We start from the raw sequence: 57,671 nt of genomic DNA, 5'->3' as shown, positions 1-57,671 counted from the left end.
ATAAATTAAAAAATTGCTGTTACAAAATATTGTAACAGCTACTATAAATTATCTAAAATTTTTCCCTTGCCAAATATCATTATCTACAAGTGCTTTATCAATATCATTTAATACTTCCCACTTCTTTAAACTCCACATTGGCCCAATTAAACTTTGTCTTGGAGCGTCACCTGTTAATCTATGAACTACCATTTCTTCTGGTATCATAGCTATTCCCTTACATATTAAATCTATGTAATCTTCTTTACTTAAAAGTTGTAATTCTCCACTTTCATATTGTTCTACCATTTTAGTTCCCGTCATTAAGTGTAACAAATGAAATTTAATTCCTTGAGCTCCACTATGAGCAACATAATCTATTGTTTTTAACATATCTTCTTTTGTTTCTCCTGGAAGCCCAAAAATAGTATGTACAACAACTTCTATTCCTCTTTTTTGAAGCTCTTTTAAACTTTTATCAAATACCTCTAAATCATATCCCCTATTAAAATTTCTCCCAGTTTCATCATTGACAGTTTGTAATCCTAATTCTACCCATAAATAAATTTTCTTGTTTAACTCTTCTAAATAATCTAAAACATCTTCATCTAAACAATCTGGCCTAGTTGCTATAGATAATGCAATAACATTTTCTTGAGCTAATGCCTCTTCATATTTTCTTGTTAATTCTTCTACTGGAGCATAAGTATTAGTATAAGCCTGAAAATATGCAATATATTTTCCATCCTTCCACTTCTTTTCCATCATCTTTTTTCTATCTTCAAATTGCTCAGTTATAGATAATATTCTACTTCCTGCAAAATCTCCAGATCCCCTTGCACTACAAAATGTACAACCACCTTTAGATACCTTTCCATCTCTATTCGGACAAGTAAATCCTCCATCTAATGATATTTTATATATCTTTTCTCCAAATTTATTTCTTAGGAAATAATTTAAACTATGATATCTTTTTTCATTCCATTTTTTCATTATTTTTTCTCCTTATAACTTATATTAATCTTTATAATTAATATAACTTAAAATAGAGGTAATGCAATATAGCATTAACCTCTTTTATTTTTTTATTATAAAATACTTATTATCCAATTACAATTTAATCATTTCTTCATTAGTCAAATCTAAACTATACTTTCCTGTCATTTCATCTATAGATTGATCTGATTTAAATACATCAAAAATAACCTTATTATCAACAAAATACTCTGCTTTAATATTATATATATATTCATTAAATATATCCTTAAACTTTGTATTAATAGCCTCACCATCTTCAGCCTTATATATATTTAATCTATTTAATCCTTTTTCATTTTTATAATTTACTGCTAAATTATCATCTTCTTTAGAAAATATAAAATCATCTATTTTACAATTATTTAATAAATCTACAGATACAACCTTGCTAGTAACTGGTTTTTCTAATGCTTCTTGCAATCCTTCTGAAAGTGCTACTGATGAATTATTATTTAAATCAACTATATCACTTCCACTCTTCATTAATGTATCATCAATATATGCAATACAAATATATGAGTTTTTATCATCTATTGCTGAAATTGCAATTTTCTTTCCTGTAAAACCTAAAACAACTCTTCCAAAGCTATTATTAGGTACTTTTTCTTTATAAAGCATTATTTTATTTTCTCTTAAATATGTATCTTTAGGTATGTTATTTAAACTAATAACTAAGCTACTTTTTCCACCCTTTTCTCCAATTATTCTAATTGCATTATTTTTTATATATAATTCTCTTTGTGATTTTGATTTTATATCACTAATTATATAATTATCATCATTTCTATTTACTTTTATTATATATTCTTCTAAATCACTTTTAGGCTCTATATTTGAATCTCTAATAACATTAAATATATAATATGCAAATTGTGAATTTGCTATGGCTCTATTAAGCTGGAACCCAGTAATATTAGAAACCCCTTCTGATAAATTAATATTACTTTCTAAAATTTCACTTTCACAGTTATTAACTGCACTACTTATATCTCCATTTCTTATATTAATTAAATAATTAATTGCTAAATCCTTTCCCTTAAAAACATCAAATAAATCTAACTTTTCCTCTTTTTTTTCATTTATATTAGAACAACCTACAAATAAATTTATTATTAAAATTAATATTGTACTTAAAATTACTTTAATGTTCTTCATATTAATCTCCTTATAACTATTATACTTTTAAATTTATTTTTCCTAATAACTTATAGCTTATTCACAAATAAATAGAATAATTATACTGTAATCCTTATATATTAGATATTAGAAATGTATTGGAGGGATATTCGTGAAGAAGGATTTCACTAAGGTTTTTGAAATTGCTGCTGTTTTTATTGGTACTGTTGTTGGTGCTGGACTTGCTTCTGGAAAAGAAATAACTCAATTTTTTACTTCCTTTGGATTAAAAAGTTTTTTAGGAATACTCTTTTGTGGAGTCTTTTATATAATAATGGGTTCAATAATAGCAAAAATAAGTATTAAATATAGTTTAAATTCCTATAGTGATGTATTAAAAGTTATAAGTCCTAATTTACTTGGGAAAATCACTGGTGTTATTACAACTTTTTATCTTATTTCAAGTGCTTCAATAATATTAGCAGGAAGTGGAGCCTTGATTAATCAATTTTTTGGAATTCCAAAGATAATTGGTTCATTAATAATGATTGCAATTGCTACTACATTTTTACTAAGAGACACTGAAGGCCTTATTGAAGTAAACTCATTTATTGTTCCATCTCTTTTAGGTACTATTACTTTAATTATAATCTTATATTTTTTATTTGCTAAAGATTCTATTTCTTTTCATGTTATATCTTCATTTGAACCACCTAAAAAAGGAATTGTACTTTCTACAATCCTTTATTCGGGCTATAACATACTTTGTTGCTCTGGTGTTTTAGTTCCTTTAAGCAATGAAACTAAAAATTCAAAAAATATGGTATATGGAATTGCTATTGGAGCACTAGGTTTAACTTTATTATCAAGTATTATTAATTTATTATTGTTAGCTAATCAACCATATATATATGATTCAGAAATTCCTTTGCTTTTAGTTGCCCAAAGATTTGGAACTGTAATTCAAGCATTACTTTTAGTTATTATTTGGCTTGAAATGTTTTCTACAGAAGTTTCTGATGTATATTCTATTAGCAAAACATTAGAACAATCTTTCAATATTGAATTTAAAAAAGGTATATTTCTTGTATTAGCTATTGCTTTACCAATATCACAAATAGGTTTTTCAAATTTAATTTCAAAATTATATCCCATCTTTGGTTTTTTAAGTTTAATTTTTATAACTCAATGTATTTTATTTTATCTTAAAAATAAATCAGAACTTAATAGCTAAAATAATAATATAGCAATTATTAAATTTATTCCTTATATCAAACTTAATAATTGCTATCTTAAAAGATTTTTTTAATTATCAAAATAGTTTATTTTAGGTATTTCTCTTGAATTTAAAATATCAAATGAAATTGGTGGAATAAATACTCTTTCTTTTTCACTTGACCTTAATTCTGCTATCCTTGTTACACCAACATAAACATCTGAAATTTTATACCAAGTTGAATAATCCACTACTCCTGTTTGTGGTAAATTAAATATCCCTTGAAATACTTTTACAGCTTCTTTTGTTTTCTCTCCATAAACTCCATCAACTGCTGACTTAGGTATTAATGGATAATTTTGAGATATTCTATTTAATTGCTCTTGTATTGTTTCTACTTCATCTCCACTTGAACCCAATGTTAAATCATATCCTGGATAAGATTTTGGACTTCCCTTTACTTCCTCTGCTGTTACTAAGTCTAAATCTGAACCATAATAATTAGTTAATATTTCATATGGAGTTTTTCCATTGTCTCCAAGATATTTACTACCCCATTGTGTCATCCATCCTGGACATTGAACATTTTTACCATCACAATATTGAGTTAAAAGTGGTTGTTTTCTTCCCTGCCTTCTTATATAAGTTGCAAAAATGTCATCAACAACAACACTTATACTATCATATATATTTCTTCCATAAGTAAAAGCATGATCATATGCTGTAGAATTAGTTATATCATAATTTTTGCCTTTTCCCCTATACCATTCTGTATATATCCTATTTAATGTAAATGATATTATTGCATAAACATTAGCTCTTATAGTACTTTCTGGCCAAGTTGAATATATTTCACATGAAGCTACATTTTTAATATAATCCTTATATAAAACAGTATAATTAGGTGCTGAATTATTACTAGGACTTCCAGTGTGAACTGTTATAAATTCAGGAACTACAGGTTTTGGAAGTACAACTCCACTAGTTGGAGGTGGTAAAGGCTTATCAATTTCCTCTGGAATTTTAGATGGATAGTTTCCATTTAGTGTATTAGGACCTATATTTATTACATCTGCTCTACTATTTCTATTATTAGATTTTATTAATTGACATTGTTGAATTGCTGTTTGCCCTGGAAATATTTGAACACCATTAATAACTAAAGTTTGAAATCCTTCTTTATCTATCCTTAAATCATATAAACTATATGGTGTAGGCTGATCTGGATTTTGAGAATATTCTAATGGTGGTGAATTTAATTCAATAACTTGTGATTCTCCTGATGAATTAGTAACCAAGTTAACCTCTTTATTATCATTTATTTGCCCTGAAGTTGATACTAAAGTTATATTACTCCCCTCTACAGGTACATAAGTATCACCTACAAAACATTGTATTTTTAATCTACCTTTATCAGCCATAATAACTCCTTAATATATTAATCCATTAATTATTAATATGCTTTTTTATTATATTTAGTGATTATTATAAGTCTTTAGGTTTTCTAATAAATAAATTTTTAACCCTATATTCTTCAAAATCATCATTTATTCTAGGTGTATATGTTTCTTGTATCCAATCAAATATACGTTGTAAATCAAACATTCCATATCCCCATTGCCTATTAGGATAAATATCTCCAGGCCTTGTCTTTGCTCCACTTATAATATAAGTTTTTATTTGTGATGCATATATATCTGGATAATTTCCATCACTAACTGCCCATTGAAGAATAAGAGCGCAACATCCTGCAACAACAGCACCTGCAACTGAAGATCCAGTCATAACTGAAGTTGTTCCTCCTGGAATAGTAACTAAAGCATTACTTCCTCCAGCTACTATATCTGGCTTTATATTTCCATACCTTGTATATCCATTGCTAGATTCTGATACAACTGAATTGTTATTTTGATTATAATACCCTACTGAAATTGCTCCATTAGTAGTACTTGGCAATGTAATAGTTGTATATTCAACTGGATTTAAAAATTTAGTTTCATCATCTATAAGCTCCCTTTGAGGTATCCATGCATAATAATTACCATCTACTATATATTCCCCAGTTAATCTAAACTTCCAAATTCCTGCCTTTAAATTATATGCTCTTATAAAAATAAGTGCATCACCTGTTGATAATTCTGGTGAAGTAAAATTAACTATCATTTCAGTTTTTTCATATAAAAATTTTATTCTATTATTATTTGTATTTTTAGCCTCCATGTTATCAATTATTTCTCCTGTAGGGGATATTATTGATAACATAACTCTATTAGGTTTGTTTATCCATATTATTATTGGTAAATTTTTTTGCTTTTCACCAACCCTTATCTCTATATCTTTTATATCCCCAACTTTTTCAATTATTCCCTCTGTATGTGTATCTGTATTTCCTTGATTTCCAACTGGCACTACAGCGACAGTTGCTGCTTCAGTTGAATAGTTATTAATAATACTTTCATTAATTCCATTTCCAGTATGAGAGCCCATATTACTTCCAAGTGGTATAAATATAACTAATGGCTTATTTAATTCTCTTGCAACGGAAACTACATACCTTATTCCTAATAATACACTCCACGGACTATATGATGGCACATCTGTTTTATCGATAAGTGCTGCATCAAGTTCTACTTTTGTTGCTCTAGATAGCTTAACAATAACAAACTTACAGTCTGGAGCAGCTCCTTTTAAATCTGGATTTATACCCCTTCCACCAATAATTCCACTTACCTTAGTGCCATGTCCAATTTCATCCTTAGATGGAACTATACTATATGGATCCCCACCTGAAGTTTGTAAACTTATTGCTTGGTTTATTTGCTCTTCTGTATATTCATTACCATATTTTAATCCATATATATTTGTATCTCCTTGAATAGTTTGATCCCATAACCGTACTATTCTTGTTGTATCATCTTCCATTTGAAATTCTTTGTTAAGATAATCTATTCCCGTATCAATTACGCCTACTAATACACCTCTTCCATTAAGCTTTAAATATGGATTAGTATTAAATACAGGTGCTCCACTTGCTTCTACTGGTGAAATATCATTTAATGTCAATATAGTAGAAACTTCAATATTAACTATTCTAATTACCAATTTTTTTATTTCATCAACCTTATTAGCTGGTGTAATTATTACTGCAAAATTTGATGATATCATTAAACCCTCAACTTCTTGTATCTTTAATAAATTTTTTAATACTTCTTCATTTGCAATTTCAACTAAAAGAAAAATTCTATCATTACTCTTTGAATTATAGTCTACATTTATTTCATCTACTCTTTTAAGGTAATCATTTATAATTATATTTTTAATATCATTATTTCTAAAACCTAATCCTAATGTTTGAGATACTAAGTTAATGCTTTCTCTTAAACAAAGTTGACCATATCCCCAAGCTGCATCTGGATACTTTATATCTTGTCTATCTCTTTTTGAACCTAAAATTAAAAAATATTTTAATCTTTCTCCATATAAATAAGGATCATTCCCATTAACTATTCCCCACTGCATCATAAGTGCAGAAGCCCCAGTAACTTGTGGAGTTGCCATAGAAGTTCCTGTTTTTTTATCAAATCCCCTATTAGGTATAGCAGAATAAATTCCTTCTCCTGGTGCAACTATATCTGGTTTTATATATTGCCCATTTACTCTTTTACCTCTCCCACTAAATGGTGACATAGTATCAACTAAATAGTTATAACTTCCAACTGATATTATATTCTTAACTGTAGCAGGAATTCCCAATGTATTATAAACAACAGGCTCTAAAAACTTAGTATTCACATTTAACCCTTCTGAAATAGGCAACCACATATCAAAACTTCCTTCATACTCATTTAATTTTCTTAATGTTATTTTCCATTGCCCTGATGATACAAACTCATTAATACCTGTTAACACAATTCCAATTTCTCCACTTACATCAAATGGCTTAGGACCTGTTAAATATATTGAATATCTAGAATTTCCTATAGTTCCTTCATTGATTCCCTCTTTTAATATTATTTCTCCAGTACCAATTCCATATGGAGAAAGTAATTCCATACTTAACTCCGGTAATATTGACTTATACAAATTTATTACAACTATAGATTCATCTGATGAAATATTAAAGTATACATCATTTATTTCTTCTAAGGTTCTTCCTACATGATGTGCAGCTTCACCTTCATTTCCTGCTGCTATAACTATTGTTACTCTTTCAATAGCAGAAACTGTTGATATATATTGTTCAAGTAAACTACTACCATTATGGGCTCCATCATTAGTACTTAAACTCATATTTATAGCTAATGGCATATTTAATTCCTTACCTTTATCAATAAGAAATTTTATCCCCTTCATTATTTGAGTACTTAATGCAAATCTACTTCTTGAAACCTTAACCATAGCTATTGAACTTTCAGGTGCTACACCATAATATTGCTTATCTATTTCTCCACCTGCACAAGCTATTCCAACAACATGGGTGCCATGTCCAGTAACATCAGTTGAATTAACCATTGAATATGGATCTGTTAATTTAAGTGCTTCATTTATTTGAGTTTTGTTATATACTTTGCCCCCATTATTTAAATCATATATATATTCTATTCTAGTAGTTCCATCAGAATTTCTAAATGCAGGATGAGTATAATCTATTCCCGTATCAATAAATCCAACTAAAACCCCTTTTCCATTAAATTCACTTGAATTTAATTGAGTAATACAGGAAGCCCTATTACTTTCATAATCATCTGCATATAAGCTTTTAGGTAACTCTATATATTGAATTTCTGGACTATTTGCTAAAGCAACAAGATTTTCTATTGAAATTTCTACTATTCCATATCCATATCCTAAATCAACATACTTTCCATTTAAGTTTTCCACTATTTTAGAAACTTCACTTGTAGAAGCTCCTGAAATTATACTTACTTCAATTTCAGAATCATTATTAGTTGCTAAAAAGCTATGTGATATATTGAGCTTTGATAATATTGATGTTGGTATATTCTTTAATATACCTAAATTATTTTTATTATTTTCTATGTTTCCCACCTCGTAATAATTTCTCTTACAAATATATGTTTAAATTAAAATATCTGAACTATTACATTTAAAAATAATTTAAATAACAAATTTTAAGCTATTAAATCCAGTTTTTTAAATTAAATTTTGTATTAACATCAAAGTTATCCACAGTTTTTATCAAGTTATCCACATTATCCACATAATTATGTATATTAATTTTTTATTTTATTGTTTATATGATAAAAAAGGTGCCTCCTGGCACCTTTTTATAACTTTATTTCAATTCTTTCTAGCTTTGCAATTACTGAAATTTCTCTACTTTCAACAGTTTCAGTCATTAGAGCTCCCCCGTTACTTACTAAAAGTAAGTTAGAATTTCCAAGACTCTTTATTTGTCTTATTTTTCTTTTTCCTTTATACTCTACTAAGAATATTCCATTATTACTAACTTCATTAACTAAATGAGCAAATGCTAAATCACCTTCCATAATTCTAAATCCAGACATTTCATTATCTTGAATATTTAAATATAATACTTTATCTTGTGGATAACCCTCTACTTTATTTGAATGGATTGGTATTTCTATTTTTCCTAAAATATTTTTTAAATTATAATCATAAATAGGAACATTTTTTAATACTGTAGAAAAAGCATTATCCCAAACTTCATTTGTTTCTATTTTAGTAGGCTTCTTATTACTTTCTGCATAACTTTTTCTTTCTTCCATTAAAATTTCATCTGTTACAACCATGCTTACATCATTTAAATCTGCATTTAATATTTTTGCTGCTTTTTCTATAAATGATTCTTGTACAATTTTTCTTCCAATTTCTACTTCATTTATAAATTTTTCTGCTACACCTAATTTTTTACCAAGTGCTTTTTGTGTCATACCAGCTTTTAATCTTGCTTCTTTTATTTTTTCTCCAACTCTACTCATTTTTTATTTCCTTTCTAGCCTTTGAATACCACTCATTTTCATTCTTTAAATGCTTAATTAAGTAATTTACCTTCCAATTAATAAATTCCTCTGTCACTACTTCCAATACTGCATCTTTAATACCTCTTTTAGTATCATTTATTGCATTTTTCACTTCTATTTGTGTTAAATTATTATAAAGTATAACTTTCCCCTTAAATGGATTATTATTATAAATATTTAATTTTAATCCTAATAATATATCTCCTAAAGTCATTTCACACATTTCTGTAGTTATTTCAATTATCTTATAATTAAGCTTTTTTATGAATTCTAAGTCTATATTAGTTAATCCATACACTAATATACACTTATTATTCTCAAGCATCTTAATTCACCCCTTTATACTTATAAAACTTTAATGAAACTCGGCCTTCCTTTTAATTAGATGAATAAGTTCATCTTGCCAAATTAAAATTTGGAGATTCATTTAATTTAAGGCTGCATCAAAATATGATACAGCCTAATAAATTAAATTTAAATTCAATATTAATCTTCTATTATTTCAGGTTCCCCAAAATTTTCACCAAAAGTATCTACAGTTACTTTTTTCATAACTTGATCTTCATATGGCTTATCACTATAATCTCTCTTAGTGCTTACTATTTTTTTAGCAACATCTAATCCTTCTATTAATTTTCCAAATGAAGCATATTGCCCATCTAAATGTGGAGCATCTTCTACCATTATAAAGAATTGACTTCCTGCTGAATCTGGATGCATTGCTCTTGCCATTGATAAAACACCTTTTGTGTGCTTTAAGTTATTTGCAAATCCATTTCTTGAAAATTCACCTTTAATGCTATATCCTGGACCTCCAATTCCCATTCCTTCTGGACATCCACCTTGAATCATAAATCCTGGTATTACTCTATGGAATATTAATCCATCATAAAAGCCTCTATTTATTAAATCAATAAAATTCTTTACTGTATTAGGTGCTATTTCTGGATATAATTCAGCTTTCATTATATCTCCATTTTCCATTTCTATAGTTACTATAGGATTCTTCATATAATTACCTCACTTTCATTTTTTGGTATAATTTATTATTATCATATTTTCATATACTAATTCAATCTTTTAAAGAAAATTTCTTTATTTTTATATTTTTTCTATAAAATAAGGGGCTGTCGCACTAAAACTTTTATACACAATATATTGTTTTAAAAAATAAAAATTAATACAATATATTTATAGTATTTATTCTTAATGCGACATCCTCTATTTCTTTTCTATTAATTTTAAACTTAAATCTATAATCTTTTGGTCTTCTAAGGAATTATAAATTGAAATTATCCCTTTTTCTTTCCTATCCGATAATAAATTTTTTTCTTTTAATCTTCTTTTAATTTCTCTAACTGTTCCTTCTCCTCCATCTATAATTGCAATTTCGTGCCCTACAACCTTTTTTATTGAATCTCTTACAAATGGATAATGTGTACATCCTAATACTATAGAATCTATTTCCTCTCTTTTATATATACATAGTTTTTCTATTAAATATTCTTCTAATTCATCACCACTTAAAATACCTTTTTCTATAAATTCCATAAGTCCTGCACATGGAATAGGTATAATTTCTGCCTTGTCCTTATATTTATTAAGTAACAAATTAAACTTTTCTTGTTTAATTGTCATTGGTGTTGCCATAATTAATACCTTTCCACCATTATTCATTTCAACAGCTGGTTTTATCGCTGGCTCTATTCCTACTAATGGTAAATCAGGATATGTCTTTCTTAACTCACTAACAGCAGCACTAGTTGCTGTATTGCAAGCTACTACTAATCCTTTAATTCCTTTATCAAGTAAAAATTCGACTACTTTAAATGTTAAGTCTCTTATTTCCTTTGTTGGCTTTGTTCCATATGGAGCATTTTTTGAATCTCCAAAATATATATAGTTTTCATTTGGCATTATTTTAATAGCTTCTCTCATTACACTTAAGCCACCAACACCAGAATCTAAAAACCCTATGGGCATATCTTTTTTGTCCAAATCATCTCACTCCAATTTATATATTACTTAATCTTATTTTATACCTTAATGTAATTTAGCTACTTTTAATCTAGCCTTATTTCTATTGTTACTTCCCTTTTGTTTTCTTGACAAATCCTTTTGTAGTTTAATTAATCTTTTTTCTGACTTTCTTAGATATTTTGGATTTGCTACCCTGTACCCATCACTACATATTGCAAACTCTTTAAGTCCAACACCTACACCTATTTTCTTATCAACTTTATTTTATAAGCTTTTTCTAAGTTTTGTTGAGCATTAACTAATACTAACGAGTCAACTTCTTTTAGCCATTCAAATTCTTTTTTATATTGTGCAGGTGTATTTTTAACATTTCGCCAGTTTCTTTATAATACTCAATTTTATCAGCTAACATTTTATTATATATAAATCTAGTACACCCAAATATTTTAACTAAATATTCTCTTTGTTCTAAATTAGGATATAATTTATATTTATAAAACTTTAAGCATTATTTTACCCCTTGACTCTAAATGTATTTTCTCACCACTTCAATAGGTGCTCCACCAGTAGTTAATTACTATTGATTACAACATACTACTCTTGTTAACTGTCGTCAAGTGCTATCCATCTCCCATTTATAGAAGACGGGAGAATTTCGCACATTAAGGTTAAATAATTAACTAATTTTAATCAACATTTTTTGACTTTTTTAAAGGTTTTTTATTTATTTTGTAGAATATTTAAATATATAAAACTAATATCTTTATGTAAGGAGAATTAACTTTATGAATTTCATATTTGAAAATTTTAAAAATATACTCATTATTATTTTACTTGTTGTTACAACCTTTATATTTACATTTGATTTTGTTCAAACAAAAGCATTTGAAAATAATCCAGTCTCTTTAAAAGAAAAAGGTAGTATATTAGCTCAAGAAATAGAAGCATATATTCCTAATGAAAAAAATATAATTGATGAAACATCAAAAGATAATTTATATGATTATAATTATGATAATAAAGCTGATAATAATTATGACTATAATGATTATAATAAAAATAATACTTCCGAAAATATAACACAATCAAAATCTGATAATACTATTGAATCTAATTCTAATAATAGTTCAAGTTCCAAAAACGAATCTAATTCTAATAATGATTCTATATCTAATAGTAGCTCTAAACCCAATACTGACTTTAAACCAAATACTAATGGAACTAATACTAATCCTGATACTGGATCTAATAATAATTCTAGACCAAATACTGGATCAGATTCTAACACTACCCTTAATCCTGATACTGGATCAGATTCTAATACTACCCTTAATCCTGATACTGGATCAGATTCTAATGATGATCCTGATTTTGATAACGGCTCTGATTCTGGCAATGATAGTGATAGTAATAATGAATATGAAGATGATTCAGAATCTCAATTTACAGAATAATATCTAAGCAAAAATATTCAAAAAAGACAGGAAACTTACTCATTCCTGTCATTTTTATTATTCACCTAAATTAAATACCTCTAAGTCTCTCTTATCAATTTCAGATACCTTAACATAGGCAATTGCTCTTAATGTATCTAAAGCTGTTATAACTCCTGTATTTCTTTCTATTGCAACTCTTCTAATTAAAAAGCCATCTCTCTTAGAATCATTTCCCTTTGTTGGAGTATTTACAACTAAGTCAATTTCTTTATTTTTAACAACATCTAATATATTAGGATGTGCTTCATTAATTCTTCTAACTTCTTCACATTCAATTCCTACTCCTTGTAAAAGCTTACAAGTACCTTCAGTTGCCATAAACTTATATCCAATCTTAGCTAAATCCTTTGCTATTGGTAAAAATTCTGCTTTATCATGTTTGTTAATTGTTGCCAATATTTTTCCTTTCTTCATTGCTGGATACATTCCTCCACCAATAAATCCTTTATATAAAGCTTCCTTAACATCTCTTCCTACACCTAAAACTTCTCCAGTAGATTTCATTTCAGGCCCTAAAGATACCTCAACCTTTGGTAACTTTTGCGTTGAAAATACTGGAACTTTAACAGATACTAATTTTGGCTCTGGATAAACATCTACTCCATATCCTAAATCAATTAACTTTTCTCCAAGCATAACCTTAGTAGCTAAATCCACTATTGGAACTCCACTTACCTTGCTTATATATGGAACTGTTCTTGATGCCCTTGGGTTAACTTCAATTACATAAAGATTACCCTCAAATTCTATAAATTGAATATTTATCATACCTTTTATTCCTATAGCTAATGCTAATTTCTTAGTATAATCTAAAACTTTTCCTTTTATTTCATCACTAATATTTTGACTTGGATACATTGTTACTGAATCTCCAGAATGAACTCCCGCTCTTTCTAAATGCTCCATTATACCTGGTATTAAAATATTTTCTCCATCAGATATTGCATCTACTTCTATTTCTCTTCCCATTAAATATTTATCTATAAGTATTGGATTTTTCTTATCTTTTTTAAATGCATTACTTAAGTAATAAATTAACTCTTCTTCATCATGAGTTATTTCCATGCCTTGTCCTCCCAAAACATATGAAGGTCTAACAAGAACTGGATAACCCAATCTATTTGCTTCCTCTATACCCTCTTCTAAAGTCCAAACACCTTTGCCCTTAGGCCTTGCTATATTAAACTTTTCAAGTAACTCTTCAAACTTTTCTCTATCTTCAGCCATATCAATTTGATCTGCTGTAGTTCCTAAAGTTTTAATTCCCTTTTCTTTTAAGAAACTTGCAAGCTTAATTGCTGTTTGACCACCAAATTGTAATATAACTCCATATGGATTTTCTTTTTCAATTATATTTAATACATCTTCTTCAGTTAATGGTTCAAAATAAAGCTTATCTGAAATATTAAAATCAGTACTTACTGTTTCTGGATTATTATTAACTATTATAGTTTCAATTCCCATCTTCTTTAGTGCCATTACACAATGAACAGAGGCATAATCAAATTCTATACCTTGCCCTATCCTTATTGGTCCTGAACCTATAACTATAACCTTTTTCTTATCTGATACTTCAACTTCATCATATTGTTCATAAGTTGAGTAATAATATGGTGATAATGCTTCAAATTCTCCTCCACAAGTATCAACCATCTTATACGCAGGTTTTATATTCCAAATATTTCTTAATCTATAAATATCATCAGGACTAACTTTTAACATATCAGCTATAGCTTTATCTGAAAATCCTTTTCTCTTAAGACTTAATAACCACTCTTTATCTAAATCATCTATTTTGCTTAATTTTAATCTAGTTTCTTCATGTACTATCCATTTAAATTTTTCTAAAAAGAATATATCTATTCCAGTGATTTTAGCTATACTTTCAATTCTATAATCTCTTCTTATCATTTCTGTAAGGGCAAATAATCTTTCATCATCCGGTTTCATTACAGTTTCCTTTAATTGTTGCATGCTCATTTCTTTAAATTTTGGATGATCTAAAGAATATTTTCCTATTTCTAAACTTCTTATTCCTTTTAATAATGCAGATTCTAAATTAGCACCTATAGCCATTACTTCACCTGTTGCCATCATTTTTGTTCCTAATTCTCTATCTGCAGTAAAGAATTTATCAAATGGCCACTTTGGAATTTTAACTACTACATAATCTAATGTTGGCTCAAAACATGCATATGTTTTTTGAGTTACTGCATTTTTAATTTCATCTAATCCATACCCTAAGGCTATCTTAGCAGCAAGTTTTGCTATTGGATACCCTGTAGCCTTTGATGCTAAAGCTGAAGATCTTGAAACCCTAGGATTAATTTCAATAACTGCATATTCAAATGAATTCGGATTTAATGCAAATTGTACATTACATCCACCTTCAATTCCAACTGCATTTATAATATTAATTGATGCAGTTCTTAACATTTGATATTCCTTATCTGATAAGGTTTGTGATGGTGCTACAACTATACTATCTCCTGTATGAATGCCAACTGGATCTATATTTTCCATATTACACACAGTTATACAGTTTCCATAATAATCCCTCATTACTTCATACTCTATTTCTTTCCAACCCTTAACTGACTTTTCTAATAAAACTTGCCCTATTGTACTTAATTGCAATCCAGATGCAAGAATAGTTCTTAACTCTTCTTCATTTTCAGCTATTCCTCCACCAGTTCCTCCTAATGTGTAAGCTGGTCTTACGATAACTGGATAACCAATTTTATTTGCAAATTTCATACCAGATTCCATATCTGTTACTATTTCTGATGTAATAACTGGCTCATTTATTCTATGCATCATATCTCTAAATAACTCTCTATCTTCACCTTCTTTGATAGATGTTATTGATGTTCCTATAACCTTAACATTATATTTTTCTAATATTCCTGCATCATGCAAATCAACTGCTAAATTAAGTCCTGTTTGCCCTCCCATACCTGCAAGTAAACTATCTGGTCTTTCCTTAGCTATTACCTTTTCAACAAATTCTAAAGTTAATGGCTCTATATAAATTTTATCTGCTACTTCTCTATCTGTCATAATAGTAGCTGGATTAGAATTAACTAATACAACTTCTATTCCTTCTTCCTTTAAAGCCTGACATGCTTGTGTCCCTGAATAATCAAATTCCGCAGCTTGTCCTATAACAATTGGTCCTGATCCTATAACTAAAACTTTTTTAATATCTTTATTTAATGGCATTTTTTTTAACCCTCCTATAGTGCATATTCCATAAATCTGTCAAATATATATTCACTATCCTTTGGACCTGCTGCAGCCTCAGGATGGAATTGAACTGAGTATATTGGTAAAGTTGTATGCTTCATACCTTCTATTGTTCCATCATTTATATTTACATGTGTTGCTACAACTCCTTTTGGTAATTGATCAACTACATATCCATGATTTTGAGAAGTAATATGAACCATATTTCTTTCTAAATCCTTAACTGGATGATTACATCCTCTATGTCCAAACTTTAATTTAGTTGTAGTTCCACCTAAAGTTAATGCTAATAATTGATGTCCTAAACAAATTCCAACTATAGGCTTAACTCCAACAATTTTTTTAATATTTTCTATTACAAAACCTAAATCTTCTGGATCTCCAGGACCATTTGATAAAAATACTAAATCAGGATTTACTGATAATATTTCTTCTGCTGTAGCATTCATTGGAAAAATTGTTATTTTACAATTTCTCTTTTTAAAATTTCTTATTATATTACTCTTTATTCCAAAATCCATTATTGCAACATGCTTTCCAGTTCCCTCAATAATATATGGTTCTTTTGCAGTTACCATTTTTACTGCATCCTTATTTGAAAAAGCAGTTATTTTTTCTTTAACTTCTTCTAATGTTTCATATTCTAATGAAATAATCCCCCTCATTGTACCGTTATTCCTTAAAACCTTTGTTAAAGCTCTTGTATCTATACCTTCTAATCCAATTATTTTATTTTGTTTTAAATAATCTTCTAATCCAAATTCACATCTAAAATTATTTGGAAAACTACATTTTTCCCTTACTATAAATCCCCTTACCTTTGGTGAATTAGATTCATTATCTTCTAAATTAATTCCGTAGTTTCCAATTAACGGATATGTCATAGTAACAATTTGTCCATAATATGATGGATCTGTTAATACCTCTTGATATCCTGTCATTCCTGTTGTAAATACAACTTCTCCTACACTATCTTTTAAGTATCCAAATGCATTACCTTCAAAAATCATTCCATTTTCTAATATAAGCCTTGCTTTCATTCCTAGCCCTCCTAAAATTTATCCATCTAACAGCTAAAAATACACTTTCTAAAAGCCCTTTAATCTTAAATATATCTCAATAAACTCTTTAATTTTTTTATAAATTTAAAAGAAAAGGATAGTAAGGAGACATTTAACTATGTAATCTCTCCATACTATCCTTAATATATTTAAAATTTACTTTAGAAAATTCAATTGATAAATAGATGTAACTATTGCTATTTACGTATAACATACCTACATACTCCTTTCTGGCCTCTCTGGACCAATTTAAAGTGTACTTTTTAACTAATTAATTCTATATCTTGTATATTATTGTATATTTAGCACGAATTATTGTCAATATTAAATTATTTATATTCGTTATATTTAAAAAGTTAATTGCGTACTTATATTATAATTATTTCCTGTTAATTTTTTATAATTAAACTTCTTTCAAAATATTTATTCAATAAAAACGTATTTTTATAAATATATAAATTAACTTTTCATTTTCTATTTTAATTTATACTATCCTTTTCTCAATATTATTCCATTTATTTTTATAATAAATTTTCCAAATCTAACCTATTTTTTATTTGTTAATAATATTATTTTTCTTGAAATACAACGCGGTAAGAACTTATTACCCAAAACTAATAATTTATTTTTTATGCCAGGGATTATAATAAGTTTGCCTTTATTAAATTCCTTATAAGCAATATTAGCAACATCTTTTGCATCCATTAAATATTTCTTAGCTGCTTCACTTTTTTTAATTCCAGCCTTCCCTTGAAAACCTGTTTTAACTGGTCCTGGACAAAGGCATGAAATTTTAACTCCAGTATTTTTACACTCTTCATATATAGCCTCTGTTAAATTAAGAACATATGCCTTTGATGCATAATAACTAGCCATTCTAGGACCTGAACAAAAAGCTGCTGTAGATGCAACATTTAAAATTCCACCATTTTTCTCTTTTATAATTTGTTGTAAAAAATATTTTGTTAATTTAGTTAAAGATTTTATATTTATATCAATTAATTCTTCTTCTTTCTCCCATAATATATCTTTAAAATCTCCAAATGTCCCAACACCAGCATTATTAATTAAAGTATTTATTTCTATCTTATTTATTTTTATATAATTAAATAATTTTTCAATATCTTCATTTTTAGATAAATCTAAACTTAATATTTTTACATCAATATTATTACTCATTAATTCTACTTTAACTTCTTGTAATTTATCTATATTTCTTGCAATTAAAATTAAATTGTGTTTATCTTTAGCAAATAATCTTGCAAGTTCATATCCTATTCCTGATGACGCACCTGTTATTAATGTATATTTATGCTTCCCCATAACTTATTTTATTAATCCTTTCATACTAAAACTTACGTATATTTTATAATAATATTTTTTATTTTATAAACTTTTATAATTATATTTAAAATTTTATCTTATATAATAATTATTTTAATATTATATAACTTTGATTTAGTACATAAAAATGTCTAATAAAGATACTATTATTGCATCTTTATTAGACATAAAAAAAAGTCTTTAAGCTGAGCTACTCGCTCTCTTATTTTATATTTTTTCATCTTATCATATTGTCTCATATCAGAAGCAATTCCATAAGCTTCAATTCCAAAGCTTCTTGCAATAAATATTGCCCTTGGTAAATGATATTCATTAGTTGATATTATTGCTTTTTTTATATTAAATATATTTTTTGCCCTTTTCATACTATCATAAGTACAAAAACCACAATTATCTACTAGTAAATCCTCTTCTTTAATATTAGTTCTCGTATAATTTTTCATAATCCACTTTTTCATAACTGCAAGCTCATTATAAGATTCTCCACTATTATCACCAGTTAATAAAATAGTTTTGCATATTCTCATTACATATACCTTTGCTCCTGTATCTAGCCTATCTGCTAATAAATCACAAGGATTACCATCTGCTCTGACACCAGCTCCTAATATAATTACAGTATCACAATCCATTGGAAGGTCTTCAATATCTAAAATGTACTTACCTCCAAATATATCCATTATCACAAATATACTAAAACTAATTATCGCCACTATTAAACAAAAAATTAATACATAAGCCATATAGTATTCCTTCTCGACTATTTTTATTACTATATGGTATGTATTAATTTTTAAATTTGTACATTATTTTTTATAATTCTACCTTCATTTTAACATGTGGAATATTAACTTCATCATAAACATCAGAGATAACATTAAATCCTACACTTTCATATAATCCTTTTGCATAAAGCTGTCCAGATAATACTACAATATTTTCATTTAAATTATTTTTTATAAAATCTAATGCTACCTTTATCATTTCTTGAGCTATTCCTTTTCTTCTATAACTTGAAAGTACTAATACTCTTCCAATAGAAGTATAATCATATCCTATTTCCTTAGGTACAATTCTACAATAAGCTACAACTTTATCATTTTCTTTTAACATTATATGATAACTAACTTTATCTTTATCATCAAATTCTTGATCTTCAACAATCTTTTGTTCACAAACAAAAACTTCAAATCTTGATTTTACAATTTCATATAATTCATCAATTGTTAATTCATTAAATGTCTTTATTGCAAAGTTCATAATATTTTACTGCTACTCGAAATATGGACAAACGTATCCATATTGAGATTTTTCCTTTTTCAACGTGACCTATTTTGTCTTGATAAACATAGACTACTTTAGTTTGATATGTCACTCCAAAGGCGTAAATTCCCGACTTAGCCATCGGTACATATCTATAAAATTTGTTTATGCTATTTTATAGATTTTTGCATCTCTTAAATTAAGACTTGCATTATAATCTCTATCTTCAACATACCCACAATCACAATTAAAAATTCTATCTTTAAGCTTTAAATCTTTTTTTATAGAACCACATTTATGACATAGTTTACTTGAATGATAAAATCTATCAACAATTCTTAATTCTATACCTAAGTCATTGCATTTATTTGATAATTTATTTCTAAATTCATTAAATTTCTGTTGTGCTACTGCTTTAGATAAATGCTTATTCCTCATCATTCCCTTAACATTTAAATCTTCTATCGTAATATAAGATGGTTTGTTTCTCACCACATTACTTACAACTTTATTTATATAATCAGTTCTTATGTTGTTAAGTCTTTGATAAAGTATTTGTACTTTAGCTATTTGTTTTTGGATATTTTGTCGAGTAGCTTCTCCCTTCTCTTTTTTATTTCTTATTTTTAAACTTTCATATTTCCTTGAAAGTCTTTTTTGCTCTCTTAATAATTTCTTTTCTAACTTCTTAACTCTTTGAGTTTTATTTATGTTTTTATAAATGATTTTATCGCTGCAAATAGCAAAATCTTTTATGCCTAAATCAATTCCTATACCTTGATTTGTATTTTTCTGTGGGATATTTTCTACATCTATTATTACAGACACATAATATCTATTTGCTTTCTTTGATACAGTTCCGCTAATAATTTTTGAGCCTATTGGAATGTAGCCATACTCCTTTAACCTTACGTTTTTTAATGTAGGTATCATTATTTTATGTCTATCCACTTTCCAATCGCCTTTATTATTCTTAGGAAAGTATAATTTAACATCACATTTATTTTTCTTTTTAAACTTAGGAAACTTAGCTTGACCTTTAAAAAACCTTTTATAAGCGATTTCGGCATTTTGTATAGCTTTTTTTCTAGCTTTAGAACCGCAATTATTTATCCAAGAGTATTCATCTAAAACTTTGATTTCATTATTTATATACTTATCAAAATCATTGGCACTCATAAACACCTGTTTCTTATCAATGAATCCATTTTTGTATTTAGTATATAGTTGATTGTTCGTTGATAAATATTCATTATATAGCCATCTACAAACTCCAATACTTTGATTGATTTTCTGTATTTGTTTTGTTGTTGGTTTTATCTCTACTTTGTAGGCTTTTAGCAATTTCTTCATCCCTTTCTATCTTTTTCTTATATTTTCTTAATCCGTAGATTCTACAACTAAAAACATGTAATATTGAAATTATATCTTGAGCTAATTCTTCTTACAGTGAAAGTAATTCGTTGTTTACAACTATTATTTTCACATTATATTTACTCAAAAATCGTTCAAACCAATCATATCCAAAACGAATAAATCTATCTTTATGAGTTACTATAATAGAATCAACTTTATTTTCCATTCATTCCTCAATAAGTTTATTCCATTTTCTATGATTGTAATTCAATCCACTACCTATATCTTCAATTATTTAATCTACTATTATTCCTTTGGAAGATGTAAAGTTTAAAAGAAATTCTATCTGATTTTTCAAATCATCTTTTTGCCAATTAGTAGAAACTCTAGTATAAATAACTGTCTTTCTATCATTATCAGAACCATTGATACCTTTAAACTCTAAATACTGTTCGTAAGTAAAATATCTTCTGTCTGTTAGTGTTCTTTTTACCTTTAATATGTTTTCTCTATCCCAACGTTGAAAGGTTTTTACACTCACTCCAAGTAATTCAGCAAAATCTTTTGGTTTGTAATTTGTTATGTGTTTACTGTTCATTAATATCACTCCTTGGGCACATATTAATACTTTTAAACACATTCATCAATATTTTAATTGACTATATATTCCTCCTTATATAATTATTATCTGAAACGCTATATTTACTTTGCTCATAGGAGTAAGTTCAAGCAACCAAATTAACAAGTAGGTAACTTCCACTAACTAAATCATAGATTTAGAGTGTCAGTTAAAATTTGGGCTTTCATATGAAACTCTCTATTCGCTTCACTCATAGGAGTAAGTTCAAGCAACCAAATTAAAATTTGGGCTTTCACTTATCTTATTTGGCCATTTCCATAAATAATATATTTAATAGTAGTTAGTTCTTTAAGCCCCATTGGTCCTCTTGCATGAAGCTTTTGAGTACTAATTCCTATTTCAGCACCAAATCCAAACTCTTCTCCATCTGTAAATCTAGTTGATGCATTTACATAAACAGCTGCTGCATCTACTTTTTGTAAGAACTTTTGAGAATTACCATAATCTTTAGTAATTATAGCTTCTGAATGTCCAGAACCATAATGATTAATAATATCAATTGCTTCATCAATATCATTTACAACTTTTACACCTATTATATAATCTAAATATTCATTATACCATTCTTCTTTATTTGCCTTTTTTATTGATGAATCATAAGCAATAGAAGATTTATCCCCTCTTATTTCTACATCCTTGTCTCTTAATGCTTTTAATATTATAGGCATAAAATCTTTAGCTATTTTTTCATGAACTAATAACTTTTCTGCTGCATTACATACTGAAGGTCTTGATGTTTTAGCATTTATAACTATATTTTTAGCCATTTCAAAATCTGCATATTCATCAACATATATATGACAATTTCCTGTTCCTGTCTCAATTACAGGAACTGTTGCATTTTTAACTACAGCTTGAATAAGTCCTGCTCCACCTCTTGGAATTAACACATCAATGTAGTCATTTAATTTCATCATTTCAGTTGCAACTTCCCTACTTGTATCTTCAATTAATTGAATTGAATCTTCTGGAAGCCCTACTGATTTAAGTCCTTCTCTTAATACTTTAACTATTGCTTTATTAGAATTAATAGCTTCACTTCCACCTCTTAAAATAACTGCATTACCCGCTTTAAAACAAAGTCCTGCTGCATCACTTGTTACGTTAGGTCTTGCTTCATATATTATTCCTATAACACCTAAAGGAACTCTCTTTTGTCCAATTTGAAGTCCATTTGGTCTTGTCCACATTCCTAATACCTCTCCTATTGGATCTGGTAATGCTACAACTTGTCTTAAACCATTTGACATGCCTTCTATTCTTTCCTCAGTTAATGCTAATCTATCTAACATAGATTTAGATGTACCCTTTTCCATTGATGCTTGTAAATCAATTTTATTAGCCTTAAGTATTTCTTCTTTATTATTAACTAAAGAATTAGCCATTGCATTTAATCCTTTATTTTTTTCTAATGTGCTTAAATTTGATAATATAAAAGAAACTTTTTTTGCTTTTTTACCCTTATTTATTAATTCATTCATTATTATAAAACTCCCTTCTATTTATTTTTTTTCATAAACAATGTTCCAACTTCTTTTCCTTCTACTATATCTATTAATAGTGATGGATTTTCCCCATTTGCTAATATCATGTTGCAATTTGCTGATATAGCTCTTTTAGCTGCAGTTAATTTTGTTGCCATTCCTCCAGTTCCAAGATTACTTCCTGCACCACCAGCACAAGCTTCTAATTCTGGTGTAATTTCTTCTACTGTTTTTATTAATTTTGAATTTGGATTTTTTCTTGGATCTGAGTCATAAAAACCATCTATATCAGATAATATAATTAATAAATCAGCACTAACTAATTCAGCAACTATTGCTGATAAGTTATCATTATCCCCAAATCTAACTATATTTTCAATTTCGTCTATAGCAACAGTATCATTTTCATTAACTATTGGTATAATTTTATTTTCTAATAAAGTTTCAAATGTATTTACAACATTTTCTCTTATATGATCATCTTCAACAACATCTCTTGTTAATAAAACTTGCCCAACAATATGGCTATATTCTCCAAAGAATTTACTATATATATGCATAAGTTCACATTGTCCTACAGCAGCAGCTGCTTGTTTTTCTTTTATACTCTTTGGTTTTTCTTTTAATTTAATCTTATTAACTCCAACACCAACTGCTCCAGATGAAACAAGAACAACTTCTTTTCCTGAATTCATTAAATCAGATAATACCCTTGTTAACTTTTCTATTCTTGTTAAGTTTATATTACCATTATCATAAGTAAGTGTTGATGTTCCTACTTTAATTACTATTCTATTACACCTTTTCATTTGCTCTCTATAGTTCAAACAGATCATCTCCTAAATCTTAATTTGTTATTTATATATTATAATTATCTTTATTAGTATTTACCATAAAAATTTCCTTTATATCTATATACAAATTTGCCTATTAAAATTATACGTGTCCATAAATTTGAATAAAAATTAAAACTTTTGAATAATTCTGTATAAAAATAAAAAATTATAAAGTTTTTCTAAATTTTTATGCATAAAATATGTTGATTTTTGATATCTTTGCATTTAGAATTAATGTAGTTTAATAATTAAAATTTTTTTGTTATAAAAGGAGAAAAAATGGAAGTTTCAAATTTAAAACCATTTGATAATGATAAAACTAAAGTTTCCTTAAAAGATAAGTTAAAATTCATTATTCCTTCTCTAATTGGTGTTTTATTGTTTATAATTCCAATAAAACATGAAGGCGATGTTACTATTCCAATAGCTATTTTTTCTGGAAAACTAGTAAATTTTCTTGGTGAATATTTAGTATACATAATTACCATAACACTGATTATTTCCGCTATATTTAGTTTTATAGCAACAGTTTTTAAGCCAAAATTTATAATAAATAATAAGCTTTTAAATTCACTATTTAGTACAACTTCAATTTGGTTAACTTCAAGAGTACTAGGTGGAATATTTGGATTACTTGTTACTCTTAATGTAGGACCTGAAATGATAATTAATAGTGATACTGGTGCTTTTGTATTACATGATCTTTTAACTGTATTATTTTCTATATTCTTATTTGCAGGATTATTCTTACCATTACTACTTAATTTTGGTTTATTAGAGTTTTTTGGTGCATTATTAACTAAAGTAATGAGACCAGTATTTAAATTACCTGGTCGTTCTTCAATTGACTGTATCACATCTTGGTTAGGTGATGGTACTTTAGGAATAATGCTAACTAGTAAACAATATGAAGATGGATTTTATACAGAAAGAGAAGCCGCTACTATAAGTACTACATTTTCAGCAGTTTCAATTACATTTAGTTTAGTTGTAATAAATACTGTTGGACTTGGAAATATGTTTGTTCCATTTTACTTAACTGTTAGTATTGCTGGTATAGTTGCTGCAATAATAATTCCAAGAATATATCCATTATCCAAAAAGAAAGATACATATTATAATGGAGAAAATAAAAAAATAGATGAATCTATTCCTAGTGGATATACATCTTTTTCATGGGGATATGAACAAGCTATAACAAAAGCAAGAAAAAATTCTAGCATAAAAGAATTCTTTACTGATGGTGCTAAAAATGTTTTAGAAATGTGGATTGGAGTCTTACCTGTTGTTATGTGTATGGCAACAATAGCACTTATAATAGCTAACTATACTCCAGTATTTAAAATCTTAGGAATACCTTTTATTCCTCTACTTCAATTATTACAAATACCTGAAGCTGCCCAAGCATCTCAAACATTAGTTGTTGGATTTGCTGATATGTTACTTCCTTCAGTTGTTGCTTCAACAACTATACAAAGTGAAATGACAAGATTTATAGTTGCTGCAGTTTCTGTAACTCAACTTATATATATGTCTGAAGTTGGTGGTGTTTTACTTGGTTCTAAGATTCCAATAAATATAAAAGAATTAATTATAATATTTATAGAAAGAACCTTAATAACTTTACCAGTTATAGTTTTAATTGCAAATTTTATATATTAAATATTTGGGGATGTCGCATTAAGAATAAATACTACAATATATTGTGTATAAAAGTTTTAGTGCGACAGCCCCTTTTTATAAAAAAAGGAGCAAACAAAAATTGTTTAACTCCAAAATCCTTGATAATGGTGACCTGTAGGGGAATCGAACCCCTGATTTCACCGTGAGAGGGTGACGTCTTTACCTCTTGACCAACAAGCCATATTGTTAATTTTTAACTTAACAATATTAATATTACCATATATCAAAAAAATATACTAGATATTTTTTCCATTTTATCTAATTTTTATTTTCCTATATCTATTATATGCACACATTATTTCTTGCTTTCTTACTATAGCAAAGCTTCCATATCCACCTTTAATATTTTCAATTCCAATAAGATTATTCTTTAATTCTTCAGTTATATTATCTGCAATTTGTGCTAAAGTTAAATTTTTTCCCATTAATTTATTTTCAGCATATTTCATAATTGCTCCAATTGTATTTAACTGTTCATTATCTACAATTTGTTCTACGGCTCTTAAATCTATATTTTCTTTATTAATAGAAATTCCATCCTTACCTAAAGTTTTAACCTTAACACCCTTTGGGCTACTTTCTATGGTCCCTTTAAGAATCACCCTATTAAAATCAATATCCACCTTTAAATTTTCATTTACATTAGTTATCCCTCTACTTAAAGCTTTTGCCTTTTTAGTAACTTCATAAGGTTCATAATTATCCATTTGAATTACTAAATCTGCAATATCAAAAAAGTCCCCTGAACTTCCTGCAACTAATATAGTTGATATTCCCTTTTGTTTATAAAGGCTTCTTGCTACATCAATAAATGGTGTTATAGGCTCTTTATCTTTAGATACAAGCTGTTGCATAACACTATCTCTAATCATAAAATTAGTAGCTGATGTATCTTCATCTATTAAAAATAATTTTGTTCCACTTTCAATACCCTCTATTATATTAGCTGCTTGTGATGTACTTCCACTTGCATTTTCAGTATAAAACTTCTTAGTATCTTTTCCATTTGGCAAATTATTAATGAATAAAGATATATCAGTCTTAGTTATTGCTCTTCCATCTTCTGCTCTAACTTTTAATGCAGTATTATCTGTTATGACAAATTCTCTTCCATCACCCTCAATGTGATTATATACTCCAAGCTCTAATGCCTTAAGCAATGTTGATTTTCCATGATAACCTCCACCAACTATTAATGTTATTCCTTCTGGTATTCCCATTCCTTTAATTAATCCTCTATTAGGTGTATTAAATTCTACCTCTAGCTCCTTAGGTGAAATAAACTTTTTACCATCTTTTAATGGTTTTTGAGAAATCCCACTTTCTCTTGGTAATATAGAATTATTTGCTATAAAGGCAATAAGTTTTTTATCTTTCAATTGTTTTCTTATAAATTCTTGATCTTCTAATAATTTTAATTTGTCATTTAAAGCTTTAATATTTATATTATTATAAATTAAAGTATTTTTAACTATATTAGGTATAATATTAAATAATATTTTTTCTAACTCTTTAGATAATACACTTCTTCCCCTTGCTGGAAATCCAACATAAAATCTAGCCTCTATTTTTTCATTATTTATTATTATTGAAGTTCTTTCTATTACTTGTTGAGAGCATTTACTTATTTCAATAAGTCCACTTTTACCTGAGCCAAATACTTTTTCTCCATACTTATATATATTTTTACTAAATAATCTAGTTAAAAAATCACAAATAGTAATTTTTTTATATTTTTCATCAAATAAATTTTTAGGAAAGTTATTATTACTATTTACTATAACTCTAATCCTTGATGGCGAAGCAAAAGGATCACCTTGAACATGATCTATACTTAAAATATAATCTTCAAAACTATATTGTCCTTCTAATGTCTTATAAGTTTTATATCCACGACCATCAATTTTTTCTAACTCTCTCTTTAAATCACTTAAGTTCTTCATATTTTACTTCCCTTCAGCAAAAAACTCATCAATTAATTTTTCACTCATTCTTCTATACATATTACTCATATTTACTAATGAACATAATAATAAAAAGTTTTTTTCAAACTCTCCATCAAAATTTTTATTTTCATCAACTTTATTGCTTATATTTTCAAATTTTGTAGAAACATCTATTTTAAAGCTTTTTTCATCATTATCACATTCCTCTAGAAAACTTGAATATAATTCTCTTAATGGATAATTTCCTTGCACAGATTTATTTATTATTTCATCTAAACATAATTTAATATCGTTTATTGATAATGCTCCCTTTAAATTATAAATTAAAGACATAAGTATAATATGTTCTTTTGAATATTTTTTATTTTTTATAGGTAATAAAAGCTTTCCTTTAGCATAATTATTAATCATTGTTTTTGTTAATATTTTTTCTTCATCATTTCTTTTTTGATTACTTAATTTAGATTCAAATAATTGAATTACTTGATCCATATATAAATCTATTTCTGGCACTTCTTCTAATTTAATATTACTTTCTAAAGATAAATTATTTAATATTTCTATTATATCCATAGCATCCTCCATATAGTTTTAAAAACTACTTATTATCACTATTATATTTTAATAATAATAGTATTTCCTAATATTTGCAAGAAAAACAGATGTATTTACTGATAATTTGCTTAAATCTACTTAAATTCACTTTGACTATAGTGAACAAATAGCAAATAATATTAATATAATAAAATGTAGTTTTTAAAACTACTTATTGAAATGAGAGGTGTTTATTTATATGTATAAAAAATTAAGAGAACCAATTAATTCTATAACTCATCTTGCTGGTGCTGGATTATCATTAATTGCTTTAATTGCCATGTTGCTTAAAGTAACATTCTCAGGTGGTCCTGCTATTTCAATATTATCTGTTACCATTTTTGGATTAAGTTTAATTCTTTTATATACAACTTCAGGAACTTATCATGGAATAGTATCAACTCAAAAAGTTATTTCATTTTTTCAAAAACTTGATCATTCAATGATTTTTATTTTAATTGCTGGTTCATATGCTCCATTTTGTTTAATAACAATTGGTGGTAAATTTGGATTTACAATGTTTACTGTAATGACTACTATTGCAATTTTAGGTATTGTATTTAAACTTTGTTGGTTTAATTGTCCTAGTTGGGTAGATAGTGCAATGTATATTGGAATGGGCTGGGCTGCATTATTTATGATTAAACCCTTATCAGCAATATTACCTGGAATAAGCTTATTTTGGTTAGTATTAGGTGGTATTTTTTATACTATAGGTGGAATAATTTATGCTACCAATTCTAAAAAATTGAAAATTGGTAATTGGGGCTTCCATGAAATATTTCATATATTCATATTGCTTGGTAGTTTAAGTCATTTCATATGTGTATATACTTATGTAATTTAATTTTTATAAAATATAAAAATTAAATTTAGCTACTATTAAATATGATTAATAATAAAAATTTAAAAATTATTTTATATAAAAATCCCTATAAAGTAAACTTCTTTAATACTTTACCTTATATGGATTTTTATCTTCTTACAACACTTTTACTATAATTAAAGAAAATTTTCTGCAATTGATAAAAGATTTTTTTTAGTATTTAAATTTTTATCATCAAGTACTTTTTCTAATAAAAATATTAATATTTCTCCAATAATTTTTCCTGGTTTAATATTTAAATGTGTCATTAAATCAGAACCAGTAACAGCTAAATCTTTTATATAAAGTGGTTCATTATTTTCAAGTATTAATTTTACTCTATTAGAAATATAATCAACCTTTTTTAAAAATGGAACTGGATCCCATAGTGCATTAATATCTGCTCTTTGAAGTTCAAAAAGAATAAATATATTTTTAGGTTCAACACGTCTTAATAATCTTTTTATTTCACCATCAGTTGGCATATAATTAACATCTAATACTAAATGATCATAAATAATCTTAGAAACTCTATCTATAGTATCATTATCAAACTTTAATCTTGATAATATCGGTTTACATATTATAGCGCCTTCTTTAGCATGCCCAGGAAAATAGCAGTGCCCATTAGGTAATTGTTTTAAGGTATTAAGTTTTCCAACATCATGAAAAAGTGCTGATAGCCTTAAAATTAAATCATTACTTGAGGTATTTTTTATTACATTTAAGGTATGATTAAAAACATCTCTATTATGATTATTACAAAGTGGAGTATATCCAACTAAACTATTAATTTCAGGAAGAATTATTTCTAAAATTCCTGTACCCCTAAGTAAGCTTAATCCTTCACAAGGATTGTTAGTAATTAATATCTTACATAATTCATCTCTAATTCTTTCAACACTTATATTTTTTATTAATTCATAATTTGCTTTTATAGCTAAATAAGTATCTTCTTCTATTTGAAATCCTAATTGGCAACTAAATCTAATTGCACGTAACATTCTTAATGCATCTTCTTGAAACCTTTTATTAGGATCTCCTACAGCTCTTATTACCTTATTTCTTATATCTTCTATTCCATTAAAATAATCTATTAAACCCTCTTTCTTATTATAAGCAAGAGCATTTACCGTAAAATCACGCCTTGATAAATCTTCTTTTATATTAAATACAAACTCAACTGATTCAGGGCGACGATTATCAATATATTTTCCTTCAGTTCTATAAGTAGTAACTTCTAAATTTTCATTATTTAATACTACTGTAACTGTTCCATGCTGTATTCCCGTTGGAATAGTTTTTTCAAATAATGATTGTGTTATGCTTGGTAATGCTGATGTAGTTATATCATAATCCTTAGGCATTAATCCCAACAATGAATCTCTAACACATCCCCCAACCATAAATGCCTCATAATTATTTTTATAAAAAGTATCAATAATAAATTGAACATTACTAGGTATATTAATAAACATGATAAATCATCCTTTAAATTAAATTTTCGTTATTATTATATTTTAACATAAATATTATTATAAAGGTTTATAACAATAAATTAGGACTAAAGTTAATTATTATTTATTAACTTTAATCCTTAAACTTTAATTAATTATTACCTTTGTTCCTGATTCTATATTATCATAAATCCACTTTGCATCTTCAGTTTTTAATCTTATGCAACCATGAGAAGCTGGTACTCCTAAAGTATAATCAACAACTTCACTTTGGTCCTTATTATAAGGAACAGAATGAAATAAATAATCTCCATAAAATTGAACCCAATACTTCCCACCTTGATTGTATTTATCTGAAAAAAACCATGCTCCACGTTCGCGTACATCAAATATTCCTGTTGGTGTTTTTTCAGATTCTATTCCTGTAGAACATTTAAAACTTTTAATTTTATCCCAATTATTTATTGAACCTTTATAAATATAAGTAATTTGATCTTTTAAATTTACATAAATTAAATTAGATGTTAAGCTTTCAATATTTAATGTATTAATGTTATTACTTGTTAATGATTGAAGTAACTTAGAAGATGCTGATATTGTTTCTTGTTTATTTTCATTAGAACTTATTGAAGTTAAATAGTTTTCTCTTGCTTCTGAAATTGAATTAATTTTTGCTTCTATATCTGTATCATTTACATCAATAATTGATGTATCTGCATCCTTTAGTAAATTTATTGCTTTAGTATAATAATCATCCTTTACTAATTCATCAGCTTGATTAAATAAACCTTCTTTATATTCATTAACATATTGTTTTATGTACTTATTTGCTTTATTTGCATATTTTGATGTAGAAGGAATTTTCTTTAAATAATCAATTCCCTCCTTAAGGTTTCCATTATTATAACTATCTACTCCTAATAATAAAATGGCTTTATAATCTGATTCAGTTTGTACAACATAATTTTTATCTAATGAAATTATAAGTTTATTTATAGATGAATTTATAATATTATAACTTTTTATTTCATTAAAAACTATTAATGCCTTTTCTTTTTCTTCATTACTTTCTAATAAACTTTGACATATATTATTAACTACTTCACTAAAATAAGCATTTAAATCATTATTTAATTTCTTTTTCTTTAATTTTAAATAAATACTATCATTATTAATAATTTTTTTAGCTTCAGTAAAATCACAACTATTAAATTTTGAATAAAAATTATTTACGATTGATAAATATTTATAATCTACATAGAAATTTAAAATGACTACCAATAGCAATACAGAACAGGATATAGCAAAAATTTTAAAAACATCCTTATTTTTATTCTTCTTAAATAAATTATCCACATTTATTCCTCCTTATAGTTATTAATAATAATTGACTAATTTTACTGTTTTTAAACCTATTAAAGCATTTATTTCTTGAAAAATTTATTTATTTGTGTTAACATAGTGTTGTTAATAATTTGGAGCGTTAGTTAAACGGATATAACATGCCGCTACGGACGGCACATTAAGGGTTCGATTCCTTTACGCTCTGCCATGAAAGAACTATTGATTTTCAATGGTTCTTTTTTTATTTATAAAAAATCATTTTATTTGGAAAACTATTAATATAGTTTTAATAAAGAGGTATTAAAAGTATGATTGATATTTTAATAAGTCAAGTAGATGAACATAATGAAAGTAATATATTAGCAACAAAAGAACTAAATCCAGAAATTATCTATTTTATAAAGGATAAATCATGCAATAATAAAGCTGATACATTAAAAAAATATTATGAAAGAAATTTTAAAAATATAAAATTAAATTTTTTTGATATTAAAGAAGGAGATAATACCGCCTTAGAAAAATTAATAAAAAATATTGAAAATAAAAATATAATAGTAAATTTGACAGGTGGAAAAAGAATAAATTCTTTAATCTTATTAAACTTATGTTTAAAGAATAATTTAAAATCATTATATATTGATATTAAAGAAAAAATATTATATGAATTTAAAGATAATGCTATATCAATTTTAAATAAAGCTTTTGAGGATTTAGAGATAGATGATATAGTTAAAGCTTCAGGAGGAATGATTGTTGAAGATGCCTCCCAACTATGTAATAAAAAAGATTTAATATTTTTTTCAGAACAAATCTCAAAAAATATATCATTATGGCATGAACATAAGCAAAAATTATATGACTCAAGCATATTTGAGCATGACTCATATAATCAACAAAGAATTTATATTCATACTAACAATTTATCTAAAGAAGAAAATAAGTTATTAAATTTAATCTTAGATAATCTTGTTAAAATGAAAGAAATTACTTTAAGAAATACCACTGATAAAATTACAATTGATTTTTTAAATAATTATCTTAAAGCATTTATATTCAAAAGTGGTACTTGGCTAGAAATTGAAACTAATAAACTTATAAATAAAATAGATGAAATAGATGAATCTAAAAATGGAGTTATGTTTTTATGGAATGATAGTAATGAAATCGTTAGAAATGAAGTTGATGTAGTTGCAGTAAAAGATTCTGTTCCAATATTTATTTCTTGTAAGGATAGCGATAAATATAATGAAATGGCATTAAATGAACTAAATGTTTATGCTGAAAAATTTGGTGGAGATAATTCATATAAAATTTTAGTAGCTACAAAAGATCCTATAAAGTCTCCTGTTAAAATAAGAGCTAAGGAAATGGGAATTAATATAATAATATTCGATGGTAATGAAGAAAAATTTTTAAAGACTATTAAATCAATAATAAAATAATTATTTAAAATTAATTATCTAAAAATAGAAATTATATCTTTAAAAATATAATTTCTATTTTATATTTTACTTTAACTTTTCTCCTATTTTCTCACCCATATTAACTTTACTTTCAAACCCAAATGATGATTGAAGTAAAATATCATCATCTATTGAAACCATATCTTTTTTAAAAAATAAAATAGTTGTTGAGCCTCCAAATTTAAAATATCCCTTTTCATCACCTTTTTTAACTTTTTTATTAGGAGTATAGCTTTGAATTATTGAACCTACACAAGTAGCCCCAACTTCAACATGAATTATATCTCCAAAATTTTTTGAATGAAATATAGACCATTCTCTTTTATTTTGGCAATATAACTTAGGAATTCTTTCTAGTGCTGTTGGATTAACCGAATAATAATTTCCTGTAACAATATTTGACTTTTCTGCAATTCCATCATCTACAAAATGTAATCTATGATAATCTGTTGGACATAATCTTAAAACTAAGCAAACTCCTCCATTATATTCCTTTGCAATTTCATCATCCTCAATTAATTCCGATAAACTATATGTAATTCCCTTTACTTGAATTAATTTATTTATATCTATATTAGTATAAGCCATTAATCTACCATCACCAGGAGAAATCAATACATTTTTATCTTTATTTATTGGACGTGCCTCTTTTGTAAGCCTTCTTATAAAAAATTCATTAAAGTTTTCAAAATCAGATGAAGTATTTACGCACATATCCATATCAATATTAAAAGTTGAGATAAAGGAAGAAATTTTTCTTTTACTCAATTTGCTATCACAATAAATTCCATATAACTTTGAAAATATTTTTCTTTTAATAAATAATTCTACAAATCCTTTTCCTATTGGGGATTCATATGCCCAATTAATATACTTTTCTCCAGCCACTGCTTCTGTATCATACTTATTAGTTTTTCTATTATAAATTTGTATCATGAATTTATTTCCTTTTTATTATTTTTAAATTATAAAAATACTATTAATTATATATAACCACTATTATAATATATTAACATATATTTTTTTAATAGTTTATTAACAATTAATAGTATAAAATTTATTTGAAAGTAATACTATAAAATACTAGAATTAAGTTATAGAAAGAAAAATAGTTTATGGCATATGGAGGATAAAATGAGTTTAGAGATAAAAATAGTAAATGCAACAATAAATATATTTAAAGAAAAAGGTGTTAAATTTACTATGGATGATTTGGCAAATAATCTTGGAGTCAGTAAACGTACCTTATATGAAAATATAGATAGTAAAGAAACATTATTAAATTTATTAGTAGATGACATATTTGATTCAATTACAGAAAAGGGAAAAGAAATACTTAATGATGATACCATTGATAATTTAGAAAAATTAAAAAGAATCTTTACTCTTTTACCTACATCTTACGATGCAATTGATTATACAAAAATACATGAAGTAAAAAAGTTTTATCCTAAAATTTATGAAAAAATAATGAATAGATTAGATTTAGCTTGGGAACACACTAATATCTTAGTAAAAAAATGTATTGATGAAGGATTGATAAAAAAGGTAAATATTTATCTTATGAAAAGTGTTTTAATAGGTAGTATACGAATTATATTAGAAGATAATAATTTAAGAAAAGAAAAAATAGACTATTCTGAAACAATGAAAAATATTGTAGATATAATGTTTGATGGATTAACAATTAATTAAATAATTAATAAAAAAATATCATAATAAGGAGTCTAAAAAATAGACTGCCATATTATGATATTTTCATTATTCTCCAAATTTTTCTAAGAATTCATCATAAGTCATAGTTCTATCAAAGATAGATCCATCATCATTTACTCTTATAATTCTATTTGCAACTGTTTGAACAAATTGATGGTCATGAGAAGCAAATAAAACATTACTATTATAGTCTTTTAATCCATTATTTACAGCTGTAATTGATTCAAGGTCTAAGTGGTTAGTAGGTCCATCTAAAACTAATACATTTGCACTAGAAAGCATCATTCTAGAAAGCATACATCTAACCTTTTCTCCTCCTGATAAAACATTAGCTTCTTTTAAAGCTTCTTCTCCAGAGAATAACATTCTTCCTAAGAATCCTCTAATATAACTTTCAGATTTTTCTTCTGAGAATTGTCTTAACCAATCAACTAAGCTTAATTTACAATCATTAAAGTATTCAGAGTTGTCTTTAGGGAAATATGCAGTAGTTATAGTGATACCCCATTTAAATTCACCTGAATCTGGTTCCATTTCTCCATTTATTATCTTAAATAAAGTAGTTATTGCAATTTCATTTCCTACAAAAGCAATCTTATCTTCTTTATTTACTCTAAAGCTTACATTATCTAAAACTTTAACTCCATCAATAGTCTTAGATAATCCTTCAACTACTAATATATCATTACCAACTTCTCTTTCAGGCTTAAATCCAACAAATGGATATCTTCTGCTTGAAGGTTGAATATCATCTAAAGTAATTTTTTCTAATAACTTTTTACGAGATGTTGCTTGCTTAGACTTAGAAGCATTAGCACTGAATCTTGCAATGAAGTCTTGCAATTCTTTAATCTTTTCTTCTTTTTTCTTATTTTGATCCTTAGCCATTTGAGTAGCTAATTGGCTTGATTCATACCAGAAATCATAGTTACCTACATATAGCTTAATCTTTCCAAAGTCAACGTCAGCCATGTGAGTACAAACTTCATTTAAGAAATGTCTATCATGTGATACAACTATAACTGTTCCCTCAAAATCTCCTAAGAAGTTTTGAAGCCATTTAATTGACTTTATATCTAAGTGGTTAGTTGGCTCGTCCAGTATTAATATTCCTGGGTTACCAAATAAAGCTTGAGCAAGTAATACTTTAACTTTTTCAGCACCAGTTAACTCAGACATTAATTTATAGTGAGCATCAGTTCCAATTCCTAATCCTTGTAATAAAGATGATGCTTCTGATTCTGCTTCCCAACCATTTAATTCAGCAAATTCACCTTCTAACTCAGCTGCTTTAATTCCATCTTCATCTGAAAAATCTGGTTTTGCATATAATGCATCTTTTTCTTTCATTATAGTATGTAATCTTTCATTACCCATTATAACTGTTTCTAAAACTGGGAATTCATCATACTTATAGTGGTCCTGACTTAAAACTGACATTCTTGTATTTGGAGCTATTACAACTTCCCCAGTATTTGGTTCAACTTCTCCAGATAATATTTTTAAAAATGTAGATTTTCCAGCCCCATTAGCACCTATAACACCATAACAGTTACCAGGAGTAAATTTGATGTTAACATCTTCAAATAACTTACGAGACCCGTATCTTAAACTTACATTTAAAACATTTATCACTCAACATACCTCATTTCATTTATTATTCTTTCGATATTATAACATAAAATTTTTAACTTTGTCTTAAAATATAACATAATTAAACTAGTGAATTAGTGAGAAATCTTCAAAAAAAATCATTGTAAAAAATTTTTTATACAAAAAAGATTTAATATCATAAATAAGAATTCAAATTATTATTTGGAAAAATAAGTTTTTTTATATATACTAATAAAAGTAATATAAGGAAATTGAAAACTTACTAAATTTTCAATTTCCTTTATTTTATTAATCTCTTATTATTCTTTCTTCATCTATTCCAAATAAATAAAGATAGCTTTCCTTTACATTTTTACCTGTTATTTTTTCTAATGCATCTTTATAATATTTAATTTGCAATTTATATCTTTGAATTACTTCATTTATATTATTATCATCTACATAATCAGTTTTATAATCTAAAAGAACTATTCCATCTTCTTCCTCAAAAAAGCAATCTATTATTCCTTGAAGTCTTATTTTTTCATCAGCATAAGTTTCTACATTTAAATTTGAATCATATTCAACGCTACTTAGTTGTGTAAAAAACGGTAATTCCCTACTTACTAATCTTCCTTCCTTATAAGCTATTAACAACCTTTTTCCTAAACTACTTTCAAAAAATTTGTATATTTTATTATGCCATACAACAGAAGCTTCCTTTTCAGTTAATGACTTATCCATTACCATTTCTTTAATTTGCTCTTTTATTTCAGTTACATTATTTACTCTATCATAATTTAATCTTTGCATAACATAATGAATTACAGTACCTCTTTCAGCTGCAGATAAACCTTTTTCTTCTTTTAAAAATTTAGGTTTTAAAACTTGCTTTTCTTTAAATACTTCAACTACATCATGTATTTCATCACCATAAGTAAATTCCTTTTTCTTTAAATCAGAAACTGAAATATTACTTGGCAACATAGAACACTCTAAAAATTTATATTTATAATCAAGCCTTCTATTTATTTCATTATCTACAACAACTTCTTTATAATTTATAATAGATTTCTTTTCTTCAACTTCATCTATAACTTCTAAATTTTTATCCATTATTAACAAATTTTTATTCCAAAACTTAATATCCCATTTAGAAAAATCACTTGTTATTAATTCTCTACCAGCCCCTGCAACATTTCTTAACTTTTCTCCACAAACATGTTTACATATAGCCATACAAATCCAATCTAAATATGATTTTCCCTTTAGCACTTCTGAAGGTAAAATTATATTTTCATCTAATACTGCTGAAGAAACCCAATTATTAATTGATTTTTCTAAATTACTTGTTGCTCCAGTAATAATTAACTTTTCTTTTGCCCTAGTAAATGCAACATATAGTATTCTCATTTCTTCAGATAAAGTTTCTAGTCGTATTCTTTTTTTTATTGCTTCTTTAGCTAAAGTAGAATATGAATTTCTTGTTTCTAAATTAACGTAACTAGGGCCAAACCCTAATTCTTCATGATATAAAACAGAATTAGATAAATCAATTAAATTAAATTGTTTACCCATTCCACTAGTAAATACTACAGGAAACTCAAGTCCCTTGCTTTTATGAATACTCATAATTCTAACTACATCTTCATTTTCCCCAAGTACCTTTGCACTTCCCATATCACCAGAAGATTTTCTTAACTTATTTATAAAATTTATAAAATTAAATAATCCCTTAAAACTAGTACTTTCATATTGTTTTGCTCTTTGGAAAAGTATTTTTAAATTTGCCTGTCTTAGCTTCCCATTTGGCATTGCCCCAACATATCCATAAAATGCAGTATCCATATACAAATACCATATAAATTCATCTATAGGAGTATAAATTGATTTTTTTCTCCATTTATTTAATGCTGCTACAAAGCTAACACACTTAAACTTTAAATCTTCACTAACCTCATGAATGCCTTCTGTTACTTCTTTTATTATTTCATAAAAATATAAGTCTTTATGCAATAATCTTAAATCACTTAACTCTTCAGCAGTAAATCCAACTATAGATGATCTTAAAAGTGCAATCATAGGTACATCTTGTAATGGATTATCTATTACCTTTAGCAATGACATTATTGTTCTAATTTCAATTGATTCAAAGTATCCACTTCCTGTATCTGCATATACTGGAATACCTTCAGAGCCCAATTCATCTAAAAATATTTCTGCCCAATTTTTAGTTGCTCTTAAAAGAATAACTATATCCTTATATCTTACATCCCTATATTCATTAGTATCTTTATCAAATACCTTAAATTTCTTTCCATCCTTAGGTTCAAATAATTCCTTTATTCTTTTAGAAACAATCTTTGCTTCTAAAGTAATTGCATCTATATCTTCTTCCTCTTCCTTACCTTCACTTTCTTCATCAGAAACATCTATATTTTCTTCTTTAACAATTCCTGATTTATCTAATATGTGAAGTTCTATATCCCCCCCTAATATTGAGTTTTCATCATTTGTTGATTTAAAATCTGCTCCTAGGTTTAATGTTTCTTCATTTGTATATTCAAGCTCCCCTACAGTTTGAGACATAACCATTTTAAATATATAGTTAACACCTTCTATAACTTCCTGTCTGCTTCTAAAATTTTTATATAATTGAATTTTTCTATTACTCTTTCCTTCCTTTAAGGAGTACTTATTATATTTATCTAAAAATAATTCTGGTTTTGCCTGTCTAAATCTATATATACTTTGCTTAACATCCCCAACCATAAATACATTTGCTTCTTTTAAGCTTCTCCTTGAAACTAAATCAATTATAGTTTCTTGAACACTATTAGAGTCTTGATATTCATCAACTAATACTTCATCAAAAAATTCTCTAAAATACTCTGCAACTTTTGAAGGTATAATATTATTATTTTCATCTTTATCAATTAATATTTTTAAACAAAGGTGTTCCAAATCATTAAAGTCTAATATGTTTTTTTCTCTTTTCTTTTCATCAAATCTTCTTAAAAACTCAAGAGTTATTGATGCTAATGTATTCATAAAAGGATATACACCTATTATTCCATCTAGGGCTTCTTGAGGTGTAAATTCGAATGTACTTTCAATTAATCCTTTTACTTTCTTCTTAACTGAATCTCTTATATTTTTTACTGCATTTTGTGCATTTTCATCTGAAACTTGATTTTTCTTAACAGTTTTTAACTTAATAAAAGAAATAGAATTTAATGCAATATAAATGTCATTTAATCCACCATTTAAGCTTTCATATGCATTTTCTAAGTAATTATAATCACTATAAAAAGCATCTAAATAAGGTTCTAATCCACTAGTATCATTAATTATTTCAATTGCCCTTTTATACATATTTAAAAAACCATTTAATTCAACTCTTAAATTGTCCCTTAATACCTTTACCCATTCACTTTTATCAAATTCTTCTAATGTACTAATATTAAAATATTCTGCTTTTTCCTTTAACCATTGTTGTGGCCATGGTCCACTCATAGAAAACCTATATAATGAAAGTATCATTTCCTTTAATTTTTCATCATCCTTAGAACTGCTATATGCTTCTATTAATTTTTTAAAATCTTCATTGTCCTCTTCATAATATTCTTCAAAAAGCTCTTCAATTATTTCATTTTTCATTAAAATAGCTTCAGTTTCATCACCAATTCTAAAACTTGGATCTAAATCAATAGTATAAAAATAATTTTTAATTACATCTAAGCAAAATGAATGCATAGTAGTTATATTAGCCCTACTTAATAAGGTAAGTTGTCTTTGAAGATTTTTGGAATTAGGACTTTTTTCTAATGATTTTGATATAGCTGTTGCTATTCTTTCCCTCATTTCTGATGCTGCTGCACTAGTAAAAGTAACAACTAAAAGCTTATCTATATCCACTGGATTTTCTTCATTTGTTATTATCCTTATAATTCTTTCAACTAAAACAGCAGTTTTACCTGAGCCAGCAGCTGCAGCCACAAGTAAATTACACCTTCTTGTTTCAATTGCTTGAAGCTGTTCATTAGTCCATTTAGTATCTGCCATATTTACTTACCTTCCTCCTCATTTACTTTATTACTCATTGCATTCCATAAATCATCCTTTTTCTTCTTTAAAATTACTTTATATTTATTATCTCTTATTGAAGTATCAAATTGACATATTGCAGAGTAATTACAATAATCACAATATGTTACCTTTGATGATTTACAAGGCTCTATTTTGACTTGCCCACTAAGCATTTCCTCACAAATTTCAATCATTTTATCATTAACATAATTTCTTAATAATTCAAATTGCTCTTTTGTTACTACTGAACTAGAACTTGTAAAATCTCCATCCTTTTTAAAAGCTGCTGGAATTATTAATGAGTATGTTTCCATATCCTTATCCATTGCTTTTACAAGTTCTACATTTTTTAATAATAATCCATCCATTTTTAACTTTTTCAATACTTCAACTTGTATTTCTTCTTCATTTAGTGCTTTTTTAGATTTAATTATTGGATTATCAATTTTAAAATATAATATTCCTCCTGGCATACATTGTGTTTTTAAAATTTGCTCTGAATTTTTTAATATAGCATCTAAATATACCAATAATTGTATTTGTAATCCATAATATAATTCATTTAAGTCAAAACTCTTAGAACCTGATTTATAATCAACTATTCTTATATACGTTTCACCATTTAACTCAACCTTATCTATTCTATCTACTCTACCCTTTAAATAAACAGTTTCTTTTGATGGTAATTCTAATTTTATTGGATTTGAATCCTCAAAGTCTCCAAAATCAAACTCACTTTTAAAAATATCAAACTCACCTTTTCTCATTTGTTCTGATATTACAGTTACTGATTTAGTTATTGTCTTTTTAAATCTTTCTGAAAAATATTGATATTTTTTATTACTATTTAAAATAGAATTTGTTTCATTTTTCAGCTTATTATTAACAAGTTCATTAACTATTTCACTACATCTTTCTTTAGTTAATTCACTCCATGATATATTTTCTTTTCTTATTTTATTAGTAAACTTATCTAATATATCATGCATAAATGACCCTAAATCTGGAGCAGAAAATTCATATACCTTTCTATCTTTTGCCTTTAAGCCATATTGAACATAATAACTAAACGGACATTGAGCGTACTTTTCTATTCTAGATACACTAAACATTAATCTTCCATTTTCATTACTATATAACCTTTTTATTTTTTCTCTTGGTATTTTTTCAACTAAATTAGTATAATTTAACCCATTAAAAATAATTTTAGTTCTATCCTTAAATTCTTCACTTTCTTCAAACCACTTAAATGTACTTATCCAATGAGGATCAATTTCTTCATTTTCATATTCTTTTCTTAAAGCTTCTATAAGTTCATTAAATGTTGGTATTGGAGCTGTTATATTATAATACTTATCATTAGATAAATTCTTATTAACTATTTCACTTTCTTCTTGTAACCTTGGTAAAATCTTTTTTAATCTAGGTATTATTATTGATGGTCTTAATGATTTTCCCTCAAAATCAGCCATTGGATAAGTAATCATTAAATAATTTGAAGGAATAGTTAATGCTGTATAAACCATAAACTGTTCTTCAAATACTCTGCTTCTTGTATCACTCGCTAATTCTATTCCCAAATTTTTAAGTTCAAGTCTATCTTCATCAGATAATATTCCTTCCTCCTTATTTGAGGATGGAATTACACCATCATTAGCTCCTACTATATAAAGTGCTTTTACATCTCTCCCCTTTATTCTAGCTATATCACCTATATTTACCTGATCTAAAGCCATAGGAATTACTCCTATTTCCTTTTCCTCAAATCCTGATATTAATATTCTAGAAAATGTTTTTAAATCAACCTCTTCATCACCTAATACCTCTACTGCTTGATCTAACATATCCATTACTATAGATGGTACTTGTGTATATTCCTTAATCTTATCTTGTAATCCATAACTATTAAAATCTTCAAGCCATTTATCCATTGTTTCAAATGCATTTATTTCTAATAAAAATTCATATAAAGCTGTACAATATGTTTTTACAGTTACATTTCCCTTAATCTTATCATATAAATTAATTATTGGTCTTCTGATTTCTTCCATATATTCGAAGATCTCAATTTCTTCTGAAGTAATTTCCCCATCTGTATTAGTTATTAATTCCCTAGTCCACTTATATCCCTTAATTCCGTTAGCTAAAATATAATTTTCTAATTTGTCAATAAATGATGATTCTAATGTTATAAGACCACTTTTAACATATTTAAACACACTTTCATAAGACCAATTACTACTTAATATTTCTAATACTGATATTATTAATACAATTAGTGGATTACTCAATATTTCCCTTTTTTTATCAATGAAATATGGTATATTATATTCATTAAAAATTACTGCCGTAATTTTGTCATAACTATCTATTTCTCTACATACTACAGCTATATCTTTATATCTATATCCTTTATCCCTTACAAGTCTTAAAATATCCTGAGCTATCCATTCAATTTCAGAATAATTATTATTAGCTTTATATAATCTTACATCCTTACATTCTTCTTTATATACCTTAAAAGGAAAGTTAAAGAAATATTTTTCTATATGCCCTAATTCTTTACTTTCTTTAAATCTATAGATATTTTTCTTATTTAAATTAACAGGTTCTTTATAAGAAATATTATTTTCCTGCATCATTTTTAATAATTTATTTTCCGTATTTTTTATTACATCAAATATATCAGTTTCGCCCTCTATAAATTGAATTTCACCATCATTACATAAAGTAATATTCATATTTTTACATTGCTTAGCTAATGTTTTCAATACTTCTATTTGTTGAGGCGTAAATGTTGTAAATTCATCAATCCAAATTTCACAATCATTATATAAATCACATTCTTTTAATTTTTCTGATAAAATTGATAATATGTCATCTGAATCTATATATTCCTTATGAAGATTTTTATTAAATGTTTCATAAATTGATGATAAATCATTTATTTTATCTTTTAAGTCTTTGTCTTTTATTTCTATCTGTTTTTCATTAAGAATTTCCTGAGTAATATTATATTTTTTAAATTCAGTTATTGATTTTGATACTGTACCAACAAATCCTTGTTGCTTACTTATTCTATTAAAATATTTAAACTCTTCTCCTTTATCCTTTAATAATTTATAAATAAGCATATTCTTACCTGAATCTTCTATTATATTAATGGCTCTTCCACCACATTTATCAAAAACTCTTGTTGCCATTCTCTTAAAGCTTAATACTTCTGCTCTAAGTAATGCTCTTTCTCCTATATACTCCAATAATTTCTTTTCTGTTTGGAATGTATACTGATCTGGTACAAGTAATATTAATTTATTATTTTTATCATTATCTAATTTTTTCTTTATTTGATTTAAACAATAATGACTTTTACCTGAGCCAGCTCTACCAAAAATAAATCTAATTCCCATAAGTGCCTCCTTACCATTTATATCTTAATAATATTTTTTTTAATTACTTTTTTATTCTTATATTAATTTGTGGTTTATATAACAATATAATATAAATTTAATACTTATATATTAATGATACTATACATTATTTAAACCTATAATAACTTTATTGATATATAAAATAATTATATCTAATATTAATAAAATAAAAAAATAAGCTACAACAAGTATAAATAATTGAATTTTCTAAAACTAGTTAATTCAAAATTTATACTTATTGTAGCTCTTTATAAAATATTTATTATTGTTCCGTTATTGCTAAAGCTGCAGCTCCTAAAACACCTGCTTTTCCACCTAATACAGCTTTTTCTACTGTGCAACTATCAACAAAAGTTTTTAAAGCTCTTTCTCCAACTACTCTTCTTATAGTATCTAATACTATACTACCACCATTAATTACTCCTCCACCAATAACTACTTTTTCTGGATCAAAGTTAGTTATTGTATTAGCTACTGCTATTCCAAGGTAATTTAATGAAGTTTCTAATATATTTTTAGCTACTCTATCACCATTAGCAGCTTCTTTAAATACTTCTTTAGATGTTACATTTTCATAATTTTTTAATGATGTTTCAACATTAGTGGCTACTGCTTCCTTAGCTCTTTTACCTATTGCTGTACCTGAACCTAAAGCTTCTGCACATCCAATGTTTCCACACCCACATCTTGGGCCTTCATTTGCAACAATAGTATGTCCAATTTCTAAAGCATTTCCTGTAGTTCCTCTAAATAATTTTCCATTTATAACAGCTCCACCGCCAATTCCTGTACTTGCTGTTATAAATACCATATTTTCAGTACCTTTTCCTGCTCCAAACATAAATTCTCCTAGTGTTGCAACATTTGCATCATTATCTAAATAAGTTGGTAAATCATATGTTTCTCTTATAGTTTTAACTATTTCAAAATTTTTAAAAGGTAAATTTGAATTTTCAATTATAACACCATTTTTTACATCTAATGGTCCAGGAGAACCGATTCCAATTGACTTTATTAAATTTTTTTCAGATCCATCTATAACATAATTTATAGTATCTATTATTCTTCCCATAACAGCATTTTCGCCTTCAAAAGCTAAAGTTTCAACTGCTTTTTCTTTTATAATATTTCCTTCTAAATCTACTAAAGCTGTGTAAATCTTAGTTCCCCCTAAATCTACACCTACAACATATTTTTTTTTCATCTATTACCCTCCCAACAAATACGTTATGCTAACCTAACTATATAAAAGTATACCATTTAATTGTTACGTTTACAATTATTAATTGCGAATTTTTGGATATTTATGTATTTAAGTTTTCCTAAAGCTTATTTTTTTACTAAAAAAAAGCATCTAACATTAGTTAGATGCTTTTGGCGGAGAACAAGGGATTCGAACCCTCGCACCAGTATTATCCAGCCTACTCCCTTAGCAGGGGAGCCTCTTTAGCCACTTGAGTAATTCTCCACTTATGGCGGAGAGACAGGGATTCGAACCCTGGGTACGCTCACACGCACGCCGGTTTTCAAGACCGGTGCCTTAAACCAACTCGACCATCTCTCCAAGACAATATTTATTATATCAGCGGTTAAAAATTATGTCAACACTTTTTATAAACTTTTTTATTTTTTAATAAAACTTTCTTTTTCATTCTAATTTTCCAAATAAAAACTAAATAAAATAATACAAATATATTTAACTATTTTCATAATTGAAATAAATTTAATATAAATCAATTTATTTATAAATTACCATTTTTTCTTTTTAAAAATTCTTATGCATTAAAATAAATTTAATTTTAAAAAAAAGCTAAAAATTTATATATAAAAAAAGTCTTTAGCTAATGCTAAAGACTTTATGGCGGAGAGACAGGGATTCGAACCCTGGGTACGCTCACACGCACGCCGGTTTTCAAGACCGGTGCCTTAAACCAACTCGACCATCTCTCCTCGGAACAATTGTTATTATATCAGCATGTAATATATTATGTCAACACTTTTTCAAAAAAACTTTTTAATTAATTTTATACATATTTTATATTCTCTTATAACCACCTAAAAACTACTCAAAGCCTATTTAATGTTTTTATAATTTCCATAACACTATATACCATTATTAATAAAAAATGATGAATTTAGAATAAAAAACACTATTCTAAATTCATCATATTATCTAAAGATATTTTAATATTTTATTATTCAGAAAGTTGTCCATGTTTTTCATAATTAGTAATTCTACTAATTTTATTTTCTTCATTTACAAAGACAACTTTTGGTTTATGATTCTTTACCTCTTCTGTATCTAAATCGCAATAAGCCATTAATATTATTTTATCTCCAACTTGTACACATCTTGCAGCTGCTCCATTTAAACAAATCATTCCTGTTCCTCTTTCACCTGCTATAGTGTATGTCTCAAATCTAGCCCCATTATCTATATCTACAATATGCACCTTTTCATACTCATATATTCCAGCTGCATCTAATAAATCCTTATCAACTGTAATACTTCCCACGTAGTTTAATTCAGCTTGTACTACTGTTGCTCTGTGTATCTTGCCCTTTAACATATTCACTTTCATTGTTTTTTTTCTCCCTTTCCTATAATTCATATGTGAAATTATCTATTAATCTTGTTTTACCTATAAATACTGCTATTGCAACTAATATAGATTTGCTTATTTCTTTAACTTCTTCTAATGAATTACTGTCTACTATTTCTATATAATCAATTTTAGCTAATTTTTCAGATTTAATATTATTTTCTATAACTTCAATTATATTAACTGAATTTCTTTCCCCACTTTGAATTTTTTCCTTAGCTAAATTTAATGACTTATTTAAAATAGTAGCTACTTTTCTTTCCTCTAATGATAAATAAGTATTTCTTGAACTTTTAGCTAGGCCATCCTCTTCCCTTATAATAGGACATCCTATTATTTCAATATCAATATTTAAATCTCTAACCATCCTTTTAATTACAGCTAATTGTTGTGCATCCTTTTCTCCAAAATATGCTCTATCTGGAGCAACTATATTAAATAGCTTAGTTACAACAGTACATACTCCCCTAAAATGTATAGGCCTGCTTTTACCACATAACCCTTTTGTTAATCCATTCATATCTACAAATGTAGAAAAATCATTAAAATACATTTCCTCATTTTCAGGATGGAATATAAGATCAGTACCAGCCTTTTCACATACTTCACTATCTCTTTTTAAATCCCTTGGATAGCTTACTAAATCTTCTTTTGGTCCAAATTGCATAGGATTTACAAATATACTTACAACTACTTTATCATTTTCTTCATAAGCCCTTTTTATAAGGCTTTCATGACCTTCATGTAAATATCCCATAGTTGGAACAAAGCCCACTGTTAACCCTTGCTTCTTCCATTCCTTTACTTGGTTTCTTACATCATTTATTTTTCCTACAATTCTCATTTTTTCTTCCCCTTTTAATATAACTTTTCAATTACTTCATCACTTATTTTAAAAGAATATTCTTCTGCTGGGAAAATTCCATCTTTAACCTCTTCAATATATTTTCTAAATGCTATATTCATTTTTTCACCTAAGTTTTCATATTTTTTAACAAACTTAGGTGTAAAATCGCTAAATAATCCTAACATATCTTGATAAACAAGGATTTGACCATCACAATTTACTCCTGCTCCTATTCCTATTGTTGGAATGGATAATTTTTCACTTATTATTGCTGCTAATTTAGCTGGAACACATTCTAATACAACTGCAAAAGCTCCCGCCTTTTCTATTGCTAAAGCTTCATCAATAAGCTTTTTAGCTGCTTCTTCACCTCTTCCTTGAACTTTAAATCCGCCAAATGCATTAACTGATTGTGGTGTTAATCCAATATGCCCCATAACAGGTATTGATGCTTTTACTATTGCTTCTATTTTGTCACAAACTTCAATTCCACCTTCTAATTTAACTGCTTGTGCTCGTCCTTCTTTAATTAGTCTTCCTGCATTAACTACAGCATCATAAACGCATGTCTGATAAGACATAAAAGGCATATCTGCAACCACTAAAGTATTTTTAGCACCTCTAGTTACTGCACTAGTATGATGTATCATATCTTCCATTGTAACTGATAAGGTATCTTCATATCCTAAACAAACCATTCCTAAAGAATCCCCTACTAAAATTCCATTTATCCCTGCTTCATCAATTATTTTTGCTGTTGAATAATCATATGCCGTAAGCATAGAAAGTTTCTCATTTTTTTGTTTAGCTTCTTTAAAAGTAACTACTGTATTTTTCATAATCATTCTCCCAAATATTCTTCTAAATTTTTATAATCCCTATTTAAGTTTTTTACTTTTGCTATTTTTAATATATTTCTTGATAATAATCTATATAATTCCTTATCCTCTTCTCTCAAAACATCTAAATGATTAATAACAGTAACTAAATCACCTCTTTCTACTGGTCCTGTTAAGCTATCAATAACCCCTTTCTCCTTAATGTTCTTTAAATTAAATTCTATTAATGGATAAAGTGCTTTCATAGCTGTTTCTTTTGTAAATCCACAATCTTCAAGATAATTAATTGCATTGTTAATTAACCCTAATATAAGATTGCTAACTGTTACTGATGCAGCATGATAAAGTGATTTATTTTCCTTTGAAATAATCGCTACATCATTTCCTAAACTAGAAAAAAGATGCTTAAAATATTCAATATGTTTATTGTGTCCTTCAATTGTAATAAATGCTTGAGATAAATTTTTGTAAGAATTATATTTGTCTGAAATAGCAAACATTGGGTGAATAGAATAACCATAGGCACCATGATTATTTATATTTGAAAAGATTTCTGAAGAAATAGAGCCGCTACAATGACATATCAATTTATCTTTGATTGATAACCTATTAATTTTATTCCAAACTCCTTGTATTTCACTATCAGGTGTTGTAATAAATATAGCATCACTATCTTCAATTAACATTTCTAAGTTGTCATATTTTTTGGTACCTGTAAAGATTGCAGCTTCTTTAGCTGAATGCTTGCTCTTACTATAGTACCCATTTAAGTATATATTATTTTCTTTTAGATATTTTCCTAAGGAAAAGCCAACCTTTCCTGCTCCAATAAATCCAAATTTCATAATTATCACCCCCTAAAAGAGCATGATAGTAATTAGTCTCATTCAAAATTGATATGAGCTATTTCTTTTAATCTTTAAATTTTCAAATATATAAGGTGCGGTTTAATTAAAATACCACCCATATTAAATCTATCATATTTCTAAAATTTGTCAATATTTATTGTATGATACTTAATTTCTATTTTATTAAATATAAAATCCACTGGTATAACTAACTTTAATTTTTTTTATGCATAAAAAAGGGGACTGTCGCACTAAAGCTTTTATACACAATATATTGTTTTAAAAAATAAAAATTAATACAATATATTGTAGTATTTATTCTTAATGCGACATCCCCCTTTATATTACTTTTATTATCTTATTACTTCTTTTCCACCCATGTAAGGTCTTAATGCTTCTGGAATATTTATTGATCCATCTTCATTTAAGTTATTTTCTAAAAATGAAATTAACATTCTTGGTGGAGCAACAACTGTGTTATTTAAAGTATGTGCAAAGTACTTTCCTTTTTCTCCATTTACACGAATCTTCAATCTTCTAGCTTGTGCATCACCTAAATTAGAACAACTTCCAACTTCAAAGTATTTCTTTTGTCTTGGAGACCATGCTTCTACGTCTATAGATTTAACCTTAAGATCTGCTAAATCTCCTGAACAACATTCTAATGTTCTAACTGGGATATCTAATGAACGGAATAAATCTACTGTATTCTTCCATAACTTATCAAACCATTCTTTACTTTCTTCTGGCTTACAAACAACTATCATTTCTTGTTTTTCGAATTGATGAATTCTATAAACTCCTCTTTCTTCAATTCCATGAGCACCCTTTTCTTTTCTGAAACATGGTGAATAACTAGTTAAAGTTTGAGGAAGAGAATCTTCTTTTAATATAGTATCAATAAATTTACCAATCATAGAATGTTCACTAGTTCCTATTAAATATAAATCTTCACCTTCTATTTTATACATCATTGATTCCATTTCAGCAAAACTCATAACACCTGTAACAACTTCACTACGAATCATAAATGGAGGTATACAATATGTAAATCCTCTATCAATCATGAAATCTCTTGCATAAGAAAGTATTCCTGATTGTAATCTAGCAATATCCCCCATTAAATAATAAAATCCATTACCAGCTACTTTTCTAGCTCCATCTAAATCTATTCCATTTAATTTTTCCATTATTTCTGTGTGATATGGTATTTCAAATTCTGGTACTAATGGTTCACCAAATTTTTCAACTTCAACATTTTCATTATCATCTTTTCCTATTGGAACACTTGGATCAATAATATTAGGAATAACTAACATTATATTTTTTATTTTTTCTTGAAGTTCAGTTTCCTTTGCTTCTAATTCAGTAAGACGATTAGCTTGCTCATTAACCTTAGCCTTTAACTCTTCTGCTTCTTCTTTCTTTCCTTGCCCCATTAATGCACCAATTTGCTTAGAAATTGTTTTTCTATTAGATCTTAAAGAGTCAGCTTCTTGTTGTGTAGCTCTACTTTCAACATCTAAAGCAATAACTTCATCAACTAATCCAAGCTTTTGATCTTGAAACTTATTTCTAATATTTTGTTTAACTATTTCTGGATTTTCTCTTAAAAATTTTAAATCTAACATAATATCCTCCAAATCACTTATTTTATTATTTTCTGATATAAAAAAAGGAGCCTTTATCCCATAAAAGGGACGAAGAACTCCGTGTTGCCACCCTAATTGATAATAATATTTATATTATTATCCACTCTTTACTAAACTAACGGGTTTATCCGTACTGCTCATCACAGTCCCTCTAAGGTGGATTCATAAAACATTGCTATCAGTTTGCACCAAACACCGACTCTCTAAAAAACAATAATCTTATTACTAGCCTCTTCAACGGTTTAACTTAAAATCTTTTGTTATAATATTAAATATATTATAATCTTCTACTTATTGTCAATATCTCTAGTGCAAATTATATCTACACCACTATTTAATATATTCTTACATATAATACTTCCCATTTTTATAGGAATACTTACATATAATCTACTAACAACTTTAGACATTTCTATCCAAAGCTCTTTTTCTACCTCAGCACTGCTTTTTACAGGAATAACTTTAAATCTATTACTTCCCTTAACTCTTACTACTGATGTAAAAATATCTTTTTTCCCCATAATATTACTCCTATTATATTTCCTTAAATTCCTTTATTCTACCAGAAATTATATTAGAATTTTTTGAGTCATCTACTATATCTGTAATTTTTTTATCTAATTCCCTAGCTAAAATTTGTATTATTCTTTCATTACAATATGCACCATGACAATTTCCAAAACCAGCCCCTGTTCTTCTTTTAACCCCTTTAACAGTTCTAGCTCCTAAAGGCCTTCTAATTGAATCTACTATTTCACCTTCTGATACATTGTTACACATACATATTATTTTCCCATATCTTTTATCTAATTTAATTACTTCATTAATTTCATTTCTATCCATTTCTCTGAATCTATAAAATTCACGTCTTTTATCAATAAAGTTCTTTTTTAATTTACAATTTAAATTACTACTAATAGTATCACATAACATTTTTGCAATTGCTGGTGCCAATGTAACCTTACCATAATGAGTTCCAATTACACTTATATATCCCTTATCTACTTTCTTTTCATCAATTACTATAGAATCCTTATCGTAACTTTCTCTAAATAAGTTATTTATATTGCTCTTATTTAATTTCTTTAATAACTTACTGGCATAATTTAAATTATCATCTAAACTAGTTTTTTCAATACTTTTTATTCCTACTAATGAACCGCCATTTAAACCAGGAGTAGATACAACAAAAGTATCTTTATCAAATGTTTTCGTAACTATTCTTTCTAATTTATTTTCGTAATTATCATCAAGTAAAAGATAGCTCATGTTTTTAAAGGAATTTATAGTATCCTCTATATCTTTTTCCTTAACTATTCCATTTTCATTTATATAAATTTCATCTGCAATAGTATTGATAACTACCTTACAAGAAAACTTATTCTTATTAGTTACAACTTTAAATCCTTTTGTTATATTTTGAATAGTTAATACTTCTTCTTCTAATCTAAAATTAACACCATTATCTGATGCAACTTCAGCATATGCTATGGCTAAATCATAAGGAGCAACTATTGCAACATTTTGTGAATATAACCCCTTTTTTACTGCTGTATTAATATTAGGCTCTATTTCATATATTTCATCTGGTTCAACTAAATAAACTCCATCTATACCTCTTCTAACAGCTCTATCATACATCTCATCTAATTTAATTACACCATTATCATCATTAACTACTCTTAATGAACCAACTCTTTTAAATGGAACATTAAATTTTTCACATAAATCTTCTAATAATATATTTCCTATATATTCTAAGCCAGCCATTACATTGTTAGATGTTTCTGAGCCATCATATACTATAGAAGTATTAACAAATGAAATATCATCTGCAATATCATATTCCTTTTCAATTACAGCTATATTTAAATTATATTTAGATAATTCATAAGCAACTGCACATCCAATAATGCCACCACCTAAAACTAAAACATCATAATCCATAATTAAAATCCCCTAATTTATAAAATAAATCCCTTTTCTTTTAATTCATCTTTTATTAACTGCATATTTTCATTAGAATCTGCAGATATAGTATGTAAATGTATCCCATCAGTTAATAGTGATAATGGTCTAACTTCTATTTCTTCAATAGACTTTTTAAATTTATTCAAATCATTTAAATTTTTTATTCTTAATACTCCACGTATTTCACCATAAATAGGATGCTCTACAATTACATCTTCTATAATACCACCATATTTTACTACAATCTCCATTTCATCAAACATTGCATTGTCACTGTGTTTTACTGCAATTATTGATTTTACCCTGCTACTATCATCATTTATCATGTAACCATCTGGCGTTGCTATTATATTATTTCCCTTTGCTCTCAATATTGCTATATCCTTAACTATTATCTGTCTTGTAACATTAAAATTTTCAGCTAATGTTGTACCCTTAATTGCTTTTTTCTCTTTTATTAACATTCCTATAATGTTATTTCGTCTTTCATCAGCCTTCATAATTAATCCCATCCTTTAATTTCTATCATCACTTTCTCTTATTACCTCTAACAACTTACTTCCAACTACATTTTTATTGTGATGATATCTAACTGTATCTAAAAATTCTTTATCATATATATTAAATTGTTTTAATACATTAGCTCCTTTTTCAGCATGATTATAATATGCATCTACTGATTTAATATTATCAAACCTTTTTAAATTACCTTTACTTAATTTATTTAATATAACTAAAATTGATTTTTCAACAATATTAATTCTATATTCTGCTTTTCCTATATCATGAAGCAATGCAACTTTTGCAACTCTCTTTGCATTTAATCCTTTATCCTTTGATAAAATTACAGCATCCTTACTAACTCTAATACAATGTTGCTTATCTGATTTTTTAAGTTTATTAAATAACCTTTTTTCTCTTTTATCTAAAAGCTTATTCACATAATCATTATCAACCTCTTGAAATAAGGATTTTATGGCCCAAATAAATTGTTTTACTCTATATAACACTATTTCTTACCACCTAATTTTAACATATATTTGCAATACATATTCATATTTATATTTATAATACCACTATTAAATAAAAAATAAAGATTAAATACTATTTTTACAATTTTATTTTTTATTATAACACAAAAAAGCTACGAAATAATTCGTAGCTTTGGTGGAGGTAAAGGGAGTCGAACCCTTGACCCCTTGCGTGCAAGGCAAGTGCTCTCCCAACTGAGCTATACCCCCAAAAATGGTGGACCTTCAGGGACTCGAACCCCGGACCTACCGGTTATGAGCCGGTTGCTCTAACCAACTGAGCTAAAGATCCTTATATTACCTGGCAACGTTCTACTCTCCCACACGGTCACCCATGCAGTACCATTGACGCTGTAGAGCTTAACTGTCCTGTTCGGAATGGGAAGGAGTGTTTCCTCTACGCCATCATCACCAGATACTATAGTTTTCTAAATCTTCGATTTAGTTAAAACTTTGTACTCCTCAACTTTGTTGAGTGAGTTTTTTTAGAGATTGTTATCTCAAAATTGCACATGAATTATCTTATATTATTGGTCAAGCCCTCGACCTATTAGTATCAGTCAGCTACATACGTTACCGCACTTCCACCTCTGACCTATCAACCTTGTGTTCTTCAAGGGGTCTTACTAGCTTATGCTATGGGAAATCTCATCTTGAGGGGGGCTTCACGCTTAGATGCTTTCAGCGTTTATCCCTTCCCGACTTAGCTACCCAGCCATGCTCTTGGCAGAACAACTGGTGCACCATAGGTCAGTCCATCCCGGTCCTCTCGTACTAAGGACAGCTCCTCTCAAATTTCCTACGCCCGCGACGGATAGGGACCGAACTGTCTCACGACGTTCTGAACCCAGCTCGCGTGCCGCTTTAATGGGCGAACAGCCCAACCCTTGGGACCTACTACAGCCCCAGGATGCGACGAGCCGACATCGAGGTGCCAAACCTCCCCGTCGATGTGGACTCTTGGGGGAGATCAGCCTGTTATCCCCGAGGTAGCTTTTATCCGTTGAGCGATGGCCCTCCCACGAGGTACCACCGGATCACTAAGCCCGACTTTCGTCCCTGCTCGACTTGTGGGTCTCGCAGTCAGGCTCCCTTCTGCCTTTGCACTCTACGAACGATTTCCGACCGTTCTGAGGGAACCTTTGGGCGCCTCCGTTACTTTTTAGGAGGCGACCGCCCCAGTCAAACTGCCCACCTAACAATGTCCAGTCACCAGATTCATGGCGTCCTGTTAGAACCCCAGTACTGTCAGGGTGGTATCCCAAGGTTGACTCCACTAAGGCTGACGCCCTAGTTTCCCAGTCTCCCACCTATCCTGTACAGACAATACCGGAATTCAATGCTAAGCTACAGTAAAGCTCTACGGGGTCTTTCCGTCCAATCGCGGGTAGCGAGCATCTTCACTCGCACTACAACTTCGCCGGATTTGCAGTTGAGACAGTGCCCAAGTCATTACGCCATTCGTGCGGGTCAGAACTTACCTGACAAGGAATTTCGCTACCTTAGGACCGTTATAGTTACGGCCGCCGTTTACTGGGGCTTAAGTTCACACCTTCGCTTGCGCTAAGTGTTCCCCTTAACCTTCCAGCACCGGGCAGGCGTCAGCCCCTATACATCAGCTTACGCTTTAGCAGAGACCTGTGTTTTTGCTAAACAGTTGCTTGGGCCTATTCTCTGCGGCCTGCTCTCGCAGGCACCCCTTCTCGCGAACTTACGGGGTCAATTTGCCTAGTTCCTTAACTGCAATTCTTCCGCCGGCCTTAGGATTCTCTCCTCATCTACCTGTGTCGGTTTGCGGTACGGGCACTACTTCTCTCTCTAGATGCTTTTCTTGGAAGCATGGAATCATGTACTTCGGTCTTAATGACCTTCCCCATCACGCCTCAGAATTGTTACAGCGGATTTGCCTACCGTAACTTCCTAAACGCTTAGACTAGCATTTCCAATCGCTAGCACACACTATCCTTCTCCGTCACACCCTCGATAATAACGATGGTAGTGGTATCGGAATATCAACCGATTGTCCATCGCCTACGCCTTTCGGCCTCGGCTTAGGTCCCGACTAACCCTCAGCGGACGAGCCTTCCTGAGGAAACCTTAGATATTCGGCCTGTAGGATTCTCACCTACATCTCGCTACTAATGCCAACATTCTCACTCGTAATCAGTCCACCGCTCCTTCCGGTACGACTTCAGCCCGATTACGACGCTCCCCTACCACTTGCAATTACTTGCAAATCCGTAGCTTCGGTGGTAAGTTTAGCCCCGGTACATTTTCGGCGCAGGATCTCTCGACTAGTGAGCTATTACGCACTCTTTAAATGAGTGGCTGCTTCTAAGCCAACATCCTAGTTGTCTTAGAAATCCCACATCCTTTTCCACTTAACTTACACTTTGGGACCTTAGCTGACGGTCTGGGCTGTTTCCCTTTTGACCACGGATCTTATCATTCGTAGTCTGACTGCCGGACTTAATGTATATGGCATTCGGAGTTTGATAAGGTTCGGTAAGCGATATGCCCCCTAGCCCATTCAGTGCTCTACCTCCACTACACATATCCGACGCTAGCCCTAAAGCTATTTCGGGGAGAACCAGCTATCTCCGAGTTCGATTGGAATTTCTCCGCTATCCACAGCTCATCCCATGCTTTTTCAACAGCAACGTGGTTCGGTCCTCCACGAAGTTTTACCCTCGCTTCAACCTGGCCATGGATAGGTCACCCGGTTTCGGGTCTACGGCATGCAACTAGTCGCCCTATTAAGACTCGGTTTCCCTTCGGCTCCGTACCTTAAGTACTTAACCTTGCTACATACCGTAACTCGTTGGCTCGTTCTACAAAAAGCACGTCATCACCCTCATAAGGGGCTTTGACCGGTTGTAGGCACACGGTTTCAGGTTCTATTTCACTCCCCTCCCGGGGTTCTTTTCACCTTTCCCTCACGGTACTGCTTCACTATCGGTCATCAGGTAGTATTTAGCCTTGGGAGGTGGTCCTCCCTGCTTCCCACAAGGTTTCACGTGTCTCGTGGTACTCTGGATCAGAACTTGATTATCTTGACTTTCACCTACAGGACTATTACCTCCTACGGTCCAACTTTCCAGTTGTGTTCGGTTAATCACGACTTCTCGTTAATGTTCTGTCCGCAACCCCAAAGATAAATCTTTGGTTTGGGCTCTTTCCCTTTCGCTCGCCGCTACTTAGGAAATCGATTTTTCTTTCTCTTCCTCTAGGTACTTAGATGTTTCAGTTCCCTAGGTTTACCCTCGTATAGCTATGTATTCACTATACGATACATGGGGTTTCCCATGTGTGTTCCCACATTCGGAAATCTCCGGATCACTGGCTATGTGCGCCTACCCGAAGCTTATCGCAGCTTATCACGTCCTTCATCGGCTCCTGATGCCAAGGCATTCACCATGCGCCCTTTGTAGCTTGACCTTTACTCGTTTACTATATCTTATTACTTCGTCAACTATGAAATCTATTCATTCACGTACACAAGTACTGTTCATTTCATATCTTTCTTGTTTCCTTGTACTAAGCTATATTAAACTTCGTAACCTATCAGTCAAAAATTTTCAAAGTTTTGCATTTAATATTTTCGCAACAACTCTTCATTACTTCAGAGTTGTAAGTTCG

41 protein-coding genes, 7 tRNA genes, 2 rRNA genes, 2 pseudogenes and 1 other annotated feature are annotated in these 57,671 nt (G+C 28.1%); of the genes and pseudogenes, 7 read left to right on the top strand and 45 right to left on the bottom strand.

The window, feature by feature from the left end:
• Positions 1 to 48 precede the first annotated feature (48 nt).
• Both ACUN06_RS00325 and ACUN06_RS00320 read right to left on the bottom strand, forming a co-directional pair.
• A complete protein-coding gene (locus tag ACUN06_RS00325) occupies positions 49 to 972 on the bottom strand; it encodes a TIGR01212 family radical SAM protein (RefSeq protein ID WP_294162953.1) in 924 nt (307 codons plus the stop codon).
• A gap of 117 nt (positions 973 to 1,089) precedes the next feature.
• Entirely contained in the window at positions 1,090 to 2,172 is a 1,083-nt protein-coding gene (locus tag ACUN06_RS00320; RefSeq protein WP_294369617.1) for a hypothetical protein, read from the bottom strand.
• Between the two features lie 133 nt (positions 2,173 to 2,305).
• Here ACUN06_RS00320 and ACUN06_RS00315 point away from each other — a divergent pair, with 133 nt between their 5' ends.
• Entirely contained in the window at positions 2,306 to 3,367 is a 1,062-nt protein-coding gene (locus ACUN06_RS00315) for a YkvI family membrane protein (RefSeq protein WP_449389953.1), read from the top strand.
• 71 nt (positions 3,368 to 3,438) lie between these two features.
• Here ACUN06_RS00315 and ACUN06_RS00310 read toward each other — a convergent pair whose 3' ends face one another.
• The 7 genes and pseudogenes from ACUN06_RS00310 to ACUN06_RS00280 all read right to left on the bottom strand — a co-directional run.
• Positions 3,439 to 4,770: a peptidoglycan-binding domain-containing protein gene (locus ACUN06_RS00310; RefSeq protein WP_449389952.1), complete on the bottom strand. Its 1,332-nt coding sequence runs from the start codon at positions 4,768 to 4,770 to the stop codon at positions 3,439 to 3,441.
• Between the two features lie 64 nt (positions 4,771 to 4,834).
• The gene (locus tag ACUN06_RS00305; RefSeq protein ID WP_449389951.1) at positions 4,835 to 8,398 is read right to left on the bottom strand and encodes a S8 family serine peptidase; all 3,564 of its coding nucleotides are present in this window, start codon (positions 8,396 to 8,398) and stop codon (positions 4,835 to 4,837) included.
• A 239-nt stretch (positions 8,399 to 8,637) separates the two neighbouring features.
• A complete protein-coding gene (locus tag ACUN06_RS00300) occupies positions 8,638 to 9,312 on the bottom strand; it encodes a helix-turn-helix domain-containing protein (protein WP_294162944.1) in 675 nt (224 codons plus the stop codon).
• Positions 9,305 to 9,679 carry a DUF3783 domain-containing protein gene (locus ACUN06_RS00295; protein WP_449389950.1) on the bottom strand — a complete coding sequence of 125 codons (375 nt, stop codon included), beginning with the start codon at positions 9,677 to 9,679 and terminating at the stop codon, positions 9,305 to 9,307. The genes ACUN06_RS00300 and ACUN06_RS00295 overlap by 8 nt, the downstream gene beginning before the upstream one ends.
• Positions 9,680 to 9,840: 161 nt before the next feature.
• Positions 9,841 to 10,365 carry a peptidylprolyl isomerase gene (locus tag ACUN06_RS00290; protein WP_294127890.1) on the bottom strand — a complete coding sequence of 175 codons (525 nt, stop codon included), beginning with the start codon at positions 10,363 to 10,365 and terminating at the stop codon, positions 9,841 to 9,843.
• Between the two features lie 210 nt (positions 10,366 to 10,575).
• Entirely contained in the window at positions 10,576 to 11,337 is a 762-nt protein-coding gene (gene murI / locus ACUN06_RS00285; protein WP_294398802.1) for a glutamate racemase, read from the bottom strand.
• A 63-nt stretch (positions 11,338 to 11,400) separates the two neighbouring features.
• Positions 11,401 to 11,839: pseudogene (locus ACUN06_RS00280) on the bottom strand (helix-turn-helix domain-containing protein); the annotation flags it as partial.
• Between the two features lie 280 nt (positions 11,840 to 12,119).
• On the opposite strand from ACUN06_RS00280, the gene ACUN06_RS00275 reads away from it, so the two are divergent.
• A complete protein-coding gene (locus tag ACUN06_RS00275) occupies positions 12,120 to 12,788 on the top strand; it encodes a hypothetical protein (protein ID WP_294128118.1) in 669 nt (222 codons plus the stop codon).
• A gap of 57 nt (positions 12,789 to 12,845) precedes the next feature.
• Here the strand turns inward: ACUN06_RS00275 and carB are convergent, their stop codons facing one another.
• From carB to proB, 10 genes and pseudogenes are all read right to left on the bottom strand, one after another.
• A complete protein-coding gene (gene carB, locus ACUN06_RS00270) occupies positions 12,846 to 16,052 on the bottom strand; it encodes a carbamoyl-phosphate synthase large subunit (protein WP_449389949.1) in 3,207 nt (1,068 codons plus the stop codon).
• A 14-nt stretch (positions 16,053 to 16,066) separates the two neighbouring features.
• Positions 16,067 to 17,116 carry a carbamoyl phosphate synthase small subunit gene (locus tag ACUN06_RS00265; RefSeq protein ID WP_291735470.1) on the bottom strand — a complete coding sequence of 350 codons (1,050 nt, stop codon included), beginning with the start codon at positions 17,114 to 17,116 and terminating at the stop codon, positions 16,067 to 16,069.
• A 567-nt stretch (positions 17,117 to 17,683) separates the two neighbouring features.
• Positions 17,684 to 18,460: an SDR family NAD(P)-dependent oxidoreductase gene (locus ACUN06_RS00260; RefSeq protein ID WP_294162940.1), complete on the bottom strand. Its 777-nt coding sequence runs from the start codon at positions 18,458 to 18,460 to the stop codon at positions 17,684 to 17,686.
• A 167-nt stretch (positions 18,461 to 18,627) separates the two neighbouring features.
• A complete protein-coding gene (locus ACUN06_RS00255) occupies positions 18,628 to 19,224 on the bottom strand; it encodes a SanA/YdcF family protein (RefSeq protein ID WP_291736891.1) in 597 nt (198 codons plus the stop codon).
• Between the two features lie 70 nt (positions 19,225 to 19,294).
• Positions 19,295 to 19,741 (bottom strand): GNAT family N-acetyltransferase, encoded by a 447-nt coding sequence (locus ACUN06_RS00250; protein ID WP_291736888.1) that lies wholly within the window; start codon positions 19,739 to 19,741, stop codon positions 19,295 to 19,297.
• On the bottom strand, positions 19,716 to 19,886 hold the full coding sequence (locus ACUN06_RS00245; RefSeq protein WP_449389948.1) for a hypothetical protein: 171 nt from the start codon (positions 19,884 to 19,886) through the stop codon (positions 19,716 to 19,718). Before ACUN06_RS00245 ends, ACUN06_RS00250 begins: the two co-directional genes overlap by 26 nt.
• A gap of 23 nt (positions 19,887 to 19,909) precedes the next feature.
• A complete protein-coding gene (locus ACUN06_RS00240) occupies positions 19,910 to 21,088 on the bottom strand; it encodes an RNA-guided endonuclease InsQ/TnpB family protein (RefSeq protein WP_449390250.1) in 1,179 nt (392 codons plus the stop codon).
• A pseudogene (locus ACUN06_RS00235) lies at positions 21,009 to 21,683 on the bottom strand (IS607 family transposase). The gene ACUN06_RS00240 and the pseudogene ACUN06_RS00235 overlap by 80 nt, the downstream one beginning before the upstream one ends.
• A gap of 293 nt (positions 21,684 to 21,976) precedes the next feature.
• The gene (locus ACUN06_RS00230; RefSeq protein WP_294369473.1) at positions 21,977 to 23,221 is read right to left on the bottom strand and encodes a glutamate-5-semialdehyde dehydrogenase; all 1,245 of its coding nucleotides are present in this window, start codon (positions 23,219 to 23,221) and stop codon (positions 21,977 to 21,979) included.
• Between the two features lie 17 nt (positions 23,222 to 23,238).
• Positions 23,239 to 24,033 carry a glutamate 5-kinase gene (proB, locus tag ACUN06_RS00225; RefSeq protein WP_374111367.1) on the bottom strand — a complete coding sequence of 265 codons (795 nt, stop codon included), beginning with the start codon at positions 24,031 to 24,033 and terminating at the stop codon, positions 23,239 to 23,241.
• A 306-nt stretch (positions 24,034 to 24,339) separates the two neighbouring features.
• Here proB and ACUN06_RS00220 point away from each other — a divergent pair, with 306 nt between their 5' ends.
• Complete coding sequence (locus ACUN06_RS00220) at positions 24,340 to 25,722, top strand: YjiH family protein (protein ID WP_294369475.1); 1,383 nt, start codon at positions 24,340 to 24,342, stop codon at positions 25,720 to 25,722.
• Between the two features lie 126 nt (positions 25,723 to 25,848).
• Here ACUN06_RS00220 and ACUN06_RS00215 read toward each other — a convergent pair.
• The 3 genes from ACUN06_RS00215 to ACUN06_RS00205 all read right to left on the bottom strand — a co-directional run bounded on the left by ACUN06_RS00215 (position 25,849) and on the right by ACUN06_RS00205 (position 28,262).
• Positions 25,849 to 25,923, bottom strand: a tRNA-Glu gene (locus tag ACUN06_RS00215).
• Positions 25,924 to 25,997: 74 nt separating this feature from the next.
• Positions 25,998 to 27,686, bottom strand: a complete 1,689-nt coding sequence (locus ACUN06_RS00210; protein WP_302538143.1) for an ABC-ATPase domain-containing protein — start codon at positions 27,684 to 27,686, stop codon at positions 25,998 to 26,000.
• A 3-nt stretch (positions 27,687 to 27,689) separates the two neighbouring features.
• Positions 27,690 to 28,262, bottom strand: coding sequence for a DUF1836 domain-containing protein (locus tag ACUN06_RS00205; RefSeq protein WP_291731607.1), 573 nt, complete (start codon positions 28,260 to 28,262; stop codon positions 27,690 to 27,692).
• 220 nt (positions 28,263 to 28,482) lie between these two features.
• Between ACUN06_RS00205 and trhA the strand changes: the two genes are divergently transcribed.
• A complete protein-coding gene (trhA, locus tag ACUN06_RS00200; RefSeq protein ID WP_294126868.1) occupies positions 28,483 to 29,130 on the top strand; it encodes a PAQR family membrane homeostasis protein TrhA in 648 nt (215 codons plus the stop codon).
• Positions 29,131 to 29,285: 155 nt separating this feature from the next.
• Here the strand turns inward: trhA and ACUN06_RS00195 are convergent, their stop codons facing one another.
• Together ACUN06_RS00195 and ACUN06_RS00190 are read right to left on the bottom strand one after the other, a co-directional pair.
• Positions 29,286 to 30,626 carry a CCA tRNA nucleotidyltransferase gene (locus ACUN06_RS00195; protein ID WP_301953717.1) on the bottom strand — a complete coding sequence of 447 codons (1,341 nt, stop codon included), beginning with the start codon at positions 30,624 to 30,626 and terminating at the stop codon, positions 29,286 to 29,288.
• Between the two features lie 126 nt (positions 30,627 to 30,752).
• Positions 30,753 to 31,961 (bottom strand): L,D-transpeptidase, encoded by a 1,209-nt coding sequence (locus ACUN06_RS00190; RefSeq protein WP_449389947.1) that lies wholly within the window; start codon positions 31,959 to 31,961, stop codon positions 30,753 to 30,755.
• A gap of 121 nt (positions 31,962 to 32,082) precedes the next feature.
• On the opposite strand from ACUN06_RS00190, the gene ACUN06_RS00185 reads away from it, so the two are divergent.
• Positions 32,083 to 32,157, top strand: a tRNA-Arg gene (locus ACUN06_RS00185).
• Positions 32,158 to 32,257: 100 nt separating this feature from the next.
• Complete coding sequence (locus ACUN06_RS00180) at positions 32,258 to 33,391, top strand: Card1-like endonuclease domain-containing protein (protein ID WP_294383344.1); 1,134 nt, start codon at positions 32,258 to 32,260, stop codon at positions 33,389 to 33,391.
• 66 nt (positions 33,392 to 33,457) lie between these two features.
• Here the strand turns inward: ACUN06_RS00180 and ACUN06_RS00175 are convergent, their stop codons facing one another.
• On the bottom strand, positions 33,458 to 34,348 hold the full coding sequence (locus ACUN06_RS00175; RefSeq protein ID WP_294398711.1) for a phosphatidylserine decarboxylase: 891 nt from the start codon (positions 34,346 to 34,348) through the stop codon (positions 33,458 to 33,460).
• A 198-nt stretch (positions 34,349 to 34,546) separates the two neighbouring features.
• Between ACUN06_RS00175 and ACUN06_RS00170 the strand changes: the two genes are divergently transcribed.
• Complete coding sequence (locus ACUN06_RS00170; RefSeq protein ID WP_301953721.1) at positions 34,547 to 35,107, top strand: TetR/AcrR family transcriptional regulator; 561 nt, start codon at positions 34,547 to 34,549, stop codon at positions 35,105 to 35,107.
• Between the two features lie 66 nt (positions 35,108 to 35,173).
• Here ACUN06_RS00170 and ACUN06_RS00165 read toward each other — a convergent pair whose 3' ends face one another.
• The 20 genes from ACUN06_RS00165 to ACUN06_RS00070 all read right to left on the bottom strand — a co-directional run bounded on the left by ACUN06_RS00165 (position 35,174) and on the right by ACUN06_RS00070 (position 57,470).
• Entirely contained in the window at positions 35,174 to 36,763 is a 1,590-nt protein-coding gene (locus ACUN06_RS00165; RefSeq protein WP_291731598.1) for an ABC-F family ATP-binding cassette domain-containing protein, read from the bottom strand.
• A 267-nt stretch (positions 36,764 to 37,030) separates the two neighbouring features.
• Complete coding sequence (gene addA / locus ACUN06_RS00160) at positions 37,031 to 40,786, bottom strand: helicase-exonuclease AddAB subunit AddA (RefSeq protein ID WP_449389946.1); 3,756 nt, start codon at positions 40,784 to 40,786, stop codon at positions 37,031 to 37,033.
• Between the two features lie 2 nt (positions 40,787 to 40,788).
• Complete coding sequence (gene addB / locus ACUN06_RS00155) at positions 40,789 to 44,220, bottom strand: helicase-exonuclease AddAB subunit AddB (RefSeq protein ID WP_449389945.1); 3,432 nt, start codon at positions 44,218 to 44,220, stop codon at positions 40,789 to 40,791.
• Positions 44,221 to 44,503: 283 nt separating this feature from the next.
• A complete protein-coding gene (locus tag ACUN06_RS00150) occupies positions 44,504 to 45,445 on the bottom strand; it encodes an ROK family protein (RefSeq protein WP_294369496.1) in 942 nt (313 codons plus the stop codon).
• A gap of 171 nt (positions 45,446 to 45,616) precedes the next feature.
• Positions 45,617 to 45,709 (bottom strand) — tRNA-Ser (locus ACUN06_RS00145).
• A gap of 5 nt (positions 45,710 to 45,714) precedes the next feature.
• Positions 45,715 to 45,805 (bottom strand) — tRNA-Ser (locus ACUN06_RS00140).
• Between the two features lie 295 nt (positions 45,806 to 46,100).
• Positions 46,101 to 46,191, bottom strand: a tRNA-Ser gene (locus ACUN06_RS00135).
• A 245-nt stretch (positions 46,192 to 46,436) separates the two neighbouring features.
• Positions 46,437 to 46,823: an aspartate 1-decarboxylase gene (gene panD, locus ACUN06_RS00130; protein WP_022211231.1), complete on the bottom strand. Its 387-nt coding sequence runs from the start codon at positions 46,821 to 46,823 to the stop codon at positions 46,437 to 46,439.
• Between the two features lie 19 nt (positions 46,824 to 46,842).
• Positions 46,843 to 47,688, bottom strand: coding sequence for a pantoate--beta-alanine ligase (panC, locus tag ACUN06_RS00125; protein WP_331892127.1), 846 nt, complete (start codon positions 47,686 to 47,688; stop codon positions 46,843 to 46,845).
• A 14-nt stretch (positions 47,689 to 47,702) separates the two neighbouring features.
• Positions 47,703 to 48,530 (bottom strand): 3-methyl-2-oxobutanoate hydroxymethyltransferase, encoded by an 828-nt coding sequence (gene panB / locus ACUN06_RS00120; protein WP_449389944.1) that lies wholly within the window; start codon positions 48,528 to 48,530, stop codon positions 47,703 to 47,705.
• 2 nt (positions 48,531 to 48,532) lie between these two features.
• On the bottom strand, positions 48,533 to 49,375 hold the full coding sequence (locus ACUN06_RS00115) for a Rossmann-like and DUF2520 domain-containing protein (RefSeq protein ID WP_294398688.1): 843 nt from the start codon (positions 49,373 to 49,375) through the stop codon (positions 48,533 to 48,535).
• A gap of 356 nt (positions 49,376 to 49,731) precedes the next feature.
• Complete coding sequence (serS, locus tag ACUN06_RS00110) at positions 49,732 to 51,009, bottom strand: serine--tRNA ligase (RefSeq protein ID WP_291731591.1); 1,278 nt, start codon at positions 51,007 to 51,009, stop codon at positions 49,732 to 49,734.
• A 62-nt stretch (positions 51,010 to 51,071) separates the two neighbouring features.
• Positions 51,072 to 51,277: a binding site (T-box leader), on the bottom strand.
• Between the two features lie 40 nt (positions 51,278 to 51,317).
• Positions 51,318 to 51,551: a DUF1667 domain-containing protein gene (locus tag ACUN06_RS00105; RefSeq protein WP_291731590.1), complete on the bottom strand. Its 234-nt coding sequence runs from the start codon at positions 51,549 to 51,551 to the stop codon at positions 51,318 to 51,320.
• A 13-nt stretch (positions 51,552 to 51,564) separates the two neighbouring features.
• Positions 51,565 to 52,977: an NAD(P)/FAD-dependent oxidoreductase gene (locus ACUN06_RS00100; RefSeq protein WP_294126844.1), complete on the bottom strand. Its 1,413-nt coding sequence runs from the start codon at positions 52,975 to 52,977 to the stop codon at positions 51,565 to 51,567.
• Between the two features lie 17 nt (positions 52,978 to 52,994).
• Positions 52,995 to 53,501, bottom strand: coding sequence for a transcription repressor NadR (locus ACUN06_RS00095; protein ID WP_294126842.1), 507 nt, complete (start codon positions 53,499 to 53,501; stop codon positions 52,995 to 52,997).
• Between the two features lie 15 nt (positions 53,502 to 53,516).
• Positions 53,517 to 54,011, bottom strand: a complete 495-nt coding sequence (locus ACUN06_RS00090) for an HDIG domain-containing metalloprotein (RefSeq protein WP_291731587.1) — start codon at positions 54,009 to 54,011, stop codon at positions 53,517 to 53,519.
• Between the two features lie 155 nt (positions 54,012 to 54,166).
• Positions 54,167 to 54,242: transfer RNA gene (locus ACUN06_RS00085), tRNA-Ala, on the bottom strand.
• Positions 54,243 to 54,247: 5 nt separating this feature from the next.
• Positions 54,248 to 54,324 (bottom strand) — tRNA-Ile (locus ACUN06_RS00080).
• A 7-nt stretch (positions 54,325 to 54,331) separates the two neighbouring features.
• Positions 54,332 to 54,448, bottom strand: a 5S ribosomal RNA gene (gene rrf, locus ACUN06_RS00075).
• Positions 54,449 to 54,562: 114 nt separating this feature from the next.
• Positions 54,563 to 57,470: ribosomal RNA gene (locus ACUN06_RS00070) — 23S ribosomal RNA — on the bottom strand.
• Between the last annotated feature and the right edge of the window lie 201 nt (positions 57,471 to 57,671).

The organism is Clostridium sp. ETTB3 (assembly GCF_053571985.1).
This window is presented reverse-complemented; position numbering and strand designations above follow the sequence as displayed.

Coding starts and splice junctions, on each gene's coding strand:
- ACUN06_RS00095 (WP_294126842.1), bottom strand. CDS start 53,501: ATGAAGGCTGATGAAAGACGAAATAACATTATAGGAATGTTAATAAAA.
- ACUN06_RS00115 (WP_294398688.1), bottom strand. CDS start 49,375: ATGAAATTTGGATTTATTGGAGCAGGAAAGGTTGGCTTTTCCTTAGGA.
- murI (WP_294398802.1), bottom strand. CDS start 11,337: ATGCCCATAGGGTTTTTAGATTCTGGTGTTGGTGGCTTAAGTGTAATG.
- ACUN06_RS00220 (WP_294369475.1), top strand. CDS start 24,340: ATGGAAGTTTCAAATTTAAAACCATTTGATAATGATAAAACTAAAGTT.
- proB (WP_374111367.1), bottom strand. CDS start 24,033: ATGAAAAGGTGTAATAGAATAGTAATTAAAGTAGGAACATCAACACTT.
- ACUN06_RS00300 (WP_294162944.1), bottom strand. CDS start 9,312: ATGAGTAGAGTTGGAGAAAAAATAAAAGAAGCAAGATTAAAAGCTGGT.
- ACUN06_RS00170 (WP_301953721.1), top strand. CDS start 34,547: ATGAGTTTAGAGATAAAAATAGTAAATGCAACAATAAATATATTTAAA.
- ACUN06_RS00180 (WP_294383344.1), top strand. CDS start 32,258: ATGATTGATATTTTAATAAGTCAAGTAGATGAACATAATGAAAGTAAT.
- ACUN06_RS00100 (WP_294126844.1), bottom strand. CDS start 52,977: ATGGATTATGATGTTTTAGTTTTAGGTGGTGGCATTATTGGATGTGCA.
- ACUN06_RS00250 (WP_291736888.1), bottom strand. CDS start 19,741: ATGAACTTTGCAATAAAGACATTTAATGAATTAACAATTGATGAATTA.
- serS (WP_291731591.1), bottom strand. CDS start 51,009: ATGTTAGATTTAAAATTTTTAAGAGAAAATCCAGAAATAGTTAAACAA.
- addA (WP_449389946.1), bottom strand. CDS start 40,786: ATGGCAGATACTAAATGGACTAATGAACAGCTTCAAGCAATTGAAACA.
- ACUN06_RS00295 (WP_449389950.1), bottom strand. CDS start 9,679: ATGCTTGAGAATAATAAGTGTATATTAGTGTATGGATTAACTAATATA.
- ACUN06_RS00325 (WP_294162953.1), bottom strand. CDS start 972: ATGAAAAAATGGAATGAAAAAAGATATCATAGTTTAAATTATTTCCTA.
- ACUN06_RS00105 (WP_291731590.1), bottom strand. CDS start 51,551: ATGGGGAAAAAAGATATTTTTACATCAGTAGTAAGAGTTAAGGGAAGT.
- trhA (WP_294126868.1), top strand. CDS start 28,483: ATGTATAAAAAATTAAGAGAACCAATTAATTCTATAACTCATCTTGCT.
- ACUN06_RS00260 (WP_294162940.1), bottom strand. CDS start 18,460: ATGGGGAAGCATAAATATACATTAATAACAGGTGCGTCATCAGGAATA.
- panC (WP_331892127.1), bottom strand. CDS start 47,688: ATGAGAATTGTAGGAAAAATAAATGATGTAAGAAACCAAGTAAAGGAA.
- panD (WP_022211231.1), bottom strand. CDS start 46,823: ATGAAAGTGAATATGTTAAAGGGCAAGATACACAGAGCAACAGTAGTA.
- ACUN06_RS00205 (WP_291731607.1), bottom strand. CDS start 28,262: ATGGATATAATAGAAATATTAAATAATTTATCTTTAGAAAGTAATATT.
- ACUN06_RS00245 (WP_449389948.1), bottom strand. CDS start 19,886: ATGGCTAAGTCGGGAATTTACGCCTTTGGAGTGACATATCAAACTAAA.
- panB (WP_449389944.1), bottom strand. CDS start 48,530: ATGAAAAATACAGTAGTTACTTTTAAAGAAGCTAAACAAAAAAATGAG.
- ACUN06_RS00210 (WP_302538143.1), bottom strand. CDS start 27,686: ATGAAGAACTTAAGTGATTTAAAGAGAGAGTTAGAAAAAATTGATGGT.
- ACUN06_RS00150 (WP_294369496.1), bottom strand. CDS start 45,445: ATGAAAAAAAAATATGTTGTAGGTGTAGATTTAGGGGGAACTAAGATT.
- ACUN06_RS00275 (WP_294128118.1), top strand. CDS start 12,120: ATGAATTTCATATTTGAAAATTTTAAAAATATACTCATTATTATTTTA.
- ACUN06_RS00195 (WP_301953717.1), bottom strand. CDS start 30,626: ATGTTTATTAATATACCTAGTAATGTTCAATTTATTATTGATACTTTT.
- carB (WP_449389949.1), bottom strand. CDS start 16,052: ATGCCATTAAATAAAGATATTAAAAAAGTTTTAGTTATAGGATCAGGA.
- ACUN06_RS00320 (WP_294369617.1), bottom strand. CDS start 2,172: ATGAAGAACATTAAAGTAATTTTAAGTACAATATTAATTTTAATAATA.
- ACUN06_RS00310 (WP_449389952.1), bottom strand. CDS start 4,770: ATGGCTGATAAAGGTAGATTAAAAATACAATGTTTTGTAGGTGATACT.
- addB (WP_449389945.1), bottom strand. CDS start 44,220: ATGGGAATTAGATTTATTTTTGGTAGAGCTGGCTCAGGTAAAAGTCAT.
- ACUN06_RS00255 (WP_291736891.1), bottom strand. CDS start 19,224: ATGGCTTATGTATTAATTTTTTGTTTAATAGTGGCGATAATTAGTTTT.
- ACUN06_RS00230 (WP_294369473.1), bottom strand. CDS start 23,221: ATGAATGAATTAATAAATAAGGGTAAAAAAGCAAAAAAAGTTTCTTTT.
- ACUN06_RS00265 (WP_291735470.1), bottom strand. CDS start 17,116: ATGAAAGCAAGGCTTATATTAGAAAATGGAATGATTTTTGAAGGTAAT.
- ACUN06_RS00290 (WP_294127890.1), bottom strand. CDS start 10,365: ATGAAGAATCCTATAGTAACTATAGAAATGGAAAATGGAGATATAATG.
- ACUN06_RS00175 (WP_294398711.1), bottom strand. CDS start 34,348: ATGATACAAATTTATAATAGAAAAACTAATAAGTATGATACAGAAGCA.